Source organism: Rhodopseudomonas sp., from assembly GCF_048594845.1.
Lineage (GTDB): Bacteria > Pseudomonadota > Alphaproteobacteria > Rhizobiales > Xanthobacteraceae > Rhodopseudomonas.
Window position 1 is genome coordinate 1 of record NZ_JBMDXE010000307.1, and the last position, 50,301, is coordinate 50,301.

The following is a 50,301-nucleotide window of genomic DNA, read 5'->3' on the forward strand; positions in this document are numbered from 1 at the left end:
ACGGCGAGCAGCGGCACTTCCGGCAACGCCACCGCGGCGGCGCCGTCGTCCGCCATGATGATCTGATCGGCCGCCAGCGCCAGCTCGTAGCCGCCGCCCGCCGCGGTTCCGTTGATCACCGCGATGCTGCGCTGACCGGAGAACTCGGAGGAGTCCTCGAAGCCGTTGCGGGTCTCGTTGGTGAATTTACAGAAATTGACCTTGTGGGCATGCGTCGCGCCGGCCAGCATGCGGATATTGGCGCCCGCGCAGAACACGCGGTTCTTGCCCGAGCGCAGCACGATCACCTTCACGCCCGGATGCTCGAAGCGCAGCCGCTGCGTCGCGTCGGCGAGCTCGATATCGACGCCGAGGTCGTAGGAGTTCAGCTTGAGCTGATAGCCCTCGAACAGGCCGCCATTCTCGTCGACATCCATGATCAGGGTCGCGACTTCGCCATCGACCGCCAGCTTCCAATGCCGATAGCGCGACGGATCGGTCTGAAAATCGATCCGGCTCGCTCCATTCGCGAGAACGCGATCCTCCGCGGCCATGCGGCTCCTCCCTAGACTTGATTGATGTGCATTATAATGCACGATCTTAAGCCCGTCCAGCGACAACCCACCGGAACATGCATTTTGTTGCAGGCGATCGAGTTAGGCAGCGTCGCCGCGTACAGCCTCGCCGTGGTCTTGCAACAGACGATTGGCGAAGTCTGAGACGGCCCGGAGGGTGGCTTCCGTGGCCTCGCGGTGCGGGGCATGTCCGGTGTTCGGCAGGATCACCGTTTCGATCGGGCAGTAGCACTCGGCCTTGGCGATCGCGATCTGCCGCAGCGTGCCATACTGATCGTCGGTGCCCTGCACGATCTGCACCGGCACGCGGATATAGGCGAGGTGATCGGCGATATCCCAGGAGCGGAACGCCGGATCGAGCCAGGCGTCGTTCCAGCCGCGGAAGGCGTTGTCGACATCCTTGTGCCACCTGGCCAGCTTGGCGCGCAGCTCGGTCGTCTCATACGCCTGCTTGATCGCGGCGATCGACTGCACCGAAATATCCTCGACGACGAAATGCGGCGCGATCAGCGTCACGCCCCGGATGCGATGGTCCGGTACGCCGCCCGCATAGATCGCGGCGATCGATGCGCCATCGGAATGGCCGACGAACAGGCCGCGCTGGAAGCCGATCGCGTCGAGCACGCGCGGCAGCACGTCGAGCGCCTCGCGATGCATGTAATCAACCTTGCGCGGCAGCGCGGCCGGGCTCGACTGCCCGTAACCGGCGCGCGAATACACGAACACGCCGGCGCCGGTCGCCGCCGCCAGCTTATCGGAGAAATCACCCCACAGCCCGACGCTGCCGAGCCCTTCGTGCAGCAACACCAGCGTCGGGGCTTCGGCCGGCGACGAGCCGATCATGCGATATTCGAGCTGGTGATCGCCGATGGTGAGATGGCCGGAAGGCGCGAGCTTCGTCACTGCGCACCCTCGCGTAGTTTAAAGCGCTGGATCTTGCCGGTGGCGGTCTTGGGCAGGCTTTGCACCACCTCGATCCAGCGCGGATATTTCCAAGGCCCGACCTTCTGCTTGACGTGATCCTTGAGCTGCTCGTAGAGGCCATCCGCGACGAAACCTTCGCGGAGCACAACGTAAGCGCGCGGCTTCAGCAGACCGTCGAAATCGGCGTCCGGCACCACCGCGGCTTCGAGCACGGCCGGATGCGTGATCAGCGCGCTCTCGACCTCGAACGGCGACACCCAGATGCCCGAGACCTTGAACATGTCATCGGCGCGGCCGCAGAAGGTGTAGCGGCCGGAGGCGTCGCGGATGTATTTGTCGCCGGTGCGCGTCCAGCTGCCCTCGAAGGTCGCGCGGCTCTTGCTGCGCTGATTCCAGTAGCCCTCGCCGGCCGATGGCGCATCGACCAAGAGTTCGCCGACTTCGCCATCGGCGACGTCGGCGCCGGTTTCGTTGACCAGCCGCACCTTGTAGCCGGGCACAGGCCGGCCCGAGGTGCCGTACTGAATGTCGCCAGGCGCGTTGGACAGGAAGATGTGCAACAGCTCGGTCGAGCCGACGCCGTCCAAAATGTCGGCGCCGAACCGCGCCTTCCAGGCCAGCCCGACGGACTCCGGCAACGCCTCGCCGGCCGACGTGCAAACGCGCAGCCGCGCGCCGGCGGCCTCGCTCTTCAGCGCCGGATCGTTCAGCATTGCGGCGAACAAAGTCGGCACGCCGCAGAAGATGGTCGGGTTATAGCGCTGCATCAGCTTGTAGATCACCGCTGGGGTGGGGCGTTCGGCGTTCAGTACCGTGGTGGCGCCGACCGACAGCGGGAAGGTCAGCGAATTGCCGAGCCCGTAGGCGAAGAACAGTTTCGCCGCCGACAGCACGACGTCGTCCTCGCGGATGCCGAGCACCTGCTTGGCGTAAGTCTCGGCGGTGGCGGCGAGGTTGGCGTGCAGATGCCGCACACCCTTCGGCATGCCGGTCGAGCCCGACGAGTAGAGCCAGAACGCCGGCTCCTCGGCGTGGGTGCGCGCGGTGTCGAAGCTGTCGCTCTCGCGGGCGAGTTCGTCAGCGAGCTTGAGATGGCCGTGCGCGTCGTTGCCCGACACCACAACATGCGCGAGATCCGGCAGCCCGGCGACGATGTCCTTCACCACCGGATAGAGCGTCTCGGAGACGAACAGCACGCGGGCGCGGCAGTCGGCCAGCACGTAGGCGTATTGCTCGGCGGTGAGCAGCGTGTTGAGCGGCACCGGCACCACGCCGGCGCGGATTGCGCCGAGGAACACGACCGGGAAGTCGATCGTGTCCAGCATGATCATCGCCACGCGCTCTTCGCGGCGAACGCCCAGCCGGCGCAGCATGTTCGCGGCACGGCAGGTCTGAGCCTGCAGCTGCAGATAGCTCAGTTCGGACACCGTGTCGGTGAAGGCGAGCTTGTCGCCGCGTCCCTCGGCGACATTGCGGTCGAGCAGCCAGCTCACCGCATTGTACGACCCAGCCCCGGTCATCCCGTGCATCGCCCGGTCCCGCCAAGGTTCATGGCGTCCTCCCATTAGAATTATAGTTCATTAGAATTATAGTGCATAGGAAGCCACCAGACCGGGTTGCTGTCAATCCTGCACGGCACTATGATTCAGCCCGCATGAGCGCGCTTCCCGATACCCCCGAGACCAATGAATCCGACGCCGGCTTCCTGCTGGAGCTCGGCCAGCGCGTCCGCACGCTGCGCGGGCTGCGCGGCATGTCGCGCAAGGTGTTGGCGAAAGTCTCCGGGATTTCCGAGCGTTACATCGCGCAGCTGGAAAGCGGCAAAGGCAACGTGTCGATCATGCTGCTGCGCCGCGTCTCCGACGCGCTGGCGACGCCGCTCGAGGACCTGCTGCCGTCGGGGGATCCGTCGATCGACTGGCCGGTGATCCGCGATCTGGTGCGGCGCGCCACGCCGGTGCAGATCGCGCACGCCAAGGACGTGCTGTCCGGCATGGGCCGGCTCGGCGCCGGGGCGCGGCGGGCCAATGCGTTTCACGGCGTAGCGCTGATCGGACTCCGCGGCGCCGGCAAATCGACGCTGGGGCGGATCCTCGCGGACAAGATCGGCTGGAGCTTCGTCGAGCTCAACAAGGAGATCGAGGCGCAGAACGGGCTGTCGGTCGCCGAGATCATCGCGCTGTACGGCCAGGAAGGTTTCCGCCGCATGGAGCAGGCGGCGCTGACGCAGTTGTTAGCTCGCAAGGAACTGATGGTGCTGGCGACCGGCGGCGGCATCGTCTCCGAGGCGATCACCTTCGATCAGATCCTGTCGTCGTTCTACACGATCTGGCTGAAGGCCGAGCCCGAGGAACACATGGCGCGGGTGCGCCGCCAGGGCGATCTGCGTCCGATGGCCGACGACCGCGCCGCGATGCAGGAACTCCGCACGATCCTGCACAGCCGCGAACCACTGTATGCGCGCGCCGCCGGCGTGCTCGACACGGCGGGACTAACCGTCGAGGCGGCCGCCGCAAAGCTGATCGCAATGGTGTCGCCGGTGCTGTGCCGCGACGCCTGCGCGTTCGGACTGAAGGACGAGACGGTGTAGATAGCACCGTCATTGCGGGGCGCGCGCCCTTTGCGCGCGAACCCGGAATCTCGAAATTGTGGGAAACATCGGAGTCGCGGAACAGCTCGGGATTCCGGGTTCGCTACGCGCCCCGGAATGACTGACTAACTGTTATACGCCCAAATGCCGCTCCAGCAGCTCCGGTTGCTCGGCGAGTTTTGCCGGAGCACCGTCGAAGACGATGGCGCCCTTTGCAAGCAGCACCATGCGGTCGGCGATCGCGGCCAAGCTGCGGAAATCCTTGTCCACGACTAGCGTAGCGACGCCCTCGCCGCGGATCACGCCGAGGGTGCGCCAGATTTCCTGCGCGACCAATGGCGCAAGGCCTTCGGTCGCCTCGTCGATCAGCAGCAATTCCGGATTGGTCATCAGCGCGCGGCCGATCGTCAGCATCTGCTGCTCGCCGCCGGAGAGCTGATGGCCACCATGGCCGCGGCGTTCGGCGAGCCGTGGAAACAGTTCGAAGATGCGCGGCAACGTCCACGTCGCGCGTCCGTCGCGGCCGGGGCGTGCGGCCATGATCAGGTTCTCGACGACAGTGAGGGCGCCGAACACGCCGCGGCCTTCCGGCACGAGCGCGACACCGCGGCGCGCGATCGCTTCGGGCGGCCGGCCGCCAATCTCCTCGCCATGAAGTAATCGCCGGCCGCGGCACGACGGCACCAGGCCCATCAACGTGCGTAGTAACGTCGTCTTGCCCATGCCGTTGCGGCCGATCAGCGCGATCTGTTCGCCGCGAGCGATGGTGAGGTCGATGCCGTGCAAAATCTGGCTGGCGCCGTAGAACGCCTCGAGCCGCTCCGCCTGCAGCAGCGTTGTCATGCGGCGTCTCCGTGGGTACCGAGATATGCCGCCCGCACCGCCGGATGGCGCCGCACGTCTTGTGGCAAACCTGAGGCAATGACCTGACCGTCCTGCATCACGGTAAGCCGGTCGGCGAGCTCGAATACCGCGTCCATGTCGTGCTCGACAATCAAGACTGCGTGGCGTTCGCGCAGCGAAGCGATCAGCCCGATGATGCCGCGCGCCTCGGCGTGGCCCATCCCGGCGAGCGGCTCGTCGAGCAGCACGATCGCCGGATCGGTGGCCAGCACCATGGCGATCTCGAGCTGGCGTTGTTCGCCGTGGCTGAGCACATTGGCGATGATACTTTCACGGCCGGCCAGATCGGCGCGACTAATCGCATCGGCCGTGCGGCGCTGCACCTCGGGGTCGGTGAAGGCGCCGCCGAACATCCGCAGCGGCGCGCGGGAGCGGGCCTGCGCGGCGATGCGGACGTTTTCGTGGACGGTGAAGCGGGGGAAGATCGTGGTCTTCTGAAAGGCGCGGCCGATGCCGGCGCGGGCGCGCTTGTCCGGCGCGAGCGCGGTGATATAAGCCTCGCCGAGTTTGATCTCGCCGCTGCTCGCGATCAGTTCACCCGATAGCAAGTTGATCAGCGTCGACTTGCCGGCGCCGTTGGGGCCAATCACCGCGTGGATCTCGCCGCGCTTGATCTCGATCGAGACGTCGGCGACGGCGCGCAGGCCGCCGAAGCGTTTGCCGAGCCGCTCGGCGCGCAGCGTGGTCTCAGGCATGGCCGGTCTCCGGCGCAGCGGCGGACGTCGTGGCCGGTTTGTTAGCACGCGCGGGCGTGCGTTCCCCCATAACCATCGGCCAGAGCTGGCGCACGCCGTTCGGCAGCAGCAGCACGATGGCGATGACGATGACGCCTTCGATCAGCTTCCATTGCTCGAACGTCGCCTTCAACAGTTCTTCGAGTCCGAGCAGCACCAGCGCGCCGATCAGCGGGCCGGTGACGGTGCTGAGCCCGCCGATCAGCACCATCACCAGTGCCACCGCGGATTGATGCCAGCCGAGCATCTGCGGCGCGACGAAGCCGAACTGGATCGCCGCGAAGTAACCGGCGAGGCCGGCGAGCGCGCCGGACAGCGTAAAGGCGATCAGGCGGATGCGGAAGATCGGAAAGCCGAGCGCGCGGGCGCGGCGCTCGTTGTCGCGCGCGGCGGCGAGTGCATGGCCGAACGGCGAGCGCACCAGCATGGTGAGCAACGCGATCGCGCCGACCGTCACGGCCAGCACCACGAAATAGAACACCAGCGGCTTGTCGAGATCGAGCAGCCGGACGCCGGCGATCATCAGTTCGGGCTTGGCGTTGATGAAGGCGCCGTCGGAGCCGCCGGCGAAATCGGCATCGTGGAACAGATAGAACAGCATCTCGCCGAACGCGAGCGTCACCATGATGAAGTACACGCCCCGGGTGCGCAGCGCCAAGGCGCCGATCACCAGCGCCACGGCGCCAGCGGCAACCACCGCGGCGGGCAGCGTCAGCAGCAGCGAAGCCGGATCGTATTTCGGCGACAGTAGCGCCAGCACATAGCCGGCGAGGCCGAAGAATGCGGCGTGGCACAGCGACACCAGCCCGCCCTGCCCGACCACCAGATTGAGCGCCATCGCCAGCACGCCGAGGATCAGCACCTTGCTGGCGAACTGGACGTAGTATTGCGGCACGAAGAAGGGCAGCGCGATGGCGGCGGCGAGGCACAACGCCGGCACCATCCCTGCTCTGATAAGGCTCGCTCTCTCCTTCGTCATGGCCGGGCTTGTCCCGGCCATCCACGCCTTTGCTGCGGAGAGATCGTCAAGGCGTGGATGCCCGGGCCTTCGCCGCGCCGAAGGGGCTCCGGCCCCGCAGGCGGGACGAGCCCGGGCATGACGGAGGTGGTCATGTGAGGATGACGCTTCATCTCACACCTCCCGCCGGCCCAAGATGCCATTGGGCCGCCACAGCAGCACCAGCGCCATCAGCAGATAGATCAGCATGCCCGACACGCTCGGAAAGAACACTTTGCCGAAGGTGTCGGTGAAGCCGATCAGCAGGGCGCCGATGGCGGCGCCGGCGACCGAGCCGATGCCGCCGAGCACGACGACCACGAAGCTGAGGATCAGCATGCCGTCGCCCATGCCGGGATACACCGTCGACATCGGCGCGGTGACGATGCCGCCAAGTGCGGCGAGTGCGATGCCGACCGCAAAGACGAGACGATTGACCTTGTCGTAGTCGATGCCGAGCACGCGGGTCATCTCGCGGTTCTCGGCGCCGGCGCGGACGATCATGCCGATTTTGGTGCGGGTGATGACCAGGAAGATCACAGTCGCCACCGCGAGGCAGAACACGCAAATGGCGAGGCGATACACCGGGTATGACAAGTTATCGGTGAGCTGGATCGAGCCCGACAGCCAGTCCGGCGGCGCAACGGAATGCACGTCCTTGCCGAACAGGATCTGCCGCACCTCGTCGATCACCAGGATCAGCCCGAACGACAGCAGCACCTGCGCCAGATGATCGCGGCCGTACAGCCAGCGGATGAATACGCTCTCCAGCGCAAGGCCAAGGACGAAGGCGATCGCCACGCCGCCGATCAGCGCCGCCAGATAGTTGCCGGTCATCAGCGCGATCCAATAGGCGAGGTAGGCGCCCAGCATATAGAACGCGCCGTGCGCCAGGTTGATCACGCCGAGAATGCCGAACACCAGCGTCAGCCCGCTGGCGACCAGGAACAGCACCATGCCGTATTGCACGGCATTGAGCAGCTGAACGCCGAAGGTGATCAGGTCCATGGCTTAAGCCTACTAAGACGCGCTGAATGCGCTTGCGTTCGTCATTCCGGGGCGCGAGCGCAGCTCGCGAGCCCGGAATCCATAACCACCGCCAGGGGATATGGATTCCGGGCCCGCGCCAAGGGGCGCGTCCCGGAATGACGAGGCTTACTTTGTGTCTGCTGACTCACCACGCCGCTCTTTCCGTACCAGCCCTTTCCGCTCCGACGTCATTGCCGGGCTTGACCCGGCAATCCATCTCTCGCGAAAACCTTCATGCTTTGATGGATGGCCGGGTCAAGCCCGGCCATGACGACCTGTTGGTAAACTGCACAGCTGCGCCCGCGAAAACGCTCAAGTCATCCTGCAGCCGCGCGCCGGATCATCCACGGCGCTTTGCGCGATCGAGATCATTTCGTTGCGGCCGTTGCGGACTTCGCGGAGGTAGATGTTCTGCACCGGGTTGTGGGCCTTGTTGAACGACAGCGGGCCGCGCGGGCTGTCGATCTTCGCCGCCGCCATCGCCTTGATCATCGCGTCGCGCGCGGCGGCATCGCCCTTCACGGCGTCAAGGCCGATTTCGAGCAACGAGGCGGCGTCAAAACCCTGCACCGCGTAGATGTCGCCGTCCTTCTGGGTCTTGGCCTTGAAGGCTTTCAGGAACGCGACGTTGGCGGGATTATCGAGATTGTCGGCGTAGTGCAGGGTGGTCTTCAGCCCGTTCGCCGCTTCGCCCTGCGCCTCGATGGTGCCGTCGGTGAGGAAGCCGGCGCCGTACAGCGGGATCGTCTTGTTGAGGCCCGCGGCGGCGTAGTCCTTGACGAACTTCACCGCGCCGCCGCCAGCGAAGAAGCTGAACACCGCATCCGGCTTGAGCTGCGCGATGCGGGTGATCAGCGCCTGGAATTCGACCTGCGGGAATGGCAGCGTCAGATCCTCGACGATCTTGCCGCCGTTCTTGGTGAAATTCTCCGAGAACGCGCCGATCATCTCGGCGCCGGCGGTGTACTTCCAGGTGATCGTCGCGACGTTCTTGATGCCGGCGTCGGCCATCACCTTGCCCATCGGGAAGGTGGTCTGCCAGTTCGAGAACGAGGTGCGGAAGATGTTCGGCGCACAGGCTGGCCCGGTCGCGTCGTTGGCGCCGGCGTTGGGGATGATCAACATCGTGCCGCTATCGCGCGCGACCTTGACCATCGCCATCGCGACGCCGGAGTGCACCGTGCCGATCACCACGTCGACCTTGTCGCGGCCGACCAGCCTGTTCATGTTGTCGGTCGCGGTCTCCGGCTTGGACTCGTCATCGACCTGCACGAAAGTGACGTCGCGGCCGCCGAGCTTGCCGCCGAGTTGCTCGACGCGCAGCCGGAAGCCGTCGTCGATGAACTGGCCGAGCTTCGCATATGTGCCGGTGTACGGCAGCATCAGGCCGACCTTGAGCGGCGCCGCCTGAGCGATCGCCGGCGTGGCGAAGCGCGGCAGCGTGGCGAGCGTGGCGGCACCGGCCGCGCCGGTGAGCAGCGCGCGGCGTGATAATGGCGGCAGAATTCGACTGTCGGACATGGCGTTCCTACCCCTTGGTGTTTGTTTGTCCGGTGATTTTTATGTTGTGAGCCCATCCCGACGTTGCCGCCGGCCGAGCCTCGTCCCGAACCTTGGTGGCAGCATAATTCAGGACGACGCGAAGGCAAGAATTATAGTGCAGCTTAGTTGAGGAAGGTCGACGAGTTGAAGGGCGAAGGCTCACCGTGCGACGCCGCATGGCTTCTCTTGCAAGCCAGAGAGGCGGCGTGGCACAGCCGCTAGTCTGCGAGTCGGAGCTTTCTTCCCGAGGATGACTGCGGCGATCCGCCGCTTATCGGCCGCTTAGGGGTCAGCAAGACGTCATCACCTCCCGCAAACGCGGAAGGGACAGCCGAAGCGTCAGCGAAGGCGAAGCGGCGTCCGCCGGTCCGCGTCGGGCCGAATGCGTCAGACAGGCGCGAGCGCCGCTAATGATCGAACGCGACGCCGATGCGGTTCTGCTTGATCCAGACGAGGCGGCAGTCGCGAACACCGCCGGACGTCACCAGGCGGAACCGCTCCGGCACGTAGGCGGTGTTGTCGACTTCGATCGCGGCTCCCTCCTCCGAAATGTTGACCAGGAGGCAACCGAGGCTGACGCCGTTGAAAGAAACATGAGCTGGTTCCCCGATCTCGCGCCGGGGAAATCTGCGGTTGTCATCCACCCTGTCGTCCGTCTTTTTTTCAGTTTCATGCCGGCGATGGCAGCCACCGCGACTCGGCAAGTGACGAACACCACACACCAGCGATAATTCCGCCGCTACCCGATCGGCGCACGCAGCGTCCGGCTTATGCTCAGGGCTGCGTTCTTTCGAACTGCCGCAGCAGCTTGTTGCCGCGCTCGACCGCCGAATCCATCGCCGCCTGGGCGGATTTCTTGCCGCTGAACGCTTGTTCCAGCTCGTCGTCGATGACGTCGCGGATCAGCACGAAGGATCCGAGCCGCAGCCCGCGCGAATTGTCGGTCGGCGGCTTCAGCGTCATCTGCTCGATCGAGATCGCGGTTCCGGGGTTGCGATCGTAGAAGCCCTGCGCGCGGGTCAGCTCATAGGCGGCGCGCGTCACCGGCAGATAGCCGGTCGCCTGATGCCAGGCGGCCTGCACTTCCGGCCGCGACAGATAGGCGAAGAATTTCGCCACGCCCTTGTATTCGTCCGCCGGCCGGCCGCGCAGCACCCACAGCGTGGCGCCGCCGATGATGGTGTTCTGCGGCGCGCTGGCGACATCCGGCCAATACGGCAGCCGGCCATAACCGACGTCGAACTTCGAATTGGCGATGATGTCGGCGCGGGTCGCCGACGAGCCGATGAAGATGCCGCAATCGCCCTGCTGGAACCGCGGCTCGGCCGTGGTGGCGCGGCCGCTATAGTCGAACACCTTGGTCTTCTGCCACTCGGCCAGTTGGGCGACGTGGCGGATGAGCAGCGGATTGTTGAACACCAGCACGGCGTCGAGCCCGCCGAGGCCGTTGGCGCGGGTGGCGAGCGGCAGGTCGTGATAGGCGGAGAAATTCTCGACATTGACCCAGGACGGCCACGACGTGGTGAAGCCGCAGGCCGCGCCGCTATCGACCAGCTTCTTGGCCGCCGCGCCGAGCTCCGGCCAGGTGCCGGGCGGCTTCTCTGGATCGAGTCCGGCTTTCCGGAACATCGTCTTGTTGTAGTACAGGATCGGCGTCGAGGCGTTGAACGGAAACGACAGCATGTTGCCGGCCAGGTCGACATAATAGCCGGCGACCGCCGGCAGATAGTCGGCCGGCGAAAACGCCTCGTGCTCGTCGCGCATCAGTTCGTAGACTGGATAGACTGCGCCCTTGGCCGCCATCATGGTGGCAGTGGCGATCTCGTTGACCTGGACGATCGCCGGCTGGGTCGAGGAGCGAAACGCGAAGATCGAGGCGGTGACGGTTTCGGTGTAGTTGCCCTTGTAGCTGGGCACCACGCGGTAATCCGATTGCGAGGCGTTGAAATCCGCCGCCAGCTTCTCCAGCCGCCGGCCGAGCTGGCCGGACATCGCGTGCCACCAGGCAATATCGGTCGCCGCCCGCGCCGGCATCGCGCCCGCGAACGTCAGCAGCATGGCGAATGTCAGCAGGATCCTGGCTCGCCCCCGCCGCCGCTCACTCCCGATAGCCATATCCTGCGCCGGTCTGCTACATTGGCGGGACTTCTCCGGCCCCGGTCTCGGGATGCAACTCTATGGGATCGAACTTGCTGCTGTCCAGTCGAGCCGCGACGCCAGATGCGGCCGCAGCGCCGTTCGCCGCGCCTTTCGTCATCCGGGCATCATGCGGGGCCGGCAGGTTCGATGCGATCACACCTCGCAAGGCCGACTGATTTGGACCCGGTAGCAGCGCGCCAGGACGACAGCAGCGAGGCCCGGACGAGTTTCGTCAGCCGCTCCGGCGTGGTGCGTCTGGTCCGCGCCGTCCCGATCCGCTGGCGCATCCTGTCGATCGCGGCGCTGAACTCGCTGGTGGTGCTGATCCTCGCCAGCATGATCTGGAGCGGCGCGCGGGTGCTGAGCACCGCATGGGACGACGTGCGTCAGGTTCGCGAATCCGACCAGATCCTGGCCCTGCTCGAAAGCGAGACCGGGCGGCTGCAGAACCTGATCCATCGCTACATCAACCAGCCGAGCCCCGACCTGTTCGCCGAGATCCTGCTGCTGCGCGAGGCGGTGCTGGGCACGCTCAGCAACCGCGCCTCGACCGATCCGATGCTGTCGGGCTCGGTCGACGAACTGGAGCGCGTCACCGAGCGCTTCCTCAACGGCTTCGGCGACCTGCGCGCGCTGCAAAGCAAGATCAAGGACACCTATGAGAACCGGGTGCAGGGCCCGGCGCGCGACATCGCCGCGCTGTATTCGGTGATCGAGGGGGCCACCGGCCGGCGCGATGCGCCGATCTGGCCGGCGCTCGGCCGCTCGCGCGAGGCCTTCACGGCGATGCTGGTGGCGGCGAACTCGTATTACCTGTCGCTCTCCAAGGAAGCCGCAGAGGACGCGCGGCGCAACACCGAGACCATCGAACGCACCGTGCCGGTGATGATCGGGCTCGCCGACAACGACCTGCAGCGGATGGCGCTGGAGAAGCTGAAGCAGCGCGCCGCCGCGCTGAGCGACGGACTGCAGGATCTCTCGCAGCAGCTCGCCAGCCGCAGCGACCTGCTGCGGCATTCGATCGACGCCAGCCAGGCGGCGACCATCGCGGCGATCGATGCGCTGTCGGTGAAGATGCGCCAACGCGAGCAGAAGGCGCAGCAGACCTTCGACCGTACGCTCACCAACATCTCCCGCAAGGTGCTGTGGATCGCGGTGATCTTCATCGCCGTCATCCTGGTCGCGAGTACGATCATCGCGCTCAGCATCCGCAAGCCGCTGCACCAGATCCTGTCGGCGATGCACGCCATCACGTCCGGCGATTACGGCCGCCGCGTCGCCGGCACCGAGGCGCGTGACGAGGTCGGCGCGATGGCGCGCGCCGTCGAGGTGTTCCGCGAAAACGCGATCGACAAGCGCAAGGCCGAGGACGATCTCCGCGCCTCCAAGGAGAAAGCGGAGAGCGCGCTGCTCGAGCTCAATACCGCGCAGCAGAATTTGATCGATGCGGAGCGGCTGGCGGCGTTGGGCGGGCTGGTGGCCGGGGTGGCCCACGAGGTCAACAACCCGATCGGCATCAGCCTGACCGTGGCATCGAGCTTCGCCCGCAAGGCGACGTTGTTCGAAGCCGACCTGAAGGGCGACACGCCGCTGCGCAGGTCACAACTTGAGGAATTCGTTCGCTCCTCGCACGACGCGGCTCATCAGCTCGTCGCCAACCTGCAGCGCGCAGCCGAACTGATCCAGTCGTTCAAGCAGGTCGCGGTCGACCGCTCTCACGCCGAACGTCGCTCGTTCGATCTGCACGAGGCCACCGACCAGATCATCACCAGCCTCAAGCCGGTGCTGAAGCGGGCGCCGATCGAGCTGTCGATCGACATGCCCGACGGGCTGATGATCGACGGCTATCCGGGCTCCTACGGCCAGATCCTCACCAACCTGTTCCTCAACGCCGTCAACCATGCCTTCGCGGACGGCCGCGCCGGGACCATCACCATCAATGCCCGGCCGCGCGGCGACGACGTCGAGATCGTGTTCGCCGACAACGGCGCCGGCATGACGCCCGACGTGCAGCGCCAGGCGTTCGACCCGTTCTTCACCACGCGGCGCAACGAGGGCGGCACCGGGCTCGGCCTGCACATCGTTTACAATCTGGTGACCCAGCAGCTCGGCGGACGCATGATGCTGGAATCAAGAGTAGGACAAGGCACGACTTTTCGCATTATCATGCCACGTACCGCCACCGGCGCGCCGACCGACGCCGACACGCCCACCGACGGAAACCTGCAATGGCCGACCAGGACGATATCCTCCAACTGATCGAAGATACCGATCCGGTCGCCGAGCCGTCGAACGCCAAGCGGTGGAAGATCGCGGTGATCGACGACGATGCCGCCGTGCACGAGGGCACCCGCTTCGCGCTGAGCGACTACAGCCTCAACGGCCAAGGCCTCGAAATCCTGTCGGCCTATTCGGGCGCCGAGGGCCGCGAGCTGATGCGGGCCAACCCCGATATCGCCGCGGTGCTGCTCGACGTCATCATGGAGTCGGACGCCGCCGGCCTCGAACTGGTCGAGTACATCCGCAACGACATCCGCAACGAGACCGTGCGCATCATTCTGCGCACCGGCCAGCCCGGCCAGGCGCCGGAGCGCCGGGTGATCGTCGACTACGACATCAACGACTACAAGGCCAAGACCGAGCTCACCGCCGACAAGCTGTTCACCTCGCTGACCGCCGCGCTGCGCAGCTATCAGCAACTCGAGCGCATGGTGCAGACCCGGCGCGGCCTCGAGATCATCATCGACGCCGCCTCGACGCTGTACGACTTCAAGTCGATGCAGCGGCTGGCCGAGGGCGTGCTGACCCAGATCGCCTCGCTGCTCAATGTCGACTGCGCCGGCATCCTGGTGCTGCGCGACTCCGGCGACGACTTCTCCGTGCTGGCCGGCTCGGGCTGCTACAGCCGCTTCATCGGCTGCCCGGGCATCTCCCCGCTCGACCAGGACGTCCGGCAGATGGTTGAGGAGGCGTTCCGCCGCCGCAAACACGAATTCGCCGACCACCGCACCGTGCTCTATGTCCGCACCGGCAGCGGCCGCGAGGTGGTGGTGCTGCTGCAGTCCGAGCGTGAGCTGTCCGAGACCGACCGCTCGCTGGTCGAGATCTTCGGCAGCCGGCTGTCGATCGCGTTCGACAACGTGATCCTGTATCGGCAGCTGCACGAGGCCAACACCCAGCTCGAAGAACGCGTCGCGCAGCGCACCCGCGCGCTGACCCAGGCCAACCGCCGGCTGTCGACGCAATGGATGCGGCTGCAGCGCGCCAACGCGTTCAAGAACGAGATCCTCGGCACCGTCGCGCACGACCTGAAGAACCCGCTCGGCGTCATCCTCGGCCGCACCGAAATGCTGACCGAACTGATCAGCGCCGAAACCTCCAAGGACAGCGTGATCGCCCAGGTCGATCACATCCGCGAGGCGACGCGGCGGCTGACCTCGATGGTCGACCACCTGATCTCCGACGCGATGGCGGACGCCTTCGACATCTCGATCCGCCGCGAGCCGGTCGATCTCGCCGCGCTGGTGGCGGAAGTCGCCGAGGCCAACCGGCCGACGGCGACCAACAAGCAGCAGACCATTGCGGTGTCGATCCCGGCCGCGCGGGTGACGCAGTGCGACTCCGACCGGGTCCGCGAGGCGATCGACAATCTGGTCAGCAACGCCATCAAGTACAGCCCGGTCGGCGGCAAAATCTCGCTGCAGGTCGACGGCACCGACACCGACACCATCATCCGCGTCACCGACGAGGGCGCCGGCCTGTCGCCGGAGGATCTCAGCCGGCTGTTCGGGCGCTTCCAGCGGCTGTCGGCCAAGCCGACCGGCGGCGAAAGCTCGACCGGGCTCGGCCTGTCGATCGTCAAGAAGATCATCGACATGCATGGCGGCAACGTCAGCGCCCAGAGCCCGGGGCCCGGCCAGGGCGCGACCTTCACCATCACCCTGCCCGCATCGTCTGCCGCATCATGAGCCAGAACCCGCACATCATCGTCGTCGACGACGAAGCTCCGGCCCGCGAGATGGTCGGCGAGTATCTGAAGATGCACGGCTTCGCCGTGACGCTGTGCGACGGCGGCAAGAGCCTGCGGGCCGAGATCGCCGTCAAGGTGCCGGACCTGGTGGTGCTCGACCTCAACATGCCCGAGGAAGACGGGCTGTCGATCATCCGCGACCTCAAGGCCAAGACCAACGTGCCGGTGATCATGCTGACGGCGACCGCCAGCCCGATCGACCGCGTGGTCGGCCTCGAACTCGGCGCCGACGACTACGTCGCCAAACCCTGCGAGCTGCGCGAGCTGATGGCCCGCATCCGCTCGGTGCTGCGCCGTGCGGCGCCGAAGCCGGCCGAGGCTCCGGCTCCGGTCGCGGCGGCCAAGCCGGCCAACGAGCAACTGGTGCGGTTCGGCACCAAATGGCTCGACCTCGAAGCCCAGGCGCTCCGCGACGACGACGGCAACGAGCATCCGCTGACCGCCTCGGAATTCGGCCTGTTGAAGGTCTTTGCCGCCAATCCCAAGCGGGTGCTGTCGCGCGAACGGCTGCTCGAACTCGCCAACGCCCGCGACGCCGAGGCCTTCGACCGCGCCGTCGATCTGCGCATCATGCGGATCCGCCGCAAGATCGAGCCCGACCCGACCAAGCCCGCCGTGATCCGCACCATCCGCGGCGGCGGCTACCTGTTCTCTCCGGCATCCGAGCGGCCCTGACCGACGGCCGGTGGCTTCGCTGACCGTCACCTTCAATATTCACTTCACGGCCGGGCTCGCCTCGGACTTCCGCGTCGTCTCGGCCTCGAAGCAGCAACCCGAATGCCGGCAGAGGCCACCAATGACGTGAGGAAAGGTTTGTTCCCGGGATACGGGCCGCGAACTACGGCTCCCGATCTTTGAGCCGGACCTTTGAAAAGGTTGCTGTTTTTGTCCGTTTGTTTCATGCGGGCGGAGCCCGTGAAACAATTCCCCCGCTCACGAAACCATTTTCGACTTTGGGCGCAGACGTCCTGAAATGGTGCCTGACTAGTAAAGCTCCCAACAAACGCCGCGGGGGAGTGCGGCGGTATACGGGAGCCGTTCATGCAAAATGTAATTGCCATCAATGAAGCGGGCCGCCAGGGCATTATCGCCGCGCGCGCCACCACGGACGAAATGTTGCTGGCCAGCATTGCGGCTGGCGACCGGACCGCGATGCATACGCTGTATGCCCGTCACAATGTGCGGGTCTATCGCTTCATCCTGCGCATGCTGCGCGACCCTGCCACCGCCGAAGACCTAGTCAGCCAGGTGTTCCTCGATGTCTGGCGCACCGCCCGGCAGTTCGAAGGCCGCGCGCAGGTTTCGACCTGGCTGCTGTCGATCGCCCGCTTCAAGGCGCTGACCGCGCTGCGCCAGCGCCAGCATGAAGACATCGACCAGGACGACGTCCTGGAGATCGCCGACGGCGCCGACAATCCCGAGGCCGCGCTCGATCGCACCCGGACCAGCGACATTCTGCGCGCCTGCATCGCCAAACTGTCGCCGGCGCATCGCGAGATCATCAATCTCGTTTACTATCATGAGAAGTCGGTCGAGGAAGTCGGCCGCATCGTCGGCATTCCGCAGAGCACGGTGAAGACGCGGATGTTCTACGCCCGCAAGCAGCTCGCCGAGCTGCTTAAGGGCCACGGCGTCGAAACCATGGCGGCCTGAAACACGCCAACGTGAAGCTCGCGCGGCGTTGTGCCACCGCGCCAGCCTGAAGGTCCCGATTTAGAAAGGATCTGCGGTCAGCCGAATTCACAGCCGCGCGGCGCGATGATATCTCCCCATCATCGCCGGTTGGACCACGCAGGTGTCGGATGACGACACAATTGAAACAATCGACGACATCCGCCGGAAAGAATTCGGTGCGATGATGATGATGTCGACACCGGGCGCGACCGGCGCGGCAGGCTCATTCAAGGCTTGATAACCATCGCGACCTCCAAGTGACCCGGACGGGATGCCCACCGTCCGGGTTTTGCTTTTTCGCACGACGCAGTTGTCGCACCCCCTACCAAAGACGACTTGCATGGACAAAATGGCCAAGCGCGCCGCGGCCATGTCATCGGCTAATTGCTAGGCACCTCCTGTCGCAAACGATAGGATCATCACGCGCGGTGATACGTGACCGCGCGGTCTTCGTGGTGGATGTGTCGGATGATCGAAGCCCTGGACCCTGTCGTATTGGCGCGCGCGCAATTCGCCTTCACGATGTCGTTTCACATCATCTTTCCGGCGTTCTCGATCGGTCTGGCGAGCTACCTCGCTGTGCTGGAAGCGCTGTGGCTGTGGACCGGCCGCGAGGTCTTCATCAACCTGTTCAAGTACTGGCTGAAGATCTTCGCCATCGCGTTCGGCATGGGCGTCGTGTCCGGTATCGTGATGTCGTATCAGTTCGGTACCAACTGGGCGGTCTTCTCCGACAAGACCGGCCCGGTGATCGGGCCGCTGATGGCCTATGAAGTTCTCACCGCGTTCTTCCTCGAGGCCGGCTTTCTCGGCGTGATGCTGTTCGGCCTCAAACTGGTCGGGCCGCGGCTGCATTTTCTGGCGACGCTGATGGTGGCGATCGGCACGCTGATCTCGGCGTTCTGGATTCTGTCGGCGAATTCCTGGATGCAGACGCCAGCCGGCTATGCGGTCAACGAGGCCGGGCAATTCGTCGCGACCAACTGGTTCGAGCTGATCTTCAATCCGTCGTTTCCGTATCGGCTGGTGCACATGGTGCTGGCCGCTTACCTCACCACCTCGCTCGTGGTCGGCGCGGTCGGCGCGTATCATCTGCTGCGCAATACAAGGCAGCCGGGCGCGCGGATGATGTTCTCGATGGCGATGTGGATGCTGACCGTCGTGGCGCCGATCCAGATCCTCGCCGGCGACGCGCACGGCCTCAACACGCTGGAGCATCAGCCCGCCAAGGTGATGGCGATGGAAGGTCATTACCAGAGCCATCCCGACGGGGCACCGTTCATCCTGTTCGGCCTGCCCGATCAGGACGCCGCAGTGGTGCGCTATGCGCTGGAAATTCCCAAGCTGTCGTCGCTGATCCTGAAACATTCGCTCGACGCGCCGCTGGCCGGGCTCGACACCGTGCCGCGGCAGGACTGGCCGCCGGTGCCGATCACCTTCTGGTCGTTCCGCATCATGGTCGGTCTCGGCCTGCTGATGGCGGCGCTCGGAGCCTTGAGCCTGTGGATGCGCTGGCGCGGCCGGCTGCACGAGTCGCGGCCGCTGCATGCGTTCGCGCTGGCGATGGGCCCCGCAGGCTTCGTCGCGGTGCTGGCCGGCTGGGTCACCACCGAAACCGGACGGCAGCCGTTCACGGTGTTCGGCCTGTTGCGCACCGCGGAGTCGGTGTCGCCGCTGGCCTCGCCTGCGGTCGCGTCGTCGCTGATCGCCTTCGTGATCGTGTACTTCGCGGTGTTCTTCGCCGGCACCGTCTACATCCTGCGGCTGATGGCGCAGCCGCCGCATCACGGCGAGGAAGGCCCGCCCGGCGCCACGCCGGCGCGCGCCGCCGGCATCACGCCCGCCCCCGCGATCGCCAGCCGGAGGCTCGGCTGATGACCATTGCTTACGATCTCGCGACTATCTGGGCCTTCATCATCGCCTTCGCGGTGTTCGTCTATGTGGTGATGGACGGCTTCGACCTCGGCCTCGGCATCCTGTTTCCGCTGTTTCGGACCAAGCGCGACCGCGACGTGGTGATGAACAGCGTCGCGCCGGTGTGGGACGGCAACGAGACCTGGCTGGTGCTCGGCGGCGGCGGGCTGTTCGCGGCGTTCCCGCTGGCCTATGCGGTGCTGATGCCGGCGCTGTACACGCCGATCATCGCGATGCTGCTGGGCCTGGTGTTTCGCGGCGTGGCGTTCGAATTCCGCTGGCGCACGCTGCGCGAACGCAACCGCTGGGACCTCGCCTTCTTCCTCGGCTCGCTGGTGGCGACGCTGGCGCAGGGCGTCGCGCTCGGCGCGCTGCTGCAGGGCATCCACGTCGAGGGCCGCGCCTATGCGGGCGGCTGGTGGGACTGGCTGACGCCATTCAGCCTGCTCACCGGCGTCGCGCTGGTGATCGGCTACGCGCTGCTCGGCGCCACCTGGCTGGTGATGAAGACAACCGGCGATCTGCGCGAGCAGGCGTATCGGCTGAGCCGCTGGCTGCTGCTCGGCCTGCTGGTCGCGATCGTAGCGGTCAGCGCCGCAACGCCGTTCCTGAGCTACGACTACTCGCAGCGCTGGTTCGACTGGCCGAACGTGCTCGCCACCGCGCAGGTGCCGCTCGCCGTCGCGATCGTCACCGCGCTCTTGCTGCGCGCGCTGGCGCAGAAGCGCGATTACCAGCCGTTCCTGCTGACGCTGTGCCTGTTTCTGCTGTCCTATGCGGGGCTCGGCATCAGCATCTGGCCCTATGTCGTGCCGCGCAGCATCACCATCTGGCAGGCTGCCGCGCCGGAGAACAGCCAGCTGTTCATGCTGGTCGGCGTCGCCATCCTGGTGCCGATCATCCTGATCTACACCGCGTGGGCCTATTGGGTGTTTCGCGGCAAGGTCGATCCGGAAAGCGGGTATCACTGAACGCGGGCGCACACAGCTATGTCCAATACTGAACCATCCGGACCTCTGTCGCGCCGCCTGCTGTGGTTCGTGGCGCTGTGGCTCGGCGGCGTCGCAGCTGTCGCGCTGGTGTCGCTGATCCTGCGGATGTGGATCGGAACAAACTGACATGGTACATTCCCGGCGCAATTGCTTCGGGAGGTGTCGATGCTTGGATTGTCGCGTGTGGTCGGCCGGCTGGCGTTTGCGGCAGCGTTGGTGATCGGCATCACACCGAGCCATGCGCAGCAGAACGACCCCGGCGACGAACCCGGCCTGATCGCCAATGACGATTACGAGCTGCCGCCCGAGCTGCGAAAGCAGATGGTCTATTACCGGACCAGCGAGCCGCCGGGCACCATCGTGGTGCAGACCTCCGAGCGCTATCTCTATCTGGTCCAGGGCAACAACCGCGCGCTGCGCTACGGTATCGGCGTCGGCCGCGAGGGCTTCACCTGGCAGGGCCTGTTGAAGATTTCGCGCAAGGCGGAATGGCCGGACTGGACGCCGCCGCCTGAGATGATCGCGCGCCAGCCCTATCTGCCGCGCTTCATGGCCGGCGGCCCCGGCAATCCGCTCGGCGCCCGGGCGATGTATCTCGGCTCGACGGTGTATCGCATCCACGGCACCAACCGGCCCGACACGATCGGCACCGCGATCTCCTCCGGCTGCTTCCGCCTGGTCAACGCCGACGTCGCCGACCTGTACGACCGCGTCCCGGTCGGCACCAAGGTCGTGGTGCGGCAGAAGCCCGAACTGTAACAGCCCTTCCCTCTTTTCCGAGACTCCCAATGTTGAAACGGACGTTCCAGACCGGGCTCGCGATCGGGCTCGTGGTCGCGGCGGCGATTGCTGCGGCCGCCATCACCTACGAGCGCTACGACACCAAGACCCTGAAGCGCACGATCCGGCGCGACGCCGTGCTGTGCGGCGTCAACAAGGGCCTGCCGGGCTTCGCGACGCCGGACGACAAGGGCAACTGGAGCGGCTTCGACGTCGACTTCTGCCGCGCGGTGGCGGCGGCGATCTTCAACGATCCGACCAAGGTGAAGTTCGTGGCGCTCGACGCCAGCGAGCGCTTCAAGGAGCTGCAGAGCCGCAAGGTCGACATCCTGTCGCGCAACTCGACCTGGAGCATGTCGCGCGAGACCAGCTACGATTTGTATTTCCCCGCCGTCGCCTATTACGACGGCCAGGGCTTCATGGTGCCGGCGTCGCGCAAGGTCGAGACCGCGCTCGAACTCGACGGCAGCAAGGTCTGCGTGCAGGACGGCACCACCACGCTGCTCAACCTCGCCGACTACTTCCGCGCCAACAACATGAAGTACACGGAAGTGAAGTTCGGCAAGCTCGACGAGGTCGTCGCCGCCTACAAGGACGGCCGCTGCGACACCTTCACGGCCGACGCCTCGCAGCTCTACGCGCTGCGCCAGACGCTGCCGAAGCCGGGCGACCACACCATCCTGCCCGACCTGATCTCCAAGGAGCCGCTCGCCCCGGTGGTCCGCCAGCGCGACGACGACTGGATGATGATCGTGAAGTGGACGCTGTACGCGATGATCAACGCCGAGGAGCTCGGCATCACCTCGCAGAACATCGACGAGGCGCTGAAATCGAAGAAGCCCGACGTGATGCGGCTGGTCGGCACCGAAGGCGCCTATGGCGAAGAACTCGGCCTGTCGAAAGACTGGGCCGCCCGCATCATCCGCCACGTCGGCAATTACGGCGAAGTCTACGACCGCAACGTCGGCAAACTCGGCATCCCGCGCGGCTTGAACCAGCTGTGGAGCAACGGCGGTATTCAGTACGCGCCGCCGATCAGGTAGGGATCGGCCGGGTTTTCTCGCCGGCCGCTCCCGCAGCCTCCGCCGTCATCGCCCGCGCAGGCGGGCGACCCAGTATTCAAGAGCCTGCGCGTTCAGGCGCGACGCATCCACACTCAAGCTCTGGAATACTGGATCCCCGCATGCGCGGGGATGACAGTTTGGAGTGTTGATGCGCCTAGCTCCAAAACACCCTCTCGTTCGTCATTCCGGCGCGCGCAGCGCAGCGGTGCAGGCGCGGAATGACGAAAGATCGTCGTCCGTAGCCCGGATGGAGCGAAGCGTAACCGGGGAAGCGGCTGCCCCGCATTCCGCTGCGCTGCATGCGGGCTACAGAGAATTCAAGACGGCAGAGCGCTCAATACTTCTTCCACTCCGCCAGCGCTTCGGCGTGGTAGTTCGCGTCGCCGAGCAGTTCCTGCAGGACGCGGGCGCGTTTCATGAAGAGGCCGATGTCGAACTGGTCGGTCATGCCCATGCCGCCGTGCATCTGCACGCCTTCCTGCACCGCGAGCGTCGTCACCGTGCCGGCCTTGGCCTTGGCGACCGCCACCGCAACACGCGCTTCTGACGCGTCGGCATCGACGGCCTGCAGCGCCTTGAGCACGGCGGCGCGCAGGATCTCGATCTCGGTGTAGAGATGCGCGGCGCGGTGCTGCAGCGCCTGGAATTCGCCGATCAGCTTGCCGAACTGCTTGCGCTCTTTCAGATAGCTCACGGTGCGCCCGAACGCCTCGTCGGCGACGCCGAGCATCTCGGCCGCCGCCGCGGCCCGACCGACATTCAGCACCGCCTCGAGCAGCGCGCCGCCGCGATCGACCTCGCCGAGCACGCTGTCGGCATTCACTTCGACACCGTCGAAGCTGATGCGCGCCGCGTTGTGCGCGTCAACCCTCACGGTGCGTTCGATCGAAACGCCCTTGGCCTTGGGATCGACCAGGAACAGCGTCAGGCCGTCGGCATCGCCGGGCTGGCCGCTGCTGCGCGCCGCGACGATCAGCAGATCGGCGACGTGGCCGTCGACCACCAGCGCCTTGTCGCCCTTCAGCTTGAAACCGTTGCCGGCGCGCGTCGCCGTCATCGCGATGCGCGACGGCCGGTGCTTGGCGCCTTCATCCACTGCGAGCGCGGCGATCAGCGAGCCATCAGCGATCTTCGGCAGATAGGTCTTCTTCTGCGCCTCCGAACCGCCGCGCGTCAGCGCCGAGGCGGCCAGCACCGCGGTCGCCAGGAACGGCGACGGCGTCAGGTTGCGGCCGATCTCCTCCATCACCACGCCGGCCTCGACGCAGCCGAGCCCGGAGCCGCCGAACGCTTCCGGCACCAGCAGGCCGGCGAGGCCCATCTCGGCGAAGCTTTTCCAAAGCTCGCGCGAAAAGCCGGTGGCGTCGCGCTCATCGCGCAGCTTGCGGAAATGCGCGACCGGCGCCTTGTCGCCGATCAGCCCGCGCGCCGAGTCGCGCAGCATGGTTTGTTCTTCGGTGAGGACGAGAGCCATGGGTGATGATCCAATGAATTCGGAGTGATGACTTTTGCGTTCGTCATTCCGGGATGCGCCCTTGGGGCGCAGCCCGGAATCCATATCCCCTGGAGGTGGTTATGGATTCCGGGTTCGCGTGGAGCCTGTCATTGGGCCGGCCGAAGGCCGGACCCGGTGGCGCGCCCCGGAATGACTCGTGGAGAGGCTTACTTACGCTCCCGGCAGATCGAGGATGCGCTTGGCGACGATGCCGAGCATGACTTCGCTGGTGCCGCCTTCGATCGAGTTGGCCTTGGTGCGCAGCCAGGCGCGGGCGCGGGCGCCGTCGTGGCTACGCTCGCTCTCCCACTCCAGCGCGTCGATGCCGCCGGCCGACATCAGGATCTCGTGGCGGCGCTTGTTCAGCTCGGTGCCGTAGTACTTCATCGCCGAGGAGAACGCCGGATGCAGCTGGCCGGCCTTGGCGAGATCGACCGCGCGCTCGGCCGCGCAGGCCAGCGCCGCCTCGTCGATGTCGAAGGTCGCGATCTGGCCGCGCAGCACCGGATCGTCGAGCTTGCCCTGCTCATCAATGCCCAGCGAGCCCGCCGCGACCTGGCCGAGCGGCCGGCCGCCATCGCGCCCGCCCATCCCGGAGATCATCGCGCGCTCGTGCTGCAGCAGATACTTCGCCACGTCCCAGCCGCGGTTGATGGTGCCGACGACGTGCGACTGCGGCACGCGGACGTTATCGAAGAAGGTTTCGCAGAACGGCGATTTGCCGGAGATCAGCAGGATCGGTTTGGTGGTCACGCCCTTCGAAGTCATGTCGAACAGGATGAAGCTGATGCCGTCGTGCTTCTTGGCCGACGCATCGGTGCGCACCAGGCAGAAGATCCAGTGCGCGTAGTTGGCGTAGCTGGTCCAGATCTTCGAGCCGTTGATGATGAAGTCGTCGCCGTCCGGCACCGCGCGGGTCTGCAGCGAGGCGAGGTCGGAGCCGGCGTTCGGCTCGGAATAGCCTTGGCACCAGCGGATTTCGCCGCGCGCGATCTTCGGCAGATGCTCGGCCTTCTGTGCCTCGTTGCCGTATTTCAGCAGCGCCGGCCCGAGCATCCAGATCCCGAAGGAGGACAGCGGCGGCCGCGCGCCGATCGCCGCCATCTCTTCGCGCAGGATTTTATGGCGCGCGCCGTCGAGGCCGCCGCCGCCATATTGGGTCGGCCAATCCGGCACGGTCCAGCCCTTGTCGCGCATCCGCTCGAACCAGACCTTCTGGGCGTCCGAGGCGAACTTGGCGTTGCGGCCGCCCCAGAAATTGTCCTCGTCGCCCTGCATCGGCTTGCGCATGTCGGGCGGGCAATTGGCCTCGAGCCAGGCGCGGGTCTCAGCGCGGAAGTGTTCGAGATCGGAGGTGTCGGTCATCGGGGCTCCCATCCACCGGGGCGGACTTGACGCCCGCGTTGCATTTGATTGGGCCGGACCTTAGCGGTCGCCGGGCGAAATTCAACATCCGTGTTGCGCAGCGCCATGCGCCGCGCGCTCTGGCATTTCGGCCGCAAACGCGTCACGTTTCGCGTCCCGAAATTCGGCACGGAGCGCAGCATCGCGCGCCGCCAGCAAGGACCTCTCCATGCGCCTGAAATTGCCCACGCCGGCCGAGATGAGCGACGATCAGCGCGCCATCTACGAGGAGTCGATCGCCAGCAAGCGCGGCACCCCGCCGCCGCCAATGATGGCGTGGCTGGCGAGCCCGGAGATGGCGCGGCACGCCACGCGGCTCGGCGCGTTCCTGCGCTTCGACACGTCACTGACCGCGGCGGAATCCGAACTCGCCATCCTGGTGACGGCGCGGCACTGGACCGCGCAATTCGAATGGTACGCGCACAAGAAGATGGCGCTCGACGGCGGGCTCGATCCGGCCATCATCGACGCGATCCGCGATCGCCGAACCCCATCGATCAGCGACCCGAAACAGCAGATGATCTACGACGTCGCCCGTTCTCTGCACGAGGCCAAGGGCCTTTCGAAGCCGCTGTACGACGCAGCCATGCAGACGCTCGGCGAACGCGGCCTTGTCGAAATCATCGGCCTGTGCGGCTACTACACGATGGTGTCGATGACGCTGAACACCTACGAATTCCCGCTGCCGGACGGCGAGAAACCTGAGCTCACCTAACCGTGTCCCGGACGCGATGCGGCACACAGTGCCGCTTCGCAGATCCGGGACCCCGGTTAACTAGAGCCGCAGCACACCGGGGCCCCGGCTCAGCAGCGCACCACGCCGCCAAGGCGGCGCGTTGCGCAGCATCCGGGGCACGCAAAACTTGAATGAGGACACATGACGGAAGCCAACCCCATTCCGGCCGGCACGCGGATCGGCCACGTCCACCTCAAGGTCGCCGATCTCGAGCGCGCGCTCGGGTTCTATTGCGGCGTGCTCGGCTTCGAGCTGATGCAGCGTTACGGCGATCAGGCGGCGTTCATTTCGGCCGGCGGCTATCACCACCACATCGGGCTTAACACCTGGGAGAGCAAAGGCGGCAGTCCGCCGCCGCCGGGCACCACTGGCCTGTTTCATACCGCGATCCTGTATCCGACCCGTCGCGCGCTGGCCGATGCGCTGCATCGCGTGCTCACCGCCGGCATCGCCCTCGACGGCGCCAGCGATCACGGCGTCAGCGAAGCGCTGTACCTGCGCGACCCCGACCAGAACGGCGTCGAACTGTATCGCGACCGGCCGCAGACGGAGTGGCCGCGGACGCCGGACGGCAAACTCGCGATGTTCACGCGGCGGCTGGATATCGAGGACTTACTCCGCTCACGCGAAGTTTAACACGCCGTCTCCCCACGTCATTCCGGGGCGCGAGCGCAGCTCGCGAGCCCGGAATCCATAACTACCGCGGCCAACGGTCGGACACGCCGCCTCTCCCCGCGGTGCGTCACCGCGAGTCCAGGGGCTATGGATTCCGGGTTCGCGCGCGAAGAGCGCGCGCCCCGGAATGACGCGGAGATTCAACCCATCCTGCTCATTGCACGAGCCATCAGACCAACTACGCGCCGCGGTCGGCGACTTCGACGGCTTGCTCGGCAATCTGCTTGCGCGATTTCGACCAGCCGCTGATCGCCAGCACGATCAGGCCCAGCAGTACTGGCGGGAACACCGTGAGATTGACGGTGGTCCAGCCGTAATTGGCGAGCAATTGGCCCGACGAGAACGAGCCGATCGCCATCATGCCGAACACCAGGAAGTCGTTGAACGCCTGTACCTTGTTCTTTTCGTTCGGCTGATGCGTCTCCAGCACCAGCGCGGAGGCGCCGACGAAGGCGAAATTCCAGCCGACGCCGAGGACGAACAGCGTCGCCCAGAAATGCGGAGCGGTGATGCCCATGATGCCGATCGAGGCGCCCGCCGCTTCCAGCGCCAGCCCGAGCGCGACCACGCGCGGCGCGCCGAACTTGGCGATCAGCGAGCCGGTGACGAAGCTCGGCGCGTACATCGCCACGATGTGCCATTGCAGGCCGAAATTGGAATCGCTGACCGGCAGGCCGCACATCTGCATCGCCAGCGGCGCCGAGGTCATCACCAGGTTCATCATTGGATAGGCGATCACGCCGCACAGCGCCGCGGCGATGAAGCGCGGCTGCCGCACGATCGTCAGCAGCGGCCGGCCGCCCGCGAGATCCGCCGGTTGCGGCTTCGGGGCATCGACGCTCCACAGCACCGCCATCGCGACCAGCGCGACGAAGGCCTGCACCACATAGCTGAAGGCGAACAGATAGGGCTGCCAGATATCCATGGTCCACTGCACCAGCTGCGGACCGAGCACGCCGGCGAACACGCCGCCGGCCATCACCCACGACACCGCCTTGGGGCGATAGGCGGCGCTGGCGCCGTCCGCGGCGGCGAACCGATAGGACTGCGCCACCGCGCCGTAGAGACCGCCGAAGAAGGTGGCGAGGCAGAACAGCGCGAACGCGCCATTGAGGATCGCCAGCGCGCCGAGCGCGCCCGCGGCCGTGCCGCAGCCGGCGCCGATCATGAAGGAGGTGCGGCGGCCGTAGCGGCGCGCGATCGCGCCGGTCGGCAGCGTGCCGGCGGCGAGGCCGACGACGTACATCGAGATCGGCACGGTGGCGAGCGCGACGCTCGGCGCCAGCTGGGCGCCGACGATCGCGCCGGTGGCGAAGATCACCGCCGAGTTGGCGCCGGTCAGCGCCTGCGCGGCGGCCAGCCGCCAGACGTTGGACCGCGCCCGCGCGTCGTCGGAGATGTCGCTCATCGCGGTCGCGTCAACCATCGGGAGTTTCGCCCTTCGTCCGGCCGGTACATCGCCGGGCCGTGGAATCGGCCGGCATCTTAGGTGGCGGCGCCCTGCGATCAACCGCCGCAGGCGCGGTGAACCTATGCGCCGACTTCAGCTTTCGCTGCTGCGGACGAAACACAGGATGAGATTGTTGGCCGGCATCGCGATGGTCTCGCTGAGCCGCAAGCCGTGCTGCGCCGCGAGCTGCTCCAGCTCGCCCAGATCGCGCACGCCCCAGTCTGGATTCGCAGCCCGCAGGCTGGCGTCGAACGCCGCATTGCTCGGCGCGGTGTGCTCGCCATCCTGCTTGAACGGGCCGTACAGCATCAGCTGGCCGTGCGGCGCGAGATAGCGCGCAGCGCCCGCGAACAGTCCCTCGGCGATTGCCCACGGCGCGATGTGAACCACGTTGGCGCAGAACACCGCGGTGAGCGGACCCGGGCCCTCGCCATTCGTCATCTCGGCGCACCACGCAGGGTCGCTCAGATCGATCCGCAGCGGCGCGCGGATGTTGGCGAGGCCGGCGTGTTCGCGCCATGCAGCGATGCTGCTCAGATGCTGCGGATGGATATCGCTCGGCCACCAGATGATCTCGGGATGTTGACGCGCGAAGGCGACCACGTGCTGGCCGGTGCCGCTGCCGGCCTCGAGCACATCGCCCGTCGCGCCGTGCAGCAAGCGCGCCAGCACGTCGCGGATGGCCTGCTGATTGCGATGAAACGCGGCGGCATCGAGCCGGCCATCGGATTCGACCGGCCGACCGTCCTTGCCGAACTCGACCACATAGTCCGCCATCGTCACCGCGCCTTGTTGAGCTGGATCAAGCCGCATTGTTACTCGCAAGCAACATCCCGGGACAATCCCGTGCGCGACTGCGCGAACCGGGCGGACTGTCGCCAACGGCGAATTGACTCTGTCCCTTTCGATACTTCTAGTTGAACCTGACGGTTCCCCTCACGGGGATGAAAAGGGAATGCGGTGCGGAGCGATTGCTCTCAGGCCGCAGCTGTTCCCGCAACTGTAAGCGGTTCGACTTCTGTCGGAATGCCACTGGGACCTCGGCCCTGGGAAGGCGACGGAAGATATCACCCGCGAGCCAGGAGACCTGCCGTCATTCGTGGTCACACGCGAGAGTGCCGGTCGGGAATTGCAGGCATTGGTTTCACCTTCCGCGCAAGCAGGGTGACGCCTCGTTCGCTGTGACGTGCCACTGAACGTCCGGCCGAGGTTTGTCCATGCCGTCTTCTCACTCCGCTGCACCGCGCAGGCGCGTGCTGCTGTGTTCCACCATCCTGGCCTCCAGCCTGATCGCAGCGGTTTCGCCTGCGGTCGCGCAGGACATGCTGCCGACCATCAACGTCACCGCGACCCGCACCTCCGACGCCATCGTCGGCACCTCGAGCACGGTGATCACCGCCGACGACATCGCGCATTCGCCGGCGCAGACCGTGCAGGACATCATCGCGCAGACGCCGGGCGTGCAGACCACCTCGCTATATGGCGGCGTCAACGGCACCGGCTCGTCGGTCGATCTGCGCGGCTTCGGCGCCACCGCGACCTCCAACACGCTGTTCCTGATCAACGGCCGCCGCCTCAACGATCTCGATCTGCAGGGCGTCGATCTGTCGAGCATTCCGCTGCAGTCGATCGAGCGCATCGAGATCACCCGCGGCGGCAGCGGCGCGGTGCTGTACGGCGACAACGCGGTCGGCGGCGTCATCAACATCGTCACCAAGACCGGCGCCGGCGGTCCGCTGGCGACGTTCCGCGCCGAGGGCGGCGTCGGCTCGTTCAATCAGCGGCTGGCGTCGATCTCGGCCGCCTACAATTCCGGGCCGTGGTCGACCTCGGCCTTCGCGAACGGCGTCCGCTCCGACGGCTACCGCGCCAACAACGCGCTGGAGCAGAACAATGCGGTCGGCGAGTTGCGCTATGCGACGCCGGATCTCAGCGCGTTCCTCAACATCTCCGGCGACAACCAGCATCTCGGCCTGCCCGGCTCGCGGATCGTCGATCCTTCGCTCGGCGTCAACCAGCTCGCCACCAACCGCAGCGGCACCAACACGCCTTTCAACTTCGCCGACAAGCAGGGCGCCAACCTCACCGCCGGCTTCACCAAATCGCTGTGGGACGGCGCCGAGCTGATCGTCGACGGCGGCGTGCGTGACAAGCGGCAGCAGGCCGGCTATTTCGGCGACGTGCCGCTGCAGAGCTACAATGCGAGCTGGTTCGACGCGCATCTGCAGACCTGGTCGATCACGCCGCGGCTGAGCATCAAGAACGCGTTCTTCGGGCTGCCGTCGAAGATCCTCACTGGTCTCGACTATTACGACGCGACCTATGATTCCGATCGCGGCCAGTATCGCGACACGCCGCCGGTGCACATCTACAACCTGTCGCAGAAGACGCTGGCCGGCTACTGGCAGCAGACCATCGCGGTACTGCCGACCACCGACTTCTCCTATGGCGGCCGGGTGCAGAGCGTGAAGGTCGACGCCGCCGACCGGATGAATCCGCTGGCGCCGGGCTATTTCGGCGAGGCGCAGGCGCAGCCGCTGAACAGCACCGAGGCCCAGCACGCGCTGCATGTCGGCCTCGAGCATCGCTTCAACGACGTGTTCAGCGTGTTCGCCCGCGCGGCGCGCGCGTTCCGCACCCCGAATGTCGACGAGCGCGTCGCCTCGGGTCCGTCCTACGATGCCTTCTTCAATCCGATCCCCGGCACCTTCGCGCTGAAGACCCAGACCTCGGTCGATGTCGAGGGTGGCTTCCGCATCAAGTCGGGGCCCTTCGAGATGCAGGCGAGCGCCTACAACATGGATCTGACCAACGAGATCCGCTACGACCCGGTGAACTTCTACAACACCAACCTCGACCCGACCCGCCGGACCGGCGCCGAGACCAGCTCGTCGGTGCGGATCAGCGACAATCTGCTGCTGCGCAGCGGCGCCGCCTACACCAGCGCGACGTTCCGCGAAGGCGCCTTCGCCGGCAAGGACGTGCCGCTGGTGTCGCGCTATACGGCGAATGCCGGCGTGACCTGGAACGTCTGGCAGAAATATGTGGTGTTCGACGCCACTGCGCGGGTGTGGAGCAGCCGCTTCATGGACAGCGACAATGCCAACAGCCAGGTCAAGATCCCGGCCAACGGCACCGTCGACGTCAAGCTGAGCGGCGAGATCGACCACTTCTTCTGGTCGCTGAGCGTGATCAACCTGTTCAACGCACAATATTACGATTACGCGGTGGCCAGCACCTTCACGCCCGGCCGCTACGGCGCCTACCCGCTGCCGGGCCGGACCTATCTGGCGAAAGCCGGCGTCACGTTCTGACGGCGGCTCACGCTTCTTCACATCGACTATCGTGCATGACAGGCCCCGGCAGCAAAAGCTGTCCCGGGGCCGTTTTTCTTGCTACACCGCGCGCTTCCCAATTCCCGAAGACAATCGACGTGGACGAATGACGAACGACGAAAATTCTCGCCCCGCTGCGCGCGCCGCAGCCTCACAGGAGACCGACGGCGGCAAAGCCGAACGCGACGCCGCCGCGAAGGCGACCCTCGACAACATGGCGCGGCTGCGGGCGCTGCGTCTGGCGCGCGAAGCCGCCGAGCCGCAGCGCGCCGCTCCGACCAAGGCCAAGCGCGCCAAGGCCGGCACCGGCACCAGCAAGACCACCGGCCGCAGCACGGCCGGCAAGAAGGCCGAAGCCACCGCACGCGCGCTCTCGGACTGGCTGGCCGAACAGCAGAAGGGCGGACACCGCACCTGAGCGGGCTCCGCACAGCTCGCTCCGCGGGCCGCGCGAGTCTGCCTTGTGCAAAAGGCGGCCGGCAGCGGCCGATCCTGCGCTAAATTAGGACCATCCGGCGGCAGACCCGCCGCGACGGAACGACAACGGACCCGGACCGCGCCACGGCGCGCTCCGGCCCCCGTACTGACGGGATCCAGGACGATGATCGGCTGGCAAAAGCTCAAGCCCAAGAAGCTCCGCAAGGACAAAGCCGCGGCGAAACCCGCCGCGACCGAGAAGCCGGCGCCGCCGCCTCCGCGCGCGGCCGACGACGACCTGTACGAGAGCGGCGACATCTGTGCGCCCGAGCGCGACCGCGACGACGAGCAGCGCGATCTCTGAACACGGCTGAGGGCGTCGCACCGGGCGATCGCCGGGTGCGACGTTGTGCGGCAGCTTGTCGGCGCTCTCAGCGGACCGGCGTGAAAACAAGGCCGATACTTCGTCCCACCGTCCGCTTATTCCGTCGGCCTGAATTCTCGGATTCGGCCCGCGTATTTGCGCTGCGCTGCGGCGTGCAATTTGTCTTCAAATGATTTGAACTGACAGCGGCTGCGTTACAAGCGTCGGCCCGATCGGCACGCGCCCTCAAGAGCGCGACGATCGAACAGCCCGCACCGCAGAGTGCGGCTCCAACCAAAGAGAGGAAATGCCATGACGACCCGCCTCACCCTGCTCGCGGCCGGATTATTCGCCGTCGCGGCGGCCCAGCCTGCGTTCGCCCAGAAGCAATACGGCCCCGGCGTCACCGACAGCGAAATCAAGATCGGCCAGACCATGCCGTATAGCGGCCCGGCTTCGGCCTACGGCGTGCAGGGCCACGTCGAAGACGCATACTACGCGATGATCAACGCCAAGGGCGGCGTCAACGGCCGCAAGATCAAGCTGATCAGCCTCGACGACGCCTACTCACCGCCCAAGACGGTGGAGCAGACACGGCGCCTGGTCGAGCAGGACGAAGTGCTGGCGATCATCGGCACCATCGGCACGCCGACCAACACGGCGATCCAGAAATATCTCAACGACAAGAAGGTGCCGCAGCTGTTCATCTCGACCGGCGCGGCGAAATGGGACGATCCGAAGACCTTCCCGTGGACGACGCAGCTGTATCCGCCCTACCAGATGGAGGGCATGATCTTCGCGAAGTATCTCCTGAAGAACAAACCTGACGCCAAGCTGGGCGTGTTCTCGCAGAACGACGACGCCGGCAAGGACTACGTCAAGGGCCTCAAGGACGGCCTCGGCGACAAGGCCAAGACGATGATCGTCAAGGAGGTCACTTACGAAGTAACCGATCCGACCGTCGACTCGCAGATCGTCGCGCTGAAGGCTTCGGGCGCCGATACGCTGTTCACGATGGCGACGCCGAAGTTCGGCGCGCAGGCGGTCCGCAAGGTGCACGAGCTGAACTGGAAGCCGCTGAACTTCATCGTCAGCGTGTCGAGCTCGATCAAGGGCGTCCTTGAGCCCGCCGGCCAGGAGGCCTCGACCGGCCTGCTCACCGCGCTGGCGTTCAAGACCCCGACCGATCCGCGCTTCGAGAACGACGCCGACGTCAAGGAGTTCAAGGAATTCCTCGCCAAATGGTACCCGAAAGGCGACATCGCCGACGGCTCCACCGTCACCGGTTACGTCTCGGCCTATATGACCGTGAAGGTGCTGGAAGCCTGCGGCGACAATCTCTCCCGCGACAATTTGCTGAAGCAGGCCACCAACATCAAGCCGACCACCGCGCCGCTGCTGCTGCCCGGCATCAAGATCTCGACCCGCCCCGACCGCTACGCGCCCTACACCCAGATGCAAATCGCCAAATTCGACGGCAAGAGCTGGGTGCCGGAAGGCGAAGTGTTCAACACCGACGGGCCGAGCCAGTAAGGCTTAGGCAAGAACGATCCTCGGATAGTTCGACGACCACCTCACCACGTCATGGCCGGGCTCGTCCCGGCCATCCACGTCTTTGCTGCATTTACGGCGGCAAGGCGTGGATGCCCGGGACAAGCCCGGGCCTGACGGAGGCTTTTTACTACGCCGGCGTGCGCAGGCCGACCGCGGCGGGAGCGGCGGCGCTCAGCAACCTTGCCCGTTCGGTGTTCGGCCATAGCAGCAGCAGACCGAGCAGGCCGGAGGCGATCAGCACGGCGCCGTTGATCATGTAACCAGTCAGGTAGCCCGCGTTCGGCGATGCGGCGGTCTGCACCACACTGCCCATCACCAGCGGCGCGACGACGCCGGCCAGCGTGTACAGCGCGCCATAGATCGCGATCGCGGCGCCGCGCTGCGACACCGGGGTGAACTCGGCGATCATAGGCGGACACACCACATAGATCGAGCCGCACAGCCCGGCGCCGACCACCAGCGCAGCGATCAGTGCCGCTGACGAGTGGAGCAGCGGCATCGACAGCAGGATCAGCCCGCCGACCACCAGCGGCGCCGCGCCGAGCACGCCGCGGGCGCGCCGGGTCGACACGCCGCGCGCCATCAGCGTTTGCGACAGCCACCCGGTGAGCAGCACCACCGCGGCGCCGAACAGCCACGGCGTCACCGAGATCAGCCCGGCATCGTGCTGAGTGAAGCCGAGCCCGGTGATGATGTAGGTGGTGAACCAGGTCAGCCCGAGCGACAGCGCCCAATAGGCACCGAACGTCGCGGCGACGCAGCCGACGAAGGTGCGCGACGTCAGCAGCCGCGCGTAGGGGATCCGAGGCTCGGCCGCCGCCGCTGCGGGCGTCGGCACCAGCGGCCCTTCCTTGCCCAGCGCCAGCCACGCCGCCGCCCACATCAGCCCGACCAGGCCGAGCGCGCCGAACGCGTAGTGCCAGGAATGATTGACGATGATCCAGTTCAGCGCCGGCACCGCCAGGATCACGCCGAACGCCGAGCCCTGCGACAGGATCGCGGTCGGCAGCGTGCGCTTGTGGTCGGGAAACCATTTGTAGATCGCATGCGCGGCGACCGAGAACGCCGGCCCTTCGCCGGCGCCGAGGATGACGCGGCAGATCAGCAGCGTGGCGAAACTGACTTCGCCCACCATCGGAAATTGCGCCACCGCCCAGATCAGCGCCAGCACCAGCAGCACCCAGCGCGCTTCGACCCGGTTGACCACAAAGCCGACCACGATCGCGGCGATCGAGAACAGGAAGAAGAAGGACGAGCCGAGCAGGCCGAACTGCTCGGGCGTCAGCTTGAGGTCGCGCGAGATCGGCACGCCGGCGAGGCCGACCACGATCTTGTCGGCGAAGTTGACGACCATGAACAGAAACAGGAGGAACGTGATCCTCCAGGCGCCTTTCGGCGTGGCTGGATTGTCCAAGGGCAACCTCCCGAACGTGATCGCGCAACGCCTCGTGGGCGGGCTTGATGCGATGCTGCCGCCGTTCAGTCCCTGATGCAATCGCGTATTGCCAAATCGTCGCAGCAAGCCGCGCTGCAGCGCAAACAATCCGGCCGCTCGTCATTGAGTCGCAAACGGCCGCGCACCATATCGGACGGACACGTGAAGACCGGGACATCCGAGGATTGACCAGAACGACGACGACCGGCCGGACCAGGCACGCATGGCGGCTCGCGCCGCGATGCTGAGCGTCTCCGGCTTGACCAAATCCTATTCCTCCGGGCAGGACAGCGTCGCGGTGCTGCGCGGCGTCGACCTTGCGCTGGCGGCCGGCGAGAGTGTGGCGCTGACCGGAGAATCCGGCAGCGGCAAGAGCACGCTGCTGCATCTGATCGCCGGCCTCGATCAGCCCGATGCCGGGGCGATTCGATTTGGCGATGCCGACATCGCGCGGCTTTCGGATGCGGAGCGCGCCGCGTTTCGACGCGACCGGCTCGGGCTGGTGTTTCAGCAGTTCAACCTGATCCCCAGCCTCACCGTCGCCGACAATCTCGCATTCCAGTCCCGCCTCGCCGGCCGCCACGATGCGACGTGGCAGGCCGAACTGATCGAGCGCCTCGGGCTCGGCACGCTGCTGAAGCGCTATCCTGAACAGCTCTCCGGCGGCCAGCAGCAGCGCGTCGCGATCGGCCGCGCGCTCGCGGTGAAGCCGGTGTTGCTGCTGGCGGACGAGCCGACCGGCAATCTCGACGAGGACACCGCCGACAGCGTGCTGGCGCTGGCGACCGATCTGGTCCGCCGCACCGGCTGCGGCTTCTTGATGGTGACGCATAGCGAACGGCTCGCCGGCATGCTGGACCGCCGCGTCCATCTGCATTCCGGGTTGATCCGGTGAAGCGCGCGCTGTGGATCCTCGCCGTGCTGCTCAGCCACTGGCGGCGGCATCCTCTGCAATTCGCCACGCTGCTGATCGGCCTGATCTCGGCGACCGCACTGTGGAGCGGCGTGCAGGCGCTGAACGCACAGGCGCGCACCAGCTACGACCGCGCCGCGGCGACACTCGGCGGCGCCCGCACCGCCACGCTCGTCGCGCCGAATAGCGATCACTTCCCGCAACGCCTGTTCGTCGATCTCCGCCGCGCCGGCTGGCCGGTGTCGCCCGTCGTCGAAGGCCAGGTCAGGCTCGGCGGACGCACGCTGCGGCTCGCCGGCATCGAGCCGTTGTCGCTGCCGGTGGAAGCTAGCGCCGCGCCGGCGATCGGCACCGCCAATCTCCAAGGCTTCATCCTGCCGCCGGGCCAGACGCTGATCTCGCCGGACACGATGCGCGAACTGCAGCTCGGCGAAGGCGCGACGCCGACGCTCAGCAACGGCGGCAAGCTTCCGCCGCTCAAGCCGCAGCCCGAGATCGCGCCGGGCGTGCTGGTCACCGACATCGGCTTTGCGCAGCCGCTGCTCGGGCTGCAGGATCAGGTTTCGCGGCTGCTGATCGGTACCAAGGCTGGCGGCGCGCGCGCACCGCTGCACGACGTCGTCGGCGATCAGCTCAAGCGCGTCGAGCCGGACACCGAGACCGATCTCGAGCGGCTGACCGACAGCTTCCATCTCAATCTCACCGCGTTCGGCCTGCTGTCGTTTCTGGTCGGCCTGTTCATCGTCAATTCGGCGATCGGGCTCGCCTTCGAGCAGCGCCGGCCGACCCTGCGCACGCTACGCGCCTGCGGCGCCTCGGCGCGGCTCCTCAACAGCGTCATGGTGATCGAGCTGACGCTGATCGCGCTGGTCGCCGGGCTGATCGGCCTGGTCTGCGGTTACTTCATCGCCGCGACGCTGCTGCCGGATGTCGCCGCCAGCCTGCGTGGCCTGTATGGGGCGCAGATCCCGGGAGAACTGTCGCTGAAGCCGCAATGGTGGCTGGCCGGCATCGCCATCAGCATCCTCGGCGCGCTCGCGGCGGCGGCCGCCAGCCTGATCAAGGCAGCGCGGATGCCGGTGCTGGCCGCCGCGCAAGCGTTCGCCTGGCAGCAGGCGCAGCAGCGCTGGCTGATCCTCCAGGGCAGCGTCGCCGCGCTGGTGTTCGCCGCAGCCGCCGGCTTCCTGATCTTCGGCGACTCTCTGATCTCGGGCTTTGCGGTGCTGGCCGCGATCCTGCTCGGCGCGGCGCTGGGACTGCCCGCCGTCCTCGGGCTGGTGCTGGCGCTCGGCGAACGCGCCTCGCAGCGGCCGCTGGCGAAATGGTTCTGGGCCGACAACCGGCTGCAACTCTCCGGCCTGTCGCTGGCGCTGATGGCGCTGCTGCTGGCGCTCGGCGTCAATGTCGGCGTCGGCACCATGGTGGAGAGCTTCAGCCGCACCTTCGTGCGCTGGCTCGACGGCCGGCTTGCTGCCGAGGTCTATCTCAACGCGGCGAACGATCAGCAGGCGACCGAGATCAAAGCCTGGCTGCAGCAGCGGCCCGAAGTCATCGCGCTGCTGCCCGGCGCGCGCGCCGAGGTGAAGCTGGATGGCTGGCCGGCCGAGATCATCGGCTTTGCGGACGATCCAACCTATCGGGACAACTGGCCGCTGCTCCAACGCACCTCCGATGTTTGGGACGCGGTCGCGCGCGGCGATGGCGCGATGATCAGCGAGCAATTGTCGCGGCGGATGAAGCTCGGGCTCGGCGATCGCATCGAGGTGCCGACCGGCAGTGGCCCCTGGCCGCTCCACGTCGCGGCGATCTACGCCGACTACGGCAATCCGCGTGGCCAGATCGGCGTCGATTATCAGGCGCTGATCGCGCATTTCCCGGATGTGGCGCAGACGCGGTTCGGCCTGCGCGTCGATCCCGCCCGCGTGCCGGCGCTGGTCGATGACCTGCGCACCACGTTCAAGCTCGACAATCGCAGCCTCGCCGATCAGGCGACGCTGAAGACCGAGTCCAAACGCATCTTCAATCGCACCTTCGCGGTGACCACGGCGCTGAACGCCTTCACGCTCGGCATCGCCGGCGTCGCGCTGCTGACCAGCCTGCTGACGCTCGGCAATTCGCGGCTGCCGCAGGTCGCGCCGCTGTGGGCGATCGGGATCAGCCGGCGCAAGCTGGCGTTCGTCGAACTGATGAAGACGCTGTCGATGGCGGCGCTGACCGCTGCGCTGGCGCTGCCGCTCGGGCTGCTGGTGGCGTGGTGTCTGATCGCCGTCGTCAACGTCAAGGCGTTCGGCTGGCGGTTGCCGTTCGAGGTGTTTCCGCTGGAGCTGATCAAGCTGCTCTGCGTCGCGCTGCTGGCGTCGCTGATCGCGGCGGCGCTGCCGATCCTGAAGCTGCTGCGGATGCAGCCGGCGCGGCTGGTGAAGGTGTTCGCCGATGAGCGCTAACTTGATCTCACGCCGCGCCTTTGCAGGTGGGCTGCTAGCGGCAGGCCTCGGCGGCCCGCGCGCGTTGGCTCAGGGCTTCGCAGGGCTCGGCAGCGAGGCCGGCGCATTCGCGCCGGTCGTGCCCGGGCGCACGCTGACGTTCCCGCAGGATCACGGCGCGCATCCGGATTTCCGGATCGAGTGGTGGTACCTCACCGCGAACCTGAAGGACGCGGCCGGCAAGGCCTATGGCGTACAGTGGACGCTGTTTCGCCAGGCGATGACGCCGGGGCCGCAGCGCGAAGGCTGGGCCAATCAGCAGGTGTGGATGGCGCATGCGGCGCTGACCAGCGCCGACACGCATCGCTTCGCCGAGAAGTTCGCACGTGGCGGCACCGGCCAGGCCGGCGTGACAGCCGAACCATTCAGCGCGGTCATCGATGACTGGGCGCTGCGTGGCGGCGACGCGATGGACGCCGCGACGCTGTCGCCGCTCGATGTCACCGCGGCGGGCGCCGACTTCGCCTACAAGCTGCGGCTCACCGCCGACCGGCCGCTGGTGCTGCAAGGCGACGCCGGCTATTCGCGCAAATCCGAGCGCGGCCAGGCCTCGTATTACTACAGCCAGCCCTACTTCACGGTGCGTGGTACGCTGACACTCGACGGCAAGCCGGTCGACGTGGATGGCATCGCCTGGATGGACCGCGAATTCTCCAGCCAGCCGCTGGCGTCCGACCAGACTGGCTGGGACTGGTTTTCGCTGCATCTGGCGTCCGGCGAGAAGGTGATGCTGTTCCGGCTGCGGCAGAGCGGCGGCGGGCATTACTTCGCCGGCAACTGGATCGGCCGCGATGGACGCTCCGAACAGCTGGCACCGGACGCAATCGCACTGGAGCCGCTCGCCACCACGGAGACCGCCGGCCGCAAGCTGCCGACGCGCTGGCGGGTCAGCGTGCCGGGCCACGACCTGGCGATCGAGACCACGCCGCTCAATCCGGCAAGCTGGATGGGCACCAGCTTTCCCTATTGGGAAGGGCCGATCAGCTTTGCCGGCAGCCAGACCGGCATCGGCTATCTTGAGATGACCGGCTATTGAGTTCAAGCTGGCGGGCAACCGGCGGGTCAGCCGGAGCGAACAAAGCAGAGAACTGGGAGGCCGGGATGTTCTACTACACCACGATCGCGACCCTGCTGGCGGTGATGTTCTATTTCTACACCACGCTGCAGGTCGCCCGCGCCCGCGGCGTCTACGGCGTCAAGGCGCCGGCCACCACCGGCAACCCGGACTTCGAACGGGTCTTCCGGGTGCAGGCCAACACGCTGGAGTGGATGCCGATCTTCCTGCCGTCGCTGTGGCTGTTCGCGTATTATCTGAGCGACCTGTTCGCCGCCCTGCTCGGCGGCGTGTGGATCATCGGCCGGATCATGTACTTGATCGGCTATTCCAACGCCGCCGCCAAGCGCGGCGCCGGCTTCGCCGTTCAAATGGTCGCCGCCGCGGGGCTGTGGGGTGGTTCGGTGTACGGTGTGGTGCATCGGATGCTTGGCGCGTGACCCGAGCACAGCCGACTCCCTCGCCCGCTTGCGGGAGAGGGCTGGGGTGAGGGAGCCCCGAGCAAGAACTCAGCGACTCGCGGAGAGGAGTGCCCTCACCCGCCGCGCTTCGCGATCCGAACCTCAGAATGACGGCTTCGGAGATGGCTGCTTCGAAGACTCTCCGTCATTGCGAGGAGCGAAGCGACGAAGCAATCCAGCTCATTGCAGAACGCTGGATTGCTTCGCTTCGCTCGCAATGACGGAAATACCGGCGCCCCTTTCGAGGCGCCGGCTCAAATCTCATCTCAACTAACCGCGCGCGTTTACTTCGTCAGCGGGCAGCCGCTGTCCTTGGCGGTGGGGAAGGCCTGGTCGCCGGGGACGACGGCGAGCTGCTTGTAGTAGTCCCAGGGCTTCTTGGACTCTTCCGGCTTCTTGACCTCGAACAGATACATGTCGTGGACGAAGCGGCCGTTGGCCTGGACGTTGCCCTTGGCGAAAGCGTCGTCGACCGGCAGTTCCTTCAATTTCGCCGCCACCGCTTCGGTATCCTTGCTGCCGGCGGCCTTCACCGCCTTGAGGTAGGACAGCGTCGCCGAATAGGTGCCGGCCTGGATCATGCTCGGCATCCGGTTGGTGCGCTTGAAATAGCGCTCGGCAAATTCGCGGGACTTGTCGTCGCGGTCCCAATAATACGCCTCGGTCAGCACCAGGCCCTGCGCGGCCTTAAGCCCGAGGCCATGCACTTCGGCCAACGTCATCAGCAGGCCGGCCATCTTCTGGCCGCCCTGGACGATGCCGAATTCCGCCGCCTGCTTGATCGCGTTGGCGGTGTCGAGGCCCGCATTGGCGAGGCCGACGACCTTGGCCTTGGAGGCCTGCGCCTGCAGCAGGAACGAGGAGAAGTCCGACGAATTCAGCGGATGCCGCACCGAGCCGAGCACCTTGCCGCCATTGGCCTGGACGATCTCGCTGGTGTCCTTCTCGAGCGAATAGCCGAACGCGTAGTCGGCAGTGAGGAAGAACCAGGTGTCGCCGCCGGCCTTCACCAGCGCGCCGCCGGTGCCGACCGCGAGCGCGCGGGTGTCGAAAGCCCAATGGAAACCGTAGGGCTGGCAGGCGTCGCCGGTGATACGCGAGGTCGCGGCGCCGACCACGATGTCGATCTTCTTCTTTTCCTTGGCGAGGTCCTGCACCGCCAGCGCCACCGACGAGGTGGTCAGCTCGGTGATCATGTCGACGCCGTCGACGTCGAACCATTTGCGCGCGATCGTCACCGCGGTGTCGGGCTTGTTCTGATGGTCCGCCGAAACGATCTCGATCTTCTGACCGAGCACTTCGCCGCCGAAATCCTCGACCGCCATCTTGGCGGCTTCGACCGAGCCCTTGCCGCCGTAGTCAGCATAGACGCCGGACTGATCGTTGAGGATGCCGATCTTGACGCCTTCCGCCGCAGCCGGCGCGATGGCGATCAGGGCGGTGGTGGCGAGCGCGGCAGAGAACAGTTTGAAGTTCATACGAGAGTGCCTCCCAGCTTTTTGCTTGGGCGGCACCCTATTCAAGAAGCCGGCAACGGACCAGCGGATTTTTTGCCGTGCGGAACTGAGCGTGGGACCGACTACTTCAGACTGTCGAACTTGTAGGCCGCCTGCAGGAAGGTTCCGTAACGCTCGGTGCGGGCCGGCAAGGTCTGGCACGGGCAGTCCGAGCCGAATGCATTGGTATAGGCGTCCGTCGTCGCCCACATCGCCCAATACCGCGCGCCGGCCCCGACGCTGAAGGCGTTGTTGACCTGATAGGATAGGATCGCCTCGAGCTGCACGCCCTGCCCGGTGCCGCGCTCCGGCGATACCGTGTTACTGACATCCCGGCGCTGCAGATGGTTGTCTTCGCCGAAGAACTTCACATAGGGCAGATAGGCGGCATCGCCCGTCAGCGTCAGTCCGTGGCCGAGCCCGATGGTGCCGTTGACGCCGAGGCGCAGCGAATGCCAGGTGTTGTTTTCGGTGATACCCAGGGTCGAGTTCGGGAAACTCGGAATGCAGTCGGCATTCGGATTGGCGAACTGCACGCAGCCATAGGCCGATTTGTTGTCACGGTAGTAGTTGTAGCCGACGAATCCGCCGAACCGTGCGTCGCGGCCTCGAATCAGATCGTAGCCGGCGTCGAATGTCGCATAGGCGATGTTGCCCTTCACTGGATCCGACAGCGTGTTGGAATACGGCACGCGCTGGCGTGAAATCAGCCAGTCTTCATCGTTCATCGTGCCCTTGGTCAGCGTGCCGCCGCCGGCGAAGCCCTTAATGAACAAGTCTGACGGCCCGTTGAGCCGGCCGAACAATTCGCCGGACGCCGCCGTGGTGTCGTAGGTCAGCCGCGAATTCAGCACGTTCTGCCGACCCTCGGTGATGCCGGCGCCGAGATCCTTCTGGAAGCGGCCGAAGCTGTACCACACCCGCGCGCCGATCTCGGCATCGGCGATCACCGGCTCGTCGCGCAGCCCGCCGCGCAACGCGTAGTCGTCGAACCGCGCATAAGCATCACCGCCGAACTTCATGTTGAGGCCCACCTTCACGGTGTGACTGGTCTGGCTGACCGAGGTCGTGCTGCCGGGCACCGGAATGTAAAACGTCGGATAGAACAGCTGCGCGAAGCTGCCAGGCGTCGCCATCGTCTTGCTGCCGAAATCGGCGTAGCCGTATTCGAACTTGACCGACCAGGCCGGGGCCAGCGCCTGCTCGATGCCGGCGCCGACCGTCCAGCCGAAACGGCCGTCGTTCGAACTGGTCTGCGTGCCGATCGGATTGGTGGCAATGTCGATGCTCTGGGCAAGCCAGGCCACGCCGGCCTTGCCGTACAGCAGCGTGCGTCCGCCGCGGCCGGTGACGAAGCCGAGCCGGCCGGTGCCGGTCGCCATCGCATTGTGCTTCACGCGGCAATTCGCCGACAGGAAGAAGCCGTCGGGCGCAAAGCAGGTCTGGGTGCCGTCGCCGTTCAGCGCGCTGACGTCGGCCTCGACGCCGACGAGCCAGTTCGGCGCGAATTGATAGTTGTAGCCGAGTTGCAGACCAGCCAGCACCGACGGCGTCCGCACATGGTCGCCATACAGCGAAGGACCGAACGGACTGGTGAAGGACGATTGGCCGTAGCTGCCACCAAGATGCGCGCCCCAGTACAGGCCTGTCCAATTCCACTGCGCCGGCGGCGCTGGCGGGAGCAAGCGAGGCAGATCCGCAGCGGCGGCGGGCGACAGCGCCGCCGACAGGACGGCGGCGGTAACAAGGAGGCGGCTCATCGACAAAACTCTGCTCGACACTACGACGCCGAGCAGAGTGCACTTCAGGGATTAAAAAAACGGTAACCCTGTTTGTTATTCAGCCGCTAACCATGCGCGGCAAGGCCGCGCAGCACCAGACGGTTGAGCCGGCCGGCGAAGGCGGCGGGATCTTCGGGCAGCTCGCCGTCGAGGATCTGCGCCTGCTCCAGCAGCAGGAACGACAGGTCGGATGCCTCGGCCTTGTCGGCCTTGGCGTCCGCCAGCGCGGTGACCAGCGGGTGGCCGAGATTGACCTCGAGGATCGGCTTGGTGGCCGCGCCCTTGTTGGCGCGGGCCAGCATCTTCTCGAGTTCGCGATCCGGGCCGAAGCCGCCGGCGACGAGGCACGACGCGCTCGAGGTCAGCCGCTGGGACGCCTTGACGTCGCTGACGCGATCGCCGAGCGCATCCTTGATCACCGCGATCACCGTGGCCTCGTCGGCCTTGGTCTCGTCCGGCTTGTCCTCGCTCTTGTCGGCGTCGAGTTTCGGGATCAGGTCGAAATTGATGTCGCCCTGGCTCAGCGACTTTAGCGGCTTGCCGCCGAAATCGAGCGGCGCCGAGGTCCAGAACGCATCGACCGGATCGGTCAGCAGCAGCACTTCGATGCCACGCGCGGTGGCCGATTCCAGTTTCGGATTCGACTTCAGCCGCTCGATCGAGTCGCCGACCAGATAATAGATCTCGGTCTGGTTCTCCTTCATCGCCTCGACATATTGCGCCAGCGTGCGGTTCTCGCCGGCCGTCGTGGTGAAGCGCCCCAGCGACAGCAGCTTCTCGCGGCGCTCATAGTCTTCGTAGATGCCTTCCTTCAGCACCGGGCCGAACGAGTCCCAGATCTTGCCGAACTGCTCGGGCTGCTTGTCGGCGAGGCTTTCCAGCTCGCCGATCACCTTGCCGGTGACCGCCTTTCGGATCTGCGCCAGCTGCGGATTGTTCTGCAGCATTTCGCGCGACAGGTTGAGCGGCAAATCCTCCGAGTCGATCACGCCGCGCAGGAAGCGCAGATAGGGCGGCAGCAGATCGGCATCCGCGGTGATGAAGACGCGGCGGACATAGAGCTTGACCCGGCCCTTGCGTTCCGGCTCGAACAGGTCGAACGGCTTGGTCGAGGGCGCGAACAGCATCACCACGTAGGACTGCCGGCCTTCGGCGCGGTAGTGCAGCGTCATCGCCGGCTCGTCGAACGCGTTTGCGACCTGCTGATAGGCCTTCTTGTAGTCCTCCTCGGTCAGCTCGGATTTCGAGCGCTGCCACAGCGCGCTGGCCGAATTGATTTGCCGCGGCTCGCCTTCTTCGGGCACCAGCTCGATCGGAAACTGGATGTTGTCGGAGTACTCGCCGACGATCCGCTCGATCTGATAGGCCTCCAGATATTTCGACGCGTCGGGCTTCAGATGCAGCACGATCTCGGTGCCGCGCTCGACCCGCGCAGCGTCTTCTTCGGAGCCCGGCGCGATGTCGAAGCCGGCGCCGCCGGACGACGTCCAGGTCCAGACTTCACCCGAGCCGGCGCGCCGGCTGGTGACGGTGATCTTATCGGCCACCATGAAGGCGGCGTAGAAGCCGACGCCGAACTGGCCGATCAGCCCGGCGCCATCCTTGGCTTCGGTAAGCTTCGACAGGAACGATTTGGTGCCGGATTTGGCGATGGTGCCGAGATTGTCGATCAGCTCCTGCCGGTCCATGCCGATGCCGTTATCCCGCACCGTCAGCGTGTCCGGAGCCTTCTTCGGGATGATCCGGATCTTCGGCTCGCCGCCCTCGGCCATCAGCTCGGGCTTGGAGATCGACTCGTAACGCAGCTTGTCGAGCGCGTCGGAGGCGTTGGAAATCAGCTCGCGCAGGAAGATGTCGGTCTCGGAATAGACCGAATGCACCATGAGATTCAAAAGCTCGGCCACTTCGGCCTGGAACGGCTTGGTCTCGGCGGCGGTATCAGTCGTCGTCATGGGGGAGCGCTCAATCCTGAACAGGGATGGGAAACCCCGCATATAGCGCGCGGCTCCGTGATGGCAAGATGATCGGCGCATCCAACAAAACGAGCCGTCATCACCCGCGAATGCGGGTGACCCAGTATTCAAGAGCATCTGTGGCAAGCGCACCGCCTACCAAACAGCGCTCTGGAATACTGGGTCGCCCGGACAAGCCGGGCGATGACCGTGGAGGCAGGAGGCGAGCCCGCGAACGAAGGCAACTACGTCGCCGTCACCGTGCAGCAGCTCGCTTTCAGGCCCCCGAGCTCGGATCGGGAGAGATGCAGGGACCAGCCGTAGGCGTCTAGGACGTCCTGGACGATGGCGAGGCCGAGGCCGGCGCCTTCGCCGCGCTGGTCGAGCCGGATGCCGCGGCCGAGCACGGTGGCGCAGGCTTCCGCTTCGAGCCCCTCGCCGTCGTCCTCGATGGCGATGCAGAAGCCGTCGGCGTCGCAACTGGTGCCGATCCGGACCCGGCTGCGGGCGTGGCGGGTGGCGTTGTCGAGCAGATTGCCGAGCACTTCGGCCAGATCGGTGCGATCCAGCCGCACTGCCGTGTAGTCGGCGATTTGCATCTGGTAATCGATGCGCGCGCCCGCGGGCGTGCGCGACTGGATGGTGATCAGCGAGCGCACCAGGGGGGCCAGATCGACCGGCGGGACCGCACCGCGACGGACTTCGCCGCGAAGCCGGGCGCGTGCCAGCTCGCGATCGACGTGGCGGCTCATCGCCGTGCCGACCGCCTCGATGTCGCGCGCCAGCTTGTCTTCCCCGCCCGCGCGCAGCCGCGCTGCATCGGCTGCGAGGGCGGCCAGCGGCGTCTTCAGGCCATGGGCGAGATCGGCGGCGCGATCGCGCGACCGCGCGATCTCGCGCGCCTGCGCCTCGAGCAGCGCATTGACCTCCTCGACCAGCGGCCGCACCTCGTCCGGCACCGATTGCGGCAAACGATCGCTGCGGCCGGCGCGGATATCGGCCACGCCCTGACGCAGCGCCCGCAGTGGCCGCAGACCAAGTACCACCTGCACCGACGTAGCGAGCGCCAGCACCGCGCCCAGAATGCCGAGCGCCACGACCAGATCGCGCGCGAACGCCTTGCCGGCGGCATCGACCCGCGCCAGATCGACCGCCACCATGGCGCGGACCGGCACCGGTTTGCCGGCGATGGTCAGGATCACCCGGCGTTCGACGATCGACAGCCGCGCGCCCGCGGGACCGGCGATGTCATGGTGATGCACTTCGCCCGGCCCCGGCTGATCGATGGGCACCGTCAGCCGGTCGTCCCACAGCGAGCGCGAGCGCAGCAACTGGTCGTGATCGTCGCCGACCTGCCAGTACAGTCCCGAGAGCGGCTCGGAGAACCGCGGATCGGCCGGCGGCCGCGCCAGCACCAGATGGCCGTCGGTATCGACCTCCAGCCCGGCGAGCAATTGCTTCAGCGAGACCTCGAGATCGTCCGCGATGGTGCGGGTGACGTGGCGCTCGAACAGGATGGTGAGTCCTATGCCGGCGACGCTGAGCGCAATCAGGATCGCCGCGGCGCCGCCGGCGATCAGCCGCAGCCGCAGCGAATGCCGCGTCACGCGCCGTCTCCCGGCACGATATAGCCGAAGCCGCGCCGCGTCTCGATCAGGTCGGCGCCGAGCTTCTTGCGCACGCGGCCGACCAGCACCTCGATAGCGTTGGAATCGTGCGCGTCGTCCTGCCCGTAGATGTTCTCGTTGAGCTCGAACTGCGACACCACGCGGCCACGGTGCAGCATCAGATAGGACGCTAGTCGATATTCCAGCGGCGACAGCGCCACCGGGACGCCGCGCACCGATACCTGCATCTGCCGCTCGTCGAGCGTGACCTCACCGATCGTCGTCACCGACGAAGCATGGCCCACCGAGCGGCGCACGATCGAGCGCAGCCGCGCCAGCAGCTCCTCCATCTGAAACGGCTTCGGCAGATAATCGTCAGCTCCGGCGTCGATGCCATCGACGCGCTCGGCCCAGCTTCCCCGCGCGGTCAGGATCAGCACCGGGGTGCGCCGGCCGTTATCGCGCCAGCGCTTCAGAATGGTCAGGCCGTCGAGCCGCGGCAGGCCGAGATCGAGAATGATCGCCGTGTAGTCCTCGGTGTCGCCGCGAAACCATGCGTCCTCGCCGTCGGCGACACAGTCGGCGATGTAGCCGGCTTCAGCCAGGCCCCGTGCCAGATCGGCGGCGATCCGGCGGTCGTCCTCCACCACCAGCACCCGCATCACTTTTCCCTGGTCTTGCGGATTTCGCCGTTCTGCGGATCGACATGCACTTCGTACATCCGCCCGGCCTTGTCGACGACGATGAATTCATACAGCCACTGGCCGTGATGCCGCTCGATCTCGACCCCGGTGATCTCGCCCGGCAGCTTGTCGCGCACCATCGTCAGCAATTCGGCGAGCGGCCGGATCTCGCCGCGCTGCACGGCGAGCCGCGCCTCGTCATGATCGTGGCGGTCGTGGTCATGGTCGTGCGCAGAAGCAGGCAGGGTTGCAGGCGCGAGCATCAGCGCCAGGATCAGGCCGGCCAGCAGCGGGCGTTTGCGCAGGTTCGACACGAACGGTCTCCGGGAGCGATCCGAGTGGCGCTGCTATGCTGGATCGCGGCTGACCGTTCGCTGACGCGGATCAATCGCAGGCCGCTATCCCCGGCGCTGGAAAAACGGACGCAGCACGCCGGCCACCAGGCCGGCGGCGATCAACAGGCCGACGATCGGAATCCACAGCAGGAACGCGCCGAGCAGAATCACCAGCACCACGGCGATCACCGCGCCGATCCCCAGCGCCAGCATGAACATCTGCAACGGGCTGATCCGGCCGACGAAAATCTGCTCGGTGGTGGTCTGGTCGATAAACACCCGCGTACCGCGCGGGTCGTGGGACTCGCCTGGCGGAATGATCTCCGGTTCGAAGCGCGGCCGCTCGGGCTGCCTGGGCTGGTCGGTCATCGTCAAAATCCTTCGCCGGGGAATAGGCCGGCGCATCGGGCCGAGCATAACCACAACGACGCCGCACGCGAGCAGTTTCCCGCGTGACCTTCGGCCGCGCGGGGGGGGGGGGACTGGGCGGTGTATGGGTGCCATCCGGACCGAGCCGCGATGTCGGCATGACATCCGCCGTGCCGTCATGGCCGGGCTGACAGGCCTTTTCAGAAAACGGTCAGGAGGCGGCGAGTTGCCGCTCCCGCGCCACGCGCTCCGGGAAGGCCGCCGCCAGCGACGCGCGATCGGGCTTCAACACGCCGCGCTCGGTGATCAGGCCGGTGACCAGTCGGGACGGGGTGACGTCGAAGCCGTAATTGGCGACTTGCGAGCCCGGCGGCACGATCCGCACGGTTTCGATCCGGCCATCGGCGGTGCGGCCCGTCATGTCGGTGACCTCGGCAGCCTCGCGCTGTTCGATCGGAATTTCCTTCACGCCATCGTGGATGGTGAAGTCGATCGTCGGTGACGGCAGCGCGACGTAGAACGGCACCTTGGTGTCGGCCGCAGCCAGCGCCTTCAGATAAGTGCCGATCTTGTTGCAGACGTCGCCGTCGGCGGTGACGCGATCCGTCCCGACGATGCAGAGATCGACCATGCCGTGCTGCATCAGATGCCCGCCGGTGTTGTCCGGGATCACCGTGTGGTCGACGCCGTGGTGGCCGAGTTCCCAGGCCGTGAGCGAGGCGCCCTGATTGCGCGGCCGGGTTTCGTCCGCATAGACGTGAATCGGAATGCCGGCGTCGAACGCCTGATAGATCGGCGCCGTCGCGGTGCCCCAGTCGACGGTGGCGAGCCAGCCGGCGTTGCAATGCGTCAGCACGTTGACGCGCTCGCCGGGCTTCTTGGTCGCCGCGATCGCCTCGATCAGCTTCAGGCCATTGGCGCCGATCGCCTGATTGATCGCGACGTCCTCGTCGGCGATTTCGGCGGCGCGCTGATACGCAGCCGCGACGCGCTCAGCCGGCTTCACCGGACGCAGCACGCGGCGCATCTCGTCGAGCGCCCATTTCAGATTGATGGCGGTCGGCCGGGTGGCGATCAGCTTGGCGTAGGCCTGTTCGAGCGCCGCGTCGGACGCATCCTCACGCATCGCCAGCGCCATGCCATAGGCCGCCGTCGCACCGATCAGCGGCGCGCCGCGCACCAGCATCGAGCGGATCGCGTCCGCCGCGCGGTCGCAATTGGTGAGCTTAGCGATCACATACTCATGCGGCAACCGCCGCTGATCAATCGCCGCCACGGTCCAGCCATCCGGCTCGAGCCAGATGGAGCGGGTGTGAATGCCGTCGACTTTCATGAGTCTCCGCCGGACAATCGTGAAATCACTGCCACGGCGCTAACCTCGGCTGACGCGATTGACGTGCCAGTAAAGCAGCAAGGAAGCAATCAGCACCATTGCAGGCACGGTTAAGAGATAGACCACGTTGTTCATTGGATCTTCCTCACGATGCCTCGTCCAAGAAAATGTAGGAAGAAAGCAAGGACGACGCAACCTGCACCAACAACCAAGAAGGAGTTCTTGGAAATGAAGGGGTTTTCCGACAAGAGTGAAAGCCCGGGAGCGAGTACACCAGCAGCGACGACTGCGACGCCAAGACTGCTCAGGAAGCTGGCCGAAAGCTTTCTTAACTCATTGTCCGCTGACTGACTGACCTTAGTCATGGCGTACCGCTGCCTCGTCAAACCTTCAAAATCCGCCCCGCCACTGCATCCAGTTTCTTCAGCAATTCCGGATCGCGCGCGTCGGGCTGGGTGATCAGCGCGGTGTCGAGGGCGCGGTCGGATCCGATCGGGCAGAGTTCGTGTTCGCGCGGGAAGTCCTGCGCGAGCCGCGCCACGAGGCTCTTGGCCTTTTCGGCATTGGTGGTGAGCACGCGAACGATGTCCTGCACGGTCACCGCGTCGTGGTCCGGATGCCAGCAGTCGAAATCCGTCACCATCGCCACGGTCGCGTAGCAGATCTCGGCTTCGCGGGCGAGCTTGGCCTCGGGCATGTTGGTCATGCCGATGACCGAATAGCCGAGCTGCTTGTAGGTGACGCTCTCTGCATAGCTGGAGAATTGCGGACCTTCCATGCAAAGATATGTGCCGCCACGCGCATACGTGATGCCTTCGGCCTCGGCGGCCGCGGCAAGATGGATGCGCAGCCGCGGCGACACCGGGTGCGCCATCGAGACGTGGGCGACGCAGCCTTTGCCGAAGAACGAACTCTCGCGCTTGTAGGTGCGATCGACGAACTGATCGACCAGAACGAAGGTTCCGGGCGGCAGCTCTTCCTTGAACGAGCCGCAGGCCGACAGCGAGATCAGGTCGGTGACGCCGGCGCGCTTCAGCACGTCGATATTGGCGCGGTAGTTGATGTCGGAGGGCGACAGCCGGTGGCCCTTGTCGTGGCGCGGC

General features: G+C 66.2%; 44 protein-coding genes and 1 riboswitch. Of the genes, 20 read left to right on the top strand and 24 right to left on the bottom strand.

The window, feature by feature from the left end; genetic code table 11:
- The 3 genes from ACOJTD_RS20105 to ACOJTD_RS20115 all read right to left on the bottom strand — a co-directional run.
- Nucleotides 1–533: enoyl-CoA hydratase-related protein (locus ACOJTD_RS20105; RefSeq protein ID WP_420134631.1), on the bottom strand; the 533-nt coding region annotated here is incomplete at its 3' end.
- 102 nt (nt 534–635) lie between these two features.
- Nucleotides 636–1,457 (bottom strand): alpha/beta fold hydrolase, encoded by an 822-nt coding sequence (locus tag ACOJTD_RS20110; protein WP_420134632.1) that lies wholly within the window; start codon nt 1,455–1,457, stop codon nt 636–638.
- Nucleotides 1,454–3,007 carry a benzoate-CoA ligase family protein gene (locus tag ACOJTD_RS20115; RefSeq protein WP_420134633.1) on the bottom strand — a complete coding sequence of 518 codons (1,554 nt, stop codon included), beginning with the start codon at nt 3,005–3,007 and terminating at the stop codon, nt 1,454–1,456. The genes ACOJTD_RS20110 and ACOJTD_RS20115 overlap by 4 nt, the downstream gene beginning before the upstream one ends.
- Nucleotides 3,008–3,132: 125 nt before the next feature.
- Here ACOJTD_RS20115 and ACOJTD_RS20120 point away from each other — a divergent pair, with 125 nt between their 5' ends.
- Nucleotides 3,133–4,068, top strand: a complete 936-nt coding sequence (locus tag ACOJTD_RS20120; RefSeq protein ID WP_420134634.1) for a helix-turn-helix transcriptional regulator — start codon at nt 3,133–3,135, stop codon at nt 4,066–4,068.
- A gap of 132 nt (nt 4,069–4,200) precedes the next feature.
- On the opposite strand, the gene ACOJTD_RS20125 is transcribed toward ACOJTD_RS20120, so the two are convergent.
- The 7 genes from ACOJTD_RS20125 to ugpB all read right to left on the bottom strand — a co-directional run bounded on the left by ACOJTD_RS20125 (nt 4,201) and on the right by ugpB (nt 11,331).
- Complete coding sequence (locus ACOJTD_RS20125; protein WP_420134635.1) at nt 4,201–4,911, bottom strand: ABC transporter ATP-binding protein; 711 nt, start codon at nt 4,909–4,911, stop codon at nt 4,201–4,203.
- Nucleotides 4,908–5,666 carry an ABC transporter ATP-binding protein gene (locus ACOJTD_RS20130; protein WP_420134636.1) on the bottom strand — a complete coding sequence of 253 codons (759 nt, stop codon included), beginning with the start codon at nt 5,664–5,666 and terminating at the stop codon, nt 4,908–4,910. Before ACOJTD_RS20130 ends, ACOJTD_RS20125 begins: the two co-directional genes overlap by 4 nt.
- Nucleotides 5,659–6,648 carry a branched-chain amino acid ABC transporter permease gene (locus ACOJTD_RS20135; RefSeq protein WP_420134637.1) on the bottom strand — a complete coding sequence of 330 codons (990 nt, stop codon included), beginning with the start codon at nt 6,646–6,648 and terminating at the stop codon, nt 5,659–5,661. The genes ACOJTD_RS20130 and ACOJTD_RS20135 overlap by 8 nt, the downstream gene beginning before the upstream one ends.
- A gap of 189 nt (nt 6,649–6,837) precedes the next feature.
- Nucleotides 6,838–7,710 (bottom strand): branched-chain amino acid ABC transporter permease, encoded by an 873-nt coding sequence (locus ACOJTD_RS20140; RefSeq protein WP_420134638.1) that lies wholly within the window; start codon nt 7,708–7,710, stop codon nt 6,838–6,840.
- A 333-nt stretch (nt 7,711–8,043) separates the two neighbouring features.
- Nucleotides 8,044–9,252 carry an ABC transporter substrate-binding protein gene (locus ACOJTD_RS20145; protein WP_420134639.1) on the bottom strand — a complete coding sequence of 403 codons (1,209 nt, stop codon included), beginning with the start codon at nt 9,250–9,252 and terminating at the stop codon, nt 8,044–8,046.
- Between the two features lie 428 nt (nt 9,253–9,680).
- Nucleotides 9,681–9,977, bottom strand: a complete 297-nt coding sequence (locus ACOJTD_RS20150) for a PilZ domain-containing protein (RefSeq protein WP_420134640.1) — start codon at nt 9,975–9,977, stop codon at nt 9,681–9,683.
- 70 nt (nt 9,978–10,047) lie between these two features.
- On the bottom strand, nt 10,048–11,331 hold the full coding sequence (gene ugpB / locus ACOJTD_RS20155) for a sn-glycerol-3-phosphate ABC transporter substrate-binding protein UgpB (RefSeq protein WP_420134641.1): 1,284 nt from the start codon (nt 11,329–11,331) through the stop codon (nt 10,048–10,050).
- A gap of 228 nt (nt 11,332–11,559) precedes the next feature.
- Between ugpB and ACOJTD_RS20160 the strand changes: the two genes are divergently transcribed.
- From ACOJTD_RS20160 to ACOJTD_RS20200, 9 genes are all read left to right on the top strand, one after another.
- Nucleotides 11,560–13,671 carry an ATP-binding protein gene (locus tag ACOJTD_RS20160; protein WP_420134642.1) on the top strand — a complete coding sequence of 704 codons (2,112 nt, stop codon included), beginning with the start codon at nt 11,560–11,562 and terminating at the stop codon, nt 13,669–13,671.
- Complete coding sequence (locus tag ACOJTD_RS20165; RefSeq protein ID WP_420134643.1) at nt 13,641–15,380, top strand: DUF3369 domain-containing protein; 1,740 nt, start codon at nt 13,641–13,643, stop codon at nt 15,378–15,380. The genes ACOJTD_RS20160 and ACOJTD_RS20165 overlap by 31 nt, the downstream gene beginning before the upstream one ends.
- On the top strand, nt 15,377–16,117 hold the full coding sequence (locus ACOJTD_RS20170; protein WP_420134644.1) for a response regulator: 741 nt from the start codon (nt 15,377–15,379) through the stop codon (nt 16,115–16,117). The genes ACOJTD_RS20165 and ACOJTD_RS20170 overlap by 4 nt, the downstream gene beginning before the upstream one ends.
- 366 nt (nt 16,118–16,483) lie before the next feature.
- Nucleotides 16,484–17,095 (top strand): sigma-70 family RNA polymerase sigma factor, encoded by a 612-nt coding sequence (locus tag ACOJTD_RS20175; protein ID WP_054164764.1) that lies wholly within the window; start codon nt 16,484–16,486, stop codon nt 17,093–17,095.
- A gap of 489 nt (nt 17,096–17,584) precedes the next feature.
- A complete protein-coding gene (locus ACOJTD_RS20180; RefSeq protein ID WP_420134645.1) occupies nt 17,585–18,991 on the top strand; it encodes a cytochrome ubiquinol oxidase subunit I in 1,407 nt (468 codons plus the stop codon).
- Nucleotides 18,991–20,001: a cytochrome d ubiquinol oxidase subunit II gene (cydB, locus tag ACOJTD_RS20185; protein WP_420134646.1), complete on the top strand. Its 1,011-nt coding sequence runs from the start codon at nt 18,991–18,993 to the stop codon at nt 19,999–20,001. The genes ACOJTD_RS20180 and cydB overlap by 1 nt, the downstream gene beginning before the upstream one ends.
- An 18-nt stretch (nt 20,002–20,019) precedes the next feature.
- Nucleotides 20,020–20,148 (top strand): DUF2474 domain-containing protein, encoded by a 129-nt coding sequence (locus tag ACOJTD_RS20190; RefSeq protein WP_420134647.1) that lies wholly within the window; start codon nt 20,020–20,022, stop codon nt 20,146–20,148.
- Nucleotides 20,149–20,187: 39 nt separating this feature from the next.
- Entirely contained in the window at nt 20,188–20,781 is a 594-nt protein-coding gene (locus ACOJTD_RS20195) for a L,D-transpeptidase (protein ID WP_420134648.1), read from the top strand.
- Nucleotides 20,782–20,810: 29 nt separating this feature from the next.
- Complete coding sequence (locus ACOJTD_RS20200) at nt 20,811–21,845, top strand: amino acid ABC transporter substrate-binding protein (protein WP_420134649.1); 1,035 nt, start codon at nt 20,811–20,813, stop codon at nt 21,843–21,845.
- A 355-nt stretch (nt 21,846–22,200) separates the two neighbouring features.
- Here the strand turns inward: ACOJTD_RS20200 and ACOJTD_RS20205 are convergent, their stop codons facing one another.
- Both ACOJTD_RS20205 and ACOJTD_RS20210 read right to left on the bottom strand, forming a co-directional pair.
- Nucleotides 22,201–23,340: an acyl-CoA dehydrogenase family protein gene (locus tag ACOJTD_RS20205; protein ID WP_420134650.1), complete on the bottom strand. Its 1,140-nt coding sequence runs from the start codon at nt 23,338–23,340 to the stop codon at nt 22,201–22,203.
- Between the two features lie 192 nt (nt 23,341–23,532).
- A complete protein-coding gene (locus tag ACOJTD_RS20210; protein WP_420134651.1) occupies nt 23,533–24,726 on the bottom strand; it encodes an acyl-CoA dehydrogenase family protein in 1,194 nt (397 codons plus the stop codon).
- Nucleotides 24,727–24,934: 208 nt separating this feature from the next.
- Between ACOJTD_RS20210 and ACOJTD_RS20215 the strand changes: the two genes are divergently transcribed.
- Complete coding sequence (locus ACOJTD_RS20215) at nt 24,935–25,480, top strand: carboxymuconolactone decarboxylase family protein (protein WP_420134652.1); 546 nt, start codon at nt 24,935–24,937, stop codon at nt 25,478–25,480.
- 162 nt (nt 25,481–25,642) lie between these two features.
- On the top strand, nt 25,643–26,137 hold the full coding sequence (locus ACOJTD_RS20220; RefSeq protein WP_420134653.1) for a VOC family protein: 495 nt from the start codon (nt 25,643–25,645) through the stop codon (nt 26,135–26,137).
- 217 nt (nt 26,138–26,354) lie between these two features.
- Here ACOJTD_RS20220 and ACOJTD_RS20225 read toward each other — a convergent pair whose 3' ends face one another.
- Nucleotides 26,355–27,602: an MFS transporter gene (locus tag ACOJTD_RS20225; RefSeq protein WP_420134654.1), complete on the bottom strand. Its 1,248-nt coding sequence runs from the start codon at nt 27,600–27,602 to the stop codon at nt 26,355–26,357.
- Between the two features lie 117 nt (nt 27,603–27,719).
- Nucleotides 27,720–28,403: a DUF938 domain-containing protein gene (locus tag ACOJTD_RS20230; protein ID WP_420134670.1), complete on the bottom strand. Its 684-nt coding sequence runs from the start codon at nt 28,401–28,403 to the stop codon at nt 27,720–27,722.
- Nucleotides 28,404–28,536: 133 nt separating this feature from the next.
- A riboswitch (cobalamin riboswitch) is annotated at nt 28,537–28,736 on the top strand.
- A gap of 107 nt (nt 28,737–28,843) precedes the next feature.
- Between ACOJTD_RS20230 and ACOJTD_RS20235 the strand changes: the two genes are divergently transcribed.
- The 4 genes from ACOJTD_RS20235 (at nt 28,844) to ACOJTD_RS20250 (ending at nt 33,275) form a co-directional block, all read left to right on the top strand.
- A complete protein-coding gene (locus tag ACOJTD_RS20235; RefSeq protein WP_420134655.1) occupies nt 28,844–30,940 on the top strand; it encodes a TonB-dependent receptor in 2,097 nt (698 codons plus the stop codon).
- Nucleotides 30,941–31,067: 127 nt separating this feature from the next.
- On the top strand, nt 31,068–31,379 hold the full coding sequence (locus tag ACOJTD_RS20240) for a hypothetical protein (RefSeq protein WP_420134656.1): 312 nt from the start codon (nt 31,068–31,070) through the stop codon (nt 31,377–31,379).
- A gap of 183 nt (nt 31,380–31,562) precedes the next feature.
- Complete coding sequence (locus tag ACOJTD_RS20245; protein WP_420134657.1) at nt 31,563–31,742, top strand: hypothetical protein; 180 nt, start codon at nt 31,563–31,565, stop codon at nt 31,740–31,742.
- A 312-nt stretch (nt 31,743–32,054) separates the two neighbouring features.
- Complete coding sequence (locus ACOJTD_RS20250; protein ID WP_420134658.1) at nt 32,055–33,275, top strand: ABC transporter substrate-binding protein; 1,221 nt, start codon at nt 32,055–32,057, stop codon at nt 33,273–33,275.
- A 148-nt stretch (nt 33,276–33,423) separates the two neighbouring features.
- Here the strand turns inward: ACOJTD_RS20250 and ACOJTD_RS20255 are convergent, their stop codons facing one another.
- On the bottom strand, nt 33,424–34,650 hold the full coding sequence (locus ACOJTD_RS20255) for an MFS transporter (protein WP_420134671.1): 1,227 nt from the start codon (nt 34,648–34,650) through the stop codon (nt 33,424–33,426).
- 322 nt (nt 34,651–34,972) lie between these two features.
- Between ACOJTD_RS20255 and ACOJTD_RS20260 the strand changes: the two genes are divergently transcribed.
- The 4 genes from ACOJTD_RS20260 (at nt 34,973) to ACOJTD_RS20275 (ending at nt 39,621) form a co-directional block, all read left to right on the top strand.
- Entirely contained in the window at nt 34,973–35,626 is a 654-nt protein-coding gene (locus ACOJTD_RS20260) for an ABC transporter ATP-binding protein (protein WP_420134672.1), read from the top strand.
- Nucleotides 35,623–38,088: an FtsX-like permease family protein gene (locus ACOJTD_RS20265; RefSeq protein WP_420134659.1), complete on the top strand. Its 2,466-nt coding sequence runs from the start codon at nt 35,623–35,625 to the stop codon at nt 38,086–38,088. Before ACOJTD_RS20260 ends, ACOJTD_RS20265 begins: the two co-directional genes overlap by 4 nt.
- On the top strand, nt 38,078–39,163 hold the full coding sequence (locus ACOJTD_RS20270) for a lipocalin-like domain-containing protein (RefSeq protein ID WP_420134660.1): 1,086 nt from the start codon (nt 38,078–38,080) through the stop codon (nt 39,161–39,163). The genes ACOJTD_RS20265 and ACOJTD_RS20270 overlap by 11 nt, the downstream gene beginning before the upstream one ends.
- Before the next feature lie 65 nt (nt 39,164–39,228).
- Nucleotides 39,229–39,621, top strand: a complete 393-nt coding sequence (locus ACOJTD_RS20275; RefSeq protein WP_420134661.1) for an MAPEG family protein — start codon at nt 39,229–39,231, stop codon at nt 39,619–39,621.
- A gap of 305 nt (nt 39,622–39,926) precedes the next feature.
- On the opposite strand, the gene ACOJTD_RS20280 is transcribed toward ACOJTD_RS20275, so the two are convergent.
- From ACOJTD_RS20280 to ACOJTD_RS20320, 9 genes are all read right to left on the bottom strand, one after another.
- Nucleotides 39,927–41,120, bottom strand: coding sequence for an ABC transporter substrate-binding protein (locus tag ACOJTD_RS20280; RefSeq protein WP_420134662.1), 1,194 nt, complete (start codon nt 41,118–41,120; stop codon nt 39,927–39,929).
- 101 nt (nt 41,121–41,221) lie between these two features.
- Nucleotides 41,222–42,898 (bottom strand): outer membrane beta-barrel protein, encoded by a 1,677-nt coding sequence (locus ACOJTD_RS20285; RefSeq protein WP_420134663.1) that lies wholly within the window; start codon nt 42,896–42,898, stop codon nt 41,222–41,224.
- 86 nt (nt 42,899–42,984) lie between these two features.
- Nucleotides 42,985–44,871, bottom strand: a complete 1,887-nt coding sequence (htpG, locus tag ACOJTD_RS20290) for a molecular chaperone HtpG (RefSeq protein WP_420134664.1) — start codon at nt 44,869–44,871, stop codon at nt 42,985–42,987.
- A 245-nt stretch (nt 44,872–45,116) separates the two neighbouring features.
- Nucleotides 45,117–46,478, bottom strand: a complete 1,362-nt coding sequence (locus ACOJTD_RS20295) for a sensor histidine kinase (RefSeq protein WP_420134665.1) — start codon at nt 46,476–46,478, stop codon at nt 45,117–45,119.
- Complete coding sequence (locus ACOJTD_RS20300) at nt 46,475–47,140, bottom strand: response regulator transcription factor (protein ID WP_420134666.1); 666 nt, start codon at nt 47,138–47,140, stop codon at nt 46,475–46,477. The genes ACOJTD_RS20295 and ACOJTD_RS20300 overlap by 4 nt, the downstream gene beginning before the upstream one ends.
- A complete protein-coding gene (locus ACOJTD_RS20305) occupies nt 47,140–47,424 on the bottom strand; it encodes a PepSY domain-containing protein (protein WP_420134673.1) in 285 nt (94 codons plus the stop codon). The genes ACOJTD_RS20300 and ACOJTD_RS20305 overlap by 1 nt, the downstream gene beginning before the upstream one ends.
- Before the next feature lie 135 nt (nt 47,425–47,559).
- A complete protein-coding gene (locus ACOJTD_RS20310) occupies nt 47,560–47,865 on the bottom strand; it encodes a hypothetical protein (RefSeq protein ID WP_420134667.1) in 306 nt (101 codons plus the stop codon).
- 211 nt (nt 47,866–48,076) lie between these two features.
- Nucleotides 48,077–49,198, bottom strand: coding sequence for an S-methyl-5-thioribose-1-phosphate isomerase (gene mtnA / locus ACOJTD_RS20315; RefSeq protein ID WP_420134668.1), 1,122 nt, complete (start codon nt 49,196–49,198; stop codon nt 48,077–48,079).
- A gap of 382 nt (nt 49,199–49,580) precedes the next feature.
- Nucleotides 49,581–50,301, bottom strand: a 721-nt coding sequence (locus ACOJTD_RS20320) for an S-methyl-5'-thioadenosine phosphorylase (RefSeq protein ID WP_420134669.1), incomplete at its 5' end; no start/stop codon positions are given.

Coding starts and splice junctions, on each gene's coding strand:
- ACOJTD_RS20115 (WP_420134633.1), bottom strand. CDS start 3,007: ATGCACGGGATGACCGGGGCTGGGTCGTACAATGCGGTGAGCTGGCTG.
- ACOJTD_RS20120 (WP_420134634.1), top strand. CDS start 3,133: ATGAGCGCGCTTCCCGATACCCCCGAGACCAATGAATCCGACGCCGGC.
- ACOJTD_RS20125 (WP_420134635.1), bottom strand. CDS start 4,911: ATGACAACGCTGCTGCAGGCGGAGCGGCTCGAGGCGTTCTACGGCGCC.
- ACOJTD_RS20130 (WP_420134636.1), bottom strand. CDS start 5,666: ATGCCTGAGACCACGCTGCGCGCCGAGCGGCTCGGCAAACGCTTCGGC.
- ACOJTD_RS20135 (WP_420134637.1), bottom strand. CDS start 6,648: ATGGTGCCGGCGTTGTGCCTCGCCGCCGCCATCGCGCTGCCCTTCTTC.
- ACOJTD_RS20140 (WP_420134638.1), bottom strand. CDS start 7,710: ATGGACCTGATCACCTTCGGCGTTCAGCTGCTCAATGCCGTGCAATAC.
- ACOJTD_RS20145 (WP_420134639.1), bottom strand. CDS start 9,252: ATGTCCGACAGTCGAATTCTGCCGCCATTATCACGCCGCGCGCTGCTC.
- ugpB (WP_420134641.1), bottom strand. CDS start 11,331: ATGCTGCTGACGTTCGCGGGCGCGATGCCGGCGCGGGCGGCGACCGAT.
- ACOJTD_RS20160 (WP_420134642.1), top strand. CDS start 11,560: ATGCGATCACACCTCGCAAGGCCGACTGATTTGGACCCGGTAGCAGCG.
- ACOJTD_RS20165 (WP_420134643.1), top strand. CDS start 13,641: ATGGCCGACCAGGACGATATCCTCCAACTGATCGAAGATACCGATCCG.
- ACOJTD_RS20170 (WP_420134644.1), top strand. CDS start 15,377: ATGAGCCAGAACCCGCACATCATCGTCGTCGACGACGAAGCTCCGGCC.
- ACOJTD_RS20175 (WP_054164764.1), top strand. CDS start 16,484: ATGCAAAATGTAATTGCCATCAATGAAGCGGGCCGCCAGGGCATTATC.
- ACOJTD_RS20180 (WP_420134645.1), top strand. CDS start 17,585: ATGATCGAAGCCCTGGACCCTGTCGTATTGGCGCGCGCGCAATTCGCC.
- cydB (WP_420134646.1), top strand. CDS start 18,991: ATGACCATTGCTTACGATCTCGCGACTATCTGGGCCTTCATCATCGCC.
- ACOJTD_RS20190 (WP_420134647.1), top strand. CDS start 20,020: ATGTCCAATACTGAACCATCCGGACCTCTGTCGCGCCGCCTGCTGTGG.
- ACOJTD_RS20195 (WP_420134648.1), top strand. CDS start 20,188: ATGCTTGGATTGTCGCGTGTGGTCGGCCGGCTGGCGTTTGCGGCAGCG.
- ACOJTD_RS20200 (WP_420134649.1), top strand. CDS start 20,811: ATGTTGAAACGGACGTTCCAGACCGGGCTCGCGATCGGGCTCGTGGTC.
- ACOJTD_RS20205 (WP_420134650.1), bottom strand. CDS start 23,340: ATGGCTCTCGTCCTCACCGAAGAACAAACCATGCTGCGCGACTCGGCG.
- ACOJTD_RS20210 (WP_420134651.1), bottom strand. CDS start 24,726: ATGACCGACACCTCCGATCTCGAACACTTCCGCGCTGAGACCCGCGCC.
- ACOJTD_RS20215 (WP_420134652.1), top strand. CDS start 24,935: ATGCGCCTGAAATTGCCCACGCCGGCCGAGATGAGCGACGATCAGCGC.
- ACOJTD_RS20220 (WP_420134653.1), top strand. CDS start 25,643: ATGACGGAAGCCAACCCCATTCCGGCCGGCACGCGGATCGGCCACGTC.
- ACOJTD_RS20225 (WP_420134654.1), bottom strand. CDS start 27,602: ATGGTTGACGCGACCGCGATGAGCGACATCTCCGACGACGCGCGGGCG.
- ACOJTD_RS20230 (WP_420134670.1), bottom strand. CDS start 28,403: ATGGCGGACTATGTGGTCGAGTTCGGCAAGGACGGTCGGCCGGTCGAA.
- ACOJTD_RS20235 (WP_420134655.1), top strand. CDS start 28,844: ATGCCGTCTTCTCACTCCGCTGCACCGCGCAGGCGCGTGCTGCTGTGT.
- ACOJTD_RS20240 (WP_420134656.1), top strand. CDS start 31,068: ATGACGAACGACGAAAATTCTCGCCCCGCTGCGCGCGCCGCAGCCTCA.
- ACOJTD_RS20245 (WP_420134657.1), top strand. CDS start 31,563: ATGATCGGCTGGCAAAAGCTCAAGCCCAAGAAGCTCCGCAAGGACAAA.
- ACOJTD_RS20250 (WP_420134658.1), top strand. CDS start 32,055: ATGACGACCCGCCTCACCCTGCTCGCGGCCGGATTATTCGCCGTCGCG.
- ACOJTD_RS20255 (WP_420134671.1), bottom strand. CDS start 34,650: ATGGTCGTCAACTTCGCCGACAAGATCGTGGTCGGCCTCGCCGGCGTG.
- ACOJTD_RS20260 (WP_420134672.1), top strand. CDS start 34,973: ATGCTGAGCGTCTCCGGCTTGACCAAATCCTATTCCTCCGGGCAGGAC.
- ACOJTD_RS20270 (WP_420134660.1), top strand. CDS start 38,078: ATGAGCGCTAACTTGATCTCACGCCGCGCCTTTGCAGGTGGGCTGCTA.
- ACOJTD_RS20275 (WP_420134661.1), top strand. CDS start 39,229: ATGTTCTACTACACCACGATCGCGACCCTGCTGGCGGTGATGTTCTAT.
- ACOJTD_RS20280 (WP_420134662.1), bottom strand. CDS start 41,120: ATGAACTTCAAACTGTTCTCTGCCGCGCTCGCCACCACCGCCCTGATC.
- ACOJTD_RS20285 (WP_420134663.1), bottom strand. CDS start 42,898: ATGAGCCGCCTCCTTGTTACCGCCGCCGTCCTGTCGGCGGCGCTGTCG.
- htpG (WP_420134664.1), bottom strand. CDS start 44,871: ATGACGACGACTGATACCGCCGCCGAGACCAAGCCGTTCCAGGCCGAA.
- ACOJTD_RS20300 (WP_420134666.1), bottom strand. CDS start 47,140: ATGCGGGTGCTGGTGGTGGAGGACGACCGCCGGATCGCCGCCGATCTG.
- ACOJTD_RS20305 (WP_420134673.1), bottom strand. CDS start 47,424: ATGCTCGCGCCTGCAACCCTGCCTGCTTCTGCGCACGACCATGACCAC.
- ACOJTD_RS20310 (WP_420134667.1), bottom strand. CDS start 47,865: ATGACCGACCAGCCCAGGCAGCCCGAGCGGCCGCGCTTCGAACCGGAG.
- mtnA (WP_420134668.1), bottom strand. CDS start 49,198: ATGAAAGTCGACGGCATTCACACCCGCTCCATCTGGCTCGAGCCGGAT.